This window comes from Bacillota bacterium (genome assembly GCA_040757085.1).
Taxonomy (GTDB): Bacteria; Bacillota; Sulfobacillia; order JACIYH01; family JACIYH01; genus JACIYH01.
In genome coordinates this window covers 1-57,671 of sequence record JBFLXJ010000031.1, presented here as the reverse complement: position 1 = coordinate 57,671, position 57,671 = coordinate 1, and the positions used below count along the sequence as shown (strand labels likewise).

Annotated in this window: 56 protein-coding genes (1 of these 56 running past the window's edge); 40 read left to right on the top strand and 16 right to left on the bottom strand. The window is 64.3% G+C overall.

Annotated features, from left to right (window positions below):
• Positions 1-788, top strand: partial view of a S9 family peptidase gene (locus AB1446_11995; protein ID MEW6547614.1) — the end only. It extends 1,198 nt beyond the left edge of the window; only the last 788 of its 1,986 coding nucleotides appear in the window; its start codon lies beyond the left edge, outside the window; it ends in the stop codon at positions 786-788.
• A gap of 69 nt (positions 789-857) precedes the next feature.
• Here the strand turns inward: AB1446_11995 and rlmD are convergent, their stop codons facing one another.
• From rlmD to AB1446_11965, 6 genes are all read right to left on the bottom strand, one after another.
• Positions 858-2,216: a 23S rRNA (uracil(1939)-C(5))-methyltransferase RlmD gene (gene rlmD, locus AB1446_11990; protein MEW6547613.1), complete on the bottom strand. Its 1,359-nt coding sequence runs from the start codon at positions 2,214-2,216 to the stop codon at positions 858-860.
• 213 nt (positions 2,217-2,429) lie between these two features.
• Positions 2,430-3,653 carry a dicarboxylate/amino acid:cation symporter gene (locus AB1446_11985; protein MEW6547612.1) on the bottom strand — a complete coding sequence of 408 codons (1,224 nt, stop codon included), beginning with the start codon at positions 3,651-3,653 and terminating at the stop codon, positions 2,430-2,432.
• A gap of 24 nt (positions 3,654-3,677) precedes the next feature.
• The gene (locus AB1446_11980; GenBank protein MEW6547611.1) at positions 3,678-4,409 is read right to left on the bottom strand and encodes an amino acid racemase; all 732 of its coding nucleotides are present in this window, start codon (positions 4,407-4,409) and stop codon (positions 3,678-3,680) included.
• Positions 4,406-4,810 carry a RidA family protein gene (locus AB1446_11975; protein ID MEW6547610.1) on the bottom strand — a complete coding sequence of 135 codons (405 nt, stop codon included), beginning with the start codon at positions 4,808-4,810 and terminating at the stop codon, positions 4,406-4,408. Before AB1446_11975 ends, AB1446_11980 begins: the two co-directional genes overlap by 4 nt.
• A gap of 17 nt (positions 4,811-4,827) precedes the next feature.
• Positions 4,828-6,033: a threonine synthase gene (locus tag AB1446_11970; protein ID MEW6547609.1), complete on the bottom strand. Its 1,206-nt coding sequence runs from the start codon at positions 6,031-6,033 to the stop codon at positions 4,828-4,830.
• Between the two features lie 41 nt (positions 6,034-6,074).
• The gene (locus AB1446_11965) at positions 6,075-6,767 is read right to left on the bottom strand and encodes a PAS domain-containing protein (GenBank protein ID MEW6547608.1); all 693 of its coding nucleotides are present in this window, start codon (positions 6,765-6,767) and stop codon (positions 6,075-6,077) included.
• A 148-nt stretch (positions 6,768-6,915) separates the two neighbouring features.
• Between AB1446_11965 and rbr the strand changes: the two genes are divergently transcribed.
• From rbr to AB1446_11775, 38 genes are all read left to right on the top strand, one after another.
• Positions 6,916-7,428: a rubrerythrin gene (rbr, locus tag AB1446_11960; GenBank protein ID MEW6547607.1), complete on the top strand. Its 513-nt coding sequence runs from the start codon at positions 6,916-6,918 to the stop codon at positions 7,426-7,428.
• A gap of 340 nt (positions 7,429-7,768) precedes the next feature.
• Complete coding sequence (locus AB1446_11955) at positions 7,769-9,460, top strand: stalk domain-containing protein (protein MEW6547606.1); 1,692 nt, start codon at positions 7,769-7,771, stop codon at positions 9,458-9,460.
• A 307-nt stretch (positions 9,461-9,767) separates the two neighbouring features.
• Positions 9,768-11,048 (top strand): dihydroxyacetone kinase phosphoryl donor subunit DhaM, encoded by a 1,281-nt coding sequence (gene dhaM / locus AB1446_11950; GenBank protein MEW6547605.1) that lies wholly within the window; start codon positions 9,768-9,770, stop codon positions 11,046-11,048.
• A gap of 208 nt (positions 11,049-11,256) precedes the next feature.
• Positions 11,257-11,967 carry an MIP/aquaporin family protein gene (locus tag AB1446_11945; GenBank protein MEW6547604.1) on the top strand — a complete coding sequence of 237 codons (711 nt, stop codon included), beginning with the start codon at positions 11,257-11,259 and terminating at the stop codon, positions 11,965-11,967.
• Between the two features lie 124 nt (positions 11,968-12,091).
• Positions 12,092-13,093 carry a dihydroxyacetone kinase subunit DhaK gene (dhaK, locus tag AB1446_11940; GenBank protein MEW6547603.1) on the top strand — a complete coding sequence of 334 codons (1,002 nt, stop codon included), beginning with the start codon at positions 12,092-12,094 and terminating at the stop codon, positions 13,091-13,093.
• Between the two features lie 68 nt (positions 13,094-13,161).
• The gene (dhaL, locus tag AB1446_11935; protein ID MEW6547602.1) at positions 13,162-13,794 is read left to right on the top strand and encodes a dihydroxyacetone kinase subunit DhaL; all 633 of its coding nucleotides are present in this window, start codon (positions 13,162-13,164) and stop codon (positions 13,792-13,794) included.
• A 65-nt stretch (positions 13,795-13,859) separates the two neighbouring features.
• On the top strand, positions 13,860-15,371 hold the full coding sequence (gene glpK, locus AB1446_11930; protein ID MEW6547601.1) for a glycerol kinase GlpK: 1,512 nt from the start codon (positions 13,860-13,862) through the stop codon (positions 15,369-15,371).
• A 118-nt stretch (positions 15,372-15,489) separates the two neighbouring features.
• A complete protein-coding gene (locus AB1446_11925; GenBank protein MEW6547600.1) occupies positions 15,490-16,659 on the top strand; it encodes an FAD-dependent oxidoreductase in 1,170 nt (389 codons plus the stop codon).
• A gap of 11 nt (positions 16,660-16,670) precedes the next feature.
• The gene (locus tag AB1446_11920; GenBank protein MEW6547599.1) at positions 16,671-17,393 is read left to right on the top strand and encodes a 2Fe-2S iron-sulfur cluster-binding protein; all 723 of its coding nucleotides are present in this window, start codon (positions 16,671-16,673) and stop codon (positions 17,391-17,393) included.
• Positions 17,390-17,782 (top strand): succinate dehydrogenase, cytochrome b556 subunit, encoded by a 393-nt coding sequence (sdhC, locus tag AB1446_11915; GenBank protein MEW6547598.1) that lies wholly within the window; start codon positions 17,390-17,392, stop codon positions 17,780-17,782. The genes AB1446_11920 and sdhC overlap by 4 nt, the downstream gene beginning before the upstream one ends.
• A 3-nt stretch (positions 17,783-17,785) precedes the next feature.
• A complete protein-coding gene (locus AB1446_11910; protein MEW6547597.1) occupies positions 17,786-18,145 on the top strand; it encodes a hypothetical protein in 360 nt (119 codons plus the stop codon).
• Positions 18,142-18,705 (top strand): methyltransferase domain-containing protein, encoded by a 564-nt coding sequence (locus AB1446_11905; protein MEW6547596.1) that lies wholly within the window; start codon positions 18,142-18,144, stop codon positions 18,703-18,705. Before AB1446_11910 ends, AB1446_11905 begins: the two co-directional genes overlap by 4 nt.
• A complete protein-coding gene (dhaM, locus tag AB1446_11900) occupies positions 18,689-20,266 on the top strand; it encodes a dihydroxyacetone kinase phosphoryl donor subunit DhaM (protein MEW6547595.1) in 1,578 nt (525 codons plus the stop codon). Before AB1446_11905 ends, dhaM (AB1446_11900) begins: the two co-directional genes overlap by 17 nt.
• Before the next feature lies 1 nt (position 20,267).
• Positions 20,268-21,977, top strand: a complete 1,710-nt coding sequence (ptsP, locus tag AB1446_11895; protein ID MEW6547594.1) for a phosphoenolpyruvate--protein phosphotransferase — start codon at positions 20,268-20,270, stop codon at positions 21,975-21,977.
• The gene (locus AB1446_11890; GenBank protein ID MEW6547593.1) at positions 21,974-22,291 is read left to right on the top strand and encodes an HPr family phosphocarrier protein; all 318 of its coding nucleotides are present in this window, start codon (positions 21,974-21,976) and stop codon (positions 22,289-22,291) included. Before ptsP ends, AB1446_11890 begins: the two co-directional genes overlap by 4 nt.
• Before the next feature lie 289 nt (positions 22,292-22,580).
• Positions 22,581-23,081, top strand: a complete 501-nt coding sequence (locus tag AB1446_11885; protein MEW6547592.1) for a Fur family transcriptional regulator — start codon at positions 22,581-22,583, stop codon at positions 23,079-23,081.
• On the top strand, positions 23,021-23,845 hold the full coding sequence (locus AB1446_11880) for an Mrp/NBP35 family ATP-binding protein (GenBank protein MEW6547591.1): 825 nt from the start codon (positions 23,021-23,023) through the stop codon (positions 23,843-23,845). Before AB1446_11885 ends, AB1446_11880 begins: the two co-directional genes overlap by 61 nt.
• Positions 23,846-23,850: 5 nt before the next feature.
• A complete protein-coding gene (locus AB1446_11875) occupies positions 23,851-24,318 on the top strand; it encodes a NifB/NifX family molybdenum-iron cluster-binding protein (GenBank protein MEW6547590.1) in 468 nt (155 codons plus the stop codon).
• A 33-nt stretch (positions 24,319-24,351) separates the two neighbouring features.
• A complete protein-coding gene (locus tag AB1446_11870; GenBank protein MEW6547589.1) occupies positions 24,352-24,711 on the top strand; it encodes a NifB/NifX family molybdenum-iron cluster-binding protein in 360 nt (119 codons plus the stop codon).
• Positions 24,712-24,739: 28 nt separating this feature from the next.
• Positions 24,740-25,039 (top strand): DUF5320 domain-containing protein, encoded by a 300-nt coding sequence (locus tag AB1446_11865; GenBank protein ID MEW6547588.1) that lies wholly within the window; start codon positions 24,740-24,742, stop codon positions 25,037-25,039.
• A gap of 113 nt (positions 25,040-25,152) precedes the next feature.
• Positions 25,153-25,527 carry a hypothetical protein gene (locus AB1446_11860; protein ID MEW6547587.1) on the top strand — a complete coding sequence of 125 codons (375 nt, stop codon included), beginning with the start codon at positions 25,153-25,155 and terminating at the stop codon, positions 25,525-25,527.
• A gap of 69 nt (positions 25,528-25,596) precedes the next feature.
• A complete protein-coding gene (locus AB1446_11855) occupies positions 25,597-26,472 on the top strand; it encodes an ATP-binding protein (GenBank protein ID MEW6547586.1) in 876 nt (291 codons plus the stop codon).
• Positions 26,469-27,353 carry an ATP-binding protein gene (locus tag AB1446_11850; protein ID MEW6547585.1) on the top strand — a complete coding sequence of 295 codons (885 nt, stop codon included), beginning with the start codon at positions 26,469-26,471 and terminating at the stop codon, positions 27,351-27,353. Before AB1446_11855 ends, AB1446_11850 begins: the two co-directional genes overlap by 4 nt.
• A 163-nt stretch (positions 27,354-27,516) precedes the next feature.
• Complete coding sequence (locus tag AB1446_11845; protein ID MEW6547584.1) at positions 27,517-29,274, top strand: sigma 54-interacting transcriptional regulator; 1,758 nt, start codon at positions 27,517-27,519, stop codon at positions 29,272-29,274.
• 338 nt (positions 29,275-29,612) lie between these two features.
• Positions 29,613-30,995, top strand: a complete 1,383-nt coding sequence (locus AB1446_11840) for an acyl-CoA dehydrogenase family protein (GenBank protein ID MEW6547583.1) — start codon at positions 29,613-29,615, stop codon at positions 30,993-30,995.
• An 87-nt stretch (positions 30,996-31,082) separates the two neighbouring features.
• Positions 31,083-31,814: an N-acyl homoserine lactonase family protein gene (locus AB1446_11835; GenBank protein ID MEW6547582.1), complete on the top strand. Its 732-nt coding sequence runs from the start codon at positions 31,083-31,085 to the stop codon at positions 31,812-31,814.
• 292 nt (positions 31,815-32,106) lie between these two features.
• Positions 32,107-32,778: a GntR family transcriptional regulator gene (locus AB1446_11830; GenBank protein MEW6547581.1), complete on the top strand. Its 672-nt coding sequence runs from the start codon at positions 32,107-32,109 to the stop codon at positions 32,776-32,778.
• A 40-nt stretch (positions 32,779-32,818) separates the two neighbouring features.
• A complete protein-coding gene (locus tag AB1446_11825) occupies positions 32,819-34,075 on the top strand; it encodes a 3-isopropylmalate dehydratase large subunit (protein MEW6547580.1) in 1,257 nt (418 codons plus the stop codon).
• Entirely contained in the window at positions 34,075-34,575 is a 501-nt protein-coding gene (locus AB1446_11820) for a 3-isopropylmalate dehydratase small subunit (GenBank protein ID MEW6547579.1), read from the top strand. The genes AB1446_11825 and AB1446_11820 overlap by 1 nt, the downstream gene beginning before the upstream one ends.
• Before the next feature lie 10 nt (positions 34,576-34,585).
• Positions 34,586-35,866 carry an isocitrate dehydrogenase (NADP(+)) gene (gene icd / locus AB1446_11815; GenBank protein ID MEW6547578.1) on the top strand — a complete coding sequence of 427 codons (1,281 nt, stop codon included), beginning with the start codon at positions 34,586-34,588 and terminating at the stop codon, positions 35,864-35,866.
• 165 nt (positions 35,867-36,031) lie between these two features.
• Entirely contained in the window at positions 36,032-37,321 is a 1,290-nt protein-coding gene (locus AB1446_11810; GenBank protein ID MEW6547577.1) for an NAD/NADP octopine/nopaline dehydrogenase family protein, read from the top strand.
• Entirely contained in the window at positions 37,318-41,055 is a 3,738-nt protein-coding gene (locus AB1446_11805; protein MEW6547576.1) for a glutamate mutase L, read from the top strand. Before AB1446_11810 ends, AB1446_11805 begins: the two co-directional genes overlap by 4 nt.
• Positions 41,056-41,085: 30 nt before the next feature.
• Positions 41,086-42,783 carry a D-aminoacylase gene (locus AB1446_11800; protein ID MEW6547575.1) on the top strand — a complete coding sequence of 566 codons (1,698 nt, stop codon included), beginning with the start codon at positions 41,086-41,088 and terminating at the stop codon, positions 42,781-42,783.
• A gap of 91 nt (positions 42,784-42,874) precedes the next feature.
• Positions 42,875-44,452, top strand: a complete 1,578-nt coding sequence (locus tag AB1446_11795) for an ABC transporter substrate-binding protein (GenBank protein ID MEW6547574.1) — start codon at positions 42,875-42,877, stop codon at positions 44,450-44,452.
• 35 nt (positions 44,453-44,487) lie between these two features.
• On the top strand, positions 44,488-45,408 hold the full coding sequence (locus AB1446_11790) for an ABC transporter permease (protein MEW6547573.1): 921 nt from the start codon (positions 44,488-44,490) through the stop codon (positions 45,406-45,408).
• Positions 45,409-45,422: 14 nt separating this feature from the next.
• Entirely contained in the window at positions 45,423-46,295 is an 873-nt protein-coding gene (locus tag AB1446_11785; GenBank protein MEW6547572.1) for an ABC transporter permease, read from the top strand.
• Between the two features lie 29 nt (positions 46,296-46,324).
• Positions 46,325-47,992, top strand: a complete 1,668-nt coding sequence (locus AB1446_11780; protein ID MEW6547571.1) for a D-aminoacylase — start codon at positions 46,325-46,327, stop codon at positions 47,990-47,992.
• A 74-nt stretch (positions 47,993-48,066) separates the two neighbouring features.
• A complete protein-coding gene (locus tag AB1446_11775) occupies positions 48,067-48,708 on the top strand; it encodes a PilZ domain-containing protein (GenBank protein ID MEW6547570.1) in 642 nt (213 codons plus the stop codon).
• On the opposite strand, the gene AB1446_11770 is transcribed toward AB1446_11775, so the two are convergent.
• The 10 genes from AB1446_11770 to AB1446_11725 are packed head-to-tail and all read right to left on the bottom strand — an operon-like array spanning position 48,698 to position 57,249.
• A complete protein-coding gene (locus tag AB1446_11770; GenBank protein ID MEW6547569.1) occupies positions 48,698-50,989 on the bottom strand; it encodes a PAS domain S-box protein in 2,292 nt (763 codons plus the stop codon). The genes AB1446_11775 and AB1446_11770 overlap by 11 nt on opposite strands.
• Before the next feature lie 18 nt (positions 50,990-51,007).
• Positions 51,008-52,099, bottom strand: coding sequence for an FIST C-terminal domain-containing protein (locus AB1446_11765; protein MEW6547568.1), 1,092 nt, complete (start codon positions 52,097-52,099; stop codon positions 51,008-51,010).
• Between the two features lie 28 nt (positions 52,100-52,127).
• Positions 52,128-52,613, bottom strand: a complete 486-nt coding sequence (locus AB1446_11760) for a hypothetical protein (protein MEW6547567.1) — start codon at positions 52,611-52,613, stop codon at positions 52,128-52,130.
• Positions 52,614-52,636: 23 nt separating this feature from the next.
• Complete coding sequence (locus tag AB1446_11755) at positions 52,637-53,038, bottom strand: hypothetical protein (GenBank protein ID MEW6547566.1); 402 nt, start codon at positions 53,036-53,038, stop codon at positions 52,637-52,639.
• The gene (locus AB1446_11750) at positions 53,023-54,249 is read right to left on the bottom strand and encodes a hypothetical protein (protein ID MEW6547565.1); all 1,227 of its coding nucleotides are present in this window, start codon (positions 54,247-54,249) and stop codon (positions 53,023-53,025) included. The genes AB1446_11755 and AB1446_11750 overlap by 16 nt, the downstream gene beginning before the upstream one ends.
• A gap of 32 nt (positions 54,250-54,281) precedes the next feature.
• Positions 54,282-55,088: a GGDEF domain-containing protein gene (locus AB1446_11745; protein ID MEW6547564.1), complete on the bottom strand. Its 807-nt coding sequence runs from the start codon at positions 55,086-55,088 to the stop codon at positions 54,282-54,284.
• Positions 55,089-55,095: 7 nt separating this feature from the next.
• On the bottom strand, positions 55,096-55,707 hold the full coding sequence (locus AB1446_11740; protein MEW6547563.1) for a SpoIIE family protein phosphatase: 612 nt from the start codon (positions 55,705-55,707) through the stop codon (positions 55,096-55,098).
• A gap of 4 nt (positions 55,708-55,711) precedes the next feature.
• Complete coding sequence (locus tag AB1446_11735) at positions 55,712-56,113, bottom strand: anti-sigma regulatory factor (protein ID MEW6547562.1); 402 nt, start codon at positions 56,111-56,113, stop codon at positions 55,712-55,714.
• Between the two features lie 16 nt (positions 56,114-56,129).
• Entirely contained in the window at positions 56,130-56,525 is a 396-nt protein-coding gene (locus tag AB1446_11730) for an STAS domain-containing protein (GenBank protein ID MEW6547561.1), read from the bottom strand.
• A 1-nt stretch (position 56,526) separates the two neighbouring features.
• A complete protein-coding gene (locus AB1446_11725) occupies positions 56,527-57,249 on the bottom strand; it encodes an STAS domain-containing protein (GenBank protein MEW6547560.1) in 723 nt (240 codons plus the stop codon).
• Positions 57,250-57,425: 176 nt separating this feature from the next.
• Between AB1446_11725 and AB1446_11720 the strand changes: the two genes are divergently transcribed.
• Positions 57,426-57,671, top strand: a 246-nt coding sequence (locus AB1446_11720; GenBank protein ID MEW6547559.1) for a PocR ligand-binding domain-containing protein, incomplete at its 3' end; no start/stop codon positions are given.

The window sequence follows — 57,671 nt, the reverse complement described above, 5'->3', positions numbered from 1 at the left end:
TGGGTTCGCCCGAACTGCTGTGTTTCCCGGGGGCCGATGGGCTGCCCATCGAAGGTTACCTGTTACGTCCCCTGGGCTTCGAAGCGGGTAAGAGATACCCGCTGGTGGTTTTTGTCCACGGTGGCCCCCACGGTGCATACGGCTACGGTTATTACCACCAGTTTCAGTGCCTGGCGGCGCGGGGCTACGCTGTACTTTACACCAATCCGCGGGGCAGCCAGACATACGGCACGGATTTCTCTTTGCGCTGCCAGGGTGACTGGGGCGGTAAAGACTTCGGGGACATCCTTGCCGGGGTGGACCACGTGGTGGAACTGGGCGTGGCTGATCCGGAACGTCTGGGCATAGCGGGTTACAGCTATGGCGGCTTCATGACGAACTGGGCCATCACCCGGACCGACCGGTTCCGGGCCGCAGTCAGTGGGGGCTCCGTGTGCAATCCCCTCAGCATGTACGGGTCCTCGGACATCAGCTACGTGTTCCTCCGCGAAGAGTTGGGCGGGGTTCCCTGGCGCGATCCCGAGCGGCTGTTGAGGTTCGCCGCACTGCTGCACGTGGAGCGGGTGAAAACGCCGGTGCTTTTGCTCCACGGGGAAAAGGACGAACGTTGCCCCATCGAACAGGCAGAACAGTTTTACGTTGCACTGCGTCAGCTCGGTAAGGAGGCCCAGCTGGTTCGGTACCCTGACAGCAACCATCTGTTCGTTCACCAGGGGAAGCCGAGCTACCGGGTGGACTACGTGCAGCGGGTGCTGGACTGGTTTGACCGGTGGCTGGGGAGCAGGTGAGCGCACTGCCGGAAGCCTTCCGGCACATGTCCGGCAGCAGCAGGGCGGGGTGCCCACCTGCCGCCAGGCTCAGCCCTTTTCCAGCCGTGCCACAGACTCGACGTGAGCGGTCTGGGGAAACATGTCCACGGGCTGGACCGCGAGAACGCGGTATCCGCCCTGTACCAGCACCGCCAGGTCGCGGGCCAGGGTGGCGGGCGCGCAGGACACGTATATGACGCGCGGTGGCCCCGCCTTCAGGAGCGCTTCCAGCACTGTCCTGGCCACTCCCTGTCGGGGCGGATCGAGCACCACCACCTGCGGAAGGCGCTTTTCCATGAGGCCGGGGAGCACGTCTTCGGCCTTTCCGCACACGAACTGCACGTGGTCGAGCCCGTTGGCCCGGGCGTTCTCCCGGGCATCCTGTACCGCGGCGGCCACTTCCTCGATCCCCACCACCTGCGCCCCCTGGGCGGCGAGTACCAGGGCGATGGTCCCCACGCCGCAGTAAACGTCGAGAGCCAGCTCGCTTTCTCCGAGCCCGGCCCAGTTTCGCACCAGGGTGTACATCACCTCCGCCTGGTGGGGATTTACCTGATAAAAGGAATGCGGAGAGATCCGGAAGGTAAGCCCCAGTAACCGGTCTTCGATGACGGGCTTGCCCAGCAGCAACCTGTCCTCCTCGCCCATGATCACGTTGGTCCGTCGCGGGTTCAGGTTCTGATAGACGGAAACCAGACCCGGGACGGCACCCATCCACCGCCCGGGGAAAGCACCGGGCCACACTGCCCCGCGGGGTCGCCAGTAACGGGTGACCACAACCCCCATGATTTCTTCCGTCCGGGCCCCCACCCGCGTAACCAGGTGACGGGCGAAACCGCGGTCTGCCAGCTCGTCGTAAACGGGAATGCGCAACTCTTCCAGGAGACTGCGGGCGGCCGCCAGAGCCCGGTTGTTGGCTTCATGCTGCAGAGCACACCGGTCGATTTCGACGATGTCATGTGTACCGGGCTCAAAACAACCGGCCACCAGCTTCCCGCCTCGCGTGCCGAGCGGGAACTGAGCTTTGTTGCGGTAACCCCAGGGATGGTCCATTCCGGCGGCAGGAGCCACTTCGACATCCAGACCGCCGATACGCCGCAGGACTTCCCGGACGTAACGCTGTTTCCAGGCCAGTTGCGCGGGATATGCCAGACCCTGTAGTTGACACCCGCCACAAACCCCGGCCACAGGGCAGGGGGCGGGCACCCGGTGGGGAGACGGGATGAGCACGTCCTGGAGGCGAGCACGGGCATAACTCTTCCTGGTTTCCAGCACCACAGCCCGCACCCGGTCGCCGGGGAAAGCTCCCCGCACGAATACCGTCATGCCCTGCCAGCGCCCCACACCCTCGCCCCGGTGATTCAGGTCAGTTATGTCCAGGGTCACCGGAGAATGTGCCTCGACCACGTTATGTCGGCTGGACCTCCACCTCTTGACGGCTGCCGTCCCCGCGGCCGCGGCGTGGAACCCGAAGGCCTCCGCGCAGGAGCGGCCTGAGCCCGACAGCACGAATTTACCACAAACCGCGCGGCCCGCACACGTTTCCGGTGTGCGGGCCGCGAGTTCGTGCGCTGGCCTGCTCCTGCAGGCCATGCTAGACTGGCGTAGTGCGGCGCCCGGTCATTCCGGCTGGCGGCCGTAGAACACGTCGGGGTTTACCGCCTTCTCCGTGGCAGCCACCGCCAGCGTGCAGGCCATGTCGTCGACCACGTTCAGCGTAGTCCGGAACATGTCCGCTATGCGGTCCACACCGGCCACCAGGGCAATCCCTTCCAGGGGCAGCCCGAGACCCCGCAGGACGATCATCAGGGTAACCAGACCCGCCCCGGGGACGGCAAAAGTGCCCGAAGAGGCCAGCAGGGCTAGCAGCAGGACGAAGAACTGCTGGGCGAAGGTCAGGTCGATGCCGAAGAACTGCGCTATCAGGACTGCCGCCATGGCCTGGTACAGGGCAGTGCCGTCCTGGTTCATGGCGCCCAGCGGCAGGGTGAAGTTGTAGATCTCGCGCCGTATACCCATCTTCTGCGCCGCCTGGAACTCCAGAGGCAGGGCAGCCGCCGCGCTGCATGTGCTGAAAGCCACCAGCATGTAGTTCCACGAATGACGGAAGAACTGTACCACGCTGAGCTTGGCCACAAAGCGCACGAGAAGCCCGCTCACGATGAAGATCATGAACAGGCACGCCAGGGCAATACCGAACAGGTACTTCCCCAACGGCAGGAGCACACGCAAGCCCATGGTCCCGGTGGTCCATGCCATGAGGGCGAACACCCCGAAGGGTGCCAGGCTCACCACTATCCGGACGAGGTGCAGGAACACCTCGTTCAGTTGCTCAAGGGCCCTCATCACACCCCTGGCACGCTCACCCGCCATGCCCAGCGCCACTCCAAACAGGATGGCGAACACCACCACCTGCATGGTGTCGCCCCGGGCCATGGCGTCGATGGGGTTGGAGGGAAAGATGGACATGAACAACTGGAGCCCGCCCATGGGCGTGGGCGGCTTTACCGCCCCCGGTGGGGGCTGGGGCAGGCCCTTGCCCGGTTGGATCAGGTTGGCCAGCAGGAGCCCCAGCGTGATTGCAATCAACGAGGTGAACTCGTAGATGAGGAGCACTTTGCCCCCCAGCCGCCCTATCTTGCGGGGGTCACCCAGACTGGCGGTACCTGTCGCCAGCACGAGAAAGATAAGCGGGATGACTACCACCTGCAGGAGTTTGATGAATATATCACCGATGAATTTGATCGACCCGGCAGGCGGGCCGATCACGCCGCCGACGATGATACCCAGGACCATGCCTACGAATATCTGCGCGGTCAGCGGAAACCGAACCTTGCCGTTCATCTCCCCCACGACCTCCTTTCCCCCTTACCGCTGGCATTCTTCCTTTACTGCCATGGCCTCCCGCACTATGGCGCGCGCCAGCACGTCAGTGGCATCCACCACGGGAACTCCGAGGTTTCCGACAAAGGGCAGTACGATGGGAATCTCCGTGCAACCGGCTATTACGCACTGGGCACCGCGCGTGACTACTTCGTCCGCTACAGATCGCAGCAGAGATTGCAGGCTCCCGGGATCCTCCCCTCCTTTCACGCCCCAGATCACCCTCATCACCCGCTCCTGGGCAGGGTCGCTCGGAACCACAACCTCTATGCCCGCATCCCGCAAGGCTTCCTGGTAGAGCCCCACCCTGACCACGGCGTTGCTCGCCAGTAGCCCGGCCGTGCGGGGCACGGGATCCAGCCCTTCCAGGTAGCGGACGGTTTCCCGGATCATGTGGAGGACCGGTACCCCGACGGCCTCCTGAGTGGCCTGCCACCAGTAGTGGGCAGTGTTGCAGGCAATGGCCAGCAACCCGGCCCCCATACGCTCCAGCCCCCGGGCCATCTCCACGAGCACCGGACCAGGGTCTTCTCCTCCCTCCAGGATGGCCGCAACTCGGTCCGGGACCTTGGGGTTGATGTCGACCAGGATCCGGAGGTGCTCCTGGTCTCTGGTGGCCGGTGTGTGCCGGAGCACCTTACTCAGCAGGTCCAGCGTCGCCGCCGGGCCCATGCCCCCCAGGATGCCCACCACCTTGTCTTTGGGCCGGACCGTCATGCGGACCCCTCCTGGCCATCGACCTTTACCGCAATGGCCTCGACTTCCACCAGCGCCCCCATGGGCAGCGCCGCCACCGCCACGCAGGTGCGCGCCGGGGGAGCGGCTCCGAAGAAGCGCTGGTACACCCCGTTCATGGCCCCGAACAGGCTCATATCTGCCAGGAAAACCGTCACCTTGACCACCATATCGAGGGAACTACCCGCTGCTTCCAGGATGGCCTTCAGGTTCAGCAAGGCCCTCTCCGTCTGCTCTTCCACGCCGGGGCCAACCAGCTTGCCCGTTGTGGGGTCAAGCCCCAGCTGGCCGGCCGTGCACACGAACCCCCCGCTGATCGCCGCCTGCGAGTAGGGGCCCACAGGTATCGGCGCATTCTCAGTGCAAACGAGCTCCCTTGCCACCGTAGCACCCCCCGCAGTTATTCGGGTCCGGAGTCACCGGACAGAACCGGCAGATCGGTCTCGACGAGATCGGTGTACTTCAGGCCGCTGCCGGTGTTAAACAGCACGATGCGCTCGTCCGGGTCCACCAGCCCGGCATCCCTCATGTGCACAAGACCAGCCAGCGTTGCGGCTCCCTCGGGGCATATGAAGAGTCCCTCCTCTTCAGCCAGCTCCCGCATGGCTCGCAGTAGCTCCGCATCGCTGACCGCGACGGCGGCCCCGCCCGTTTCGCGGACGGCGCGCAGGACCAGGAAGTCCCCCAGTGCCTTGGGCACCCGGATGCCCCCGGCAATGGTCTGCGCACCGGCAAAGAACTCCGACTCCGCCTTCCCCTCTTCAAACGCCTTCACGATGGGAGCGCATCCCTCGGCCTGCACCGCCACCAGGCGAGGCCGCTTTCTCCCGATCCATCCCACCTCTTCGAGCTCATCGAAGGCCTTCCACATCCCGATCAAGCCCACACCGCCGCCGCACGGGTACAGCACCACGTCGGGCAGGTTCCACCCGAACTGCTCGGCCAGCTCAAGGCCCATCGTCTTCTTGCCCTCAATGCGGTATGGCTCTTTGAGCGTGGAGGCATCGTACCACCCGTGCTTCGCTATCCCGCGGGCGATGAACTTACCCGCGTCGGAAATGAGGCCATCGATGAGGTATACCCGAGCACCTGCCATCACGCATTCTTTCACAGCGCCGACGGGAGCGTCCTTGGGCATGGCTATGTGGGCCCGCAGCCCCGCGCGGGCCGCGTACAGCGACCAGGCGCCCCCCGCATTTCCTGCGGTGGGCATGGCGATATCCCGGGCGCCGAGTTCCAGCGCCCTGGTGACCCCCACAGCGGCGCCCCGGCTCTTGAATGTCCCGGTTGGATTGCGACCCTCATCCTTGAGATACACGCGACTGAAGCCGCGCTTTGCCCCCCAGCGGCGCAGGGGCAAAAGGGGAGTCCACCCTTCTCCCATGGTCACGACCCGCGAGTCATCCTCCACGGGGAGGAATTCCCGGTACCGCCATAGGGACGCCTCCCGTCCCGCCAGGCCCTCCTTCCCGACCGCCTTCTTGATCCCCTGGAGGTCGTACCTCACCAGAAGGGGACCACCGCACGGGCAGAGATGCTGCTCGTGCGTGAGGTCGTGAACGCTACCGCAACGCGCGCATTCCAGGTGCGTGGCAAAACTGGGCATGATCGATACCCCTCCTCACCCGGCACATTTCCCCGGCATAGCTACTTGAGGAACGACTCCCCCCTGGGGACCCGGGACTCCTCCAGGTATGAATAGACGGTGTACTTCGATACCCCCAGCATGCTGGCCACATACTCCACTGCCCCCCGGATGAGGAACGCTCCCCTGCGGTCAAGCTGCTGCACCACCCGGAGCTTGTCTTCCCGATCCATCATGGGAACGGGCTTGCCCATTCTGGCCAGGGCCTGCTCCACCAGCTGGGCCAGCACTTCCTCGACGGTTCCCGCAAATGTCTCGACCTTCTCGCCCGGCTGGCCTTCCGCGAACAGCACTGCGTCGGGGCTGGAAGTGGAGGCCAGCTCCTGGAGTGTGGCAGCGGCCAGGTCGAACCTGGTGAGATCTACGTTGAGGCACAGGCAACCCACGATTTTCCCCGAGTCGGGATCACGCAGGAAAACCGTGCTTGACTTGAGGCGCCGCCCATCCCGGGTGCGCGTCTCGTAACCCACCAGGTCAGGGGCTGCATCCCCATACGTACGCAGGGCCCTGAGGACGAGGTCGGTAACGGGAGCTCCGACCGACCGTCCGGTGACGTTGCCCACGATGTACACCAGAGACCGTTCGGGATCGCTCAGATCGTGGAGTACCCCTTCGAAGCACGACCCCAGCGTCCCGTGAAGGGCCTTTAGCACAGGGACCAGGGGCGACCTCTCCGGGTCGACGAGCTGGCACACTCCCATCACCCCCGTTGCTCCGTACCAGCGGATGCCGAATCAACATATTCGCCGTTCGCCTCCAAAATTCCTTTGTCAGCACCAAAAAATATGGTGGGCATACCCGAACGCGGTCCGTGAGGCATCCGCAGCGGAATGTGCCGGCGCGGTGCTTGGCAGGAGGCGGCAATGCCTTGTCGGGGAGTCGGAGGCCCGTTCGCGCTACACGTTCTTCGCGTCGGTGGCCAGGAAGGAAGGTTTCGAACAGATTGCTGCCATTTTCTTGGAGACGGCGGAGAACGAAAAGGAACACGCCAAGCTGTGGGCGAGGGCCCTGGGCCTGATCGGCGATACTGCGGCCAACCTGGAAGCGGCGGCGCAGGGAGAAAACTACGAGTGGACCACCATGTACCGGGACTTTGCCCGGGAGGCCCGCCAGGAGGGGTTCGAGGAGATAGCCTGGTTGTTCGAAGAAGTGGCCAGGGTGGAGGAGGCTCACGAGCAGCGCTACCGCCAGCTTCTGGCCCGGGTGAAGGAGGGCACGGTATTCCGCCGTGCACAGCCCATTCGCTGGCGCTGCCGTAACTGCGGTTACGTGTTCGAGGGGACGGAAGCACCCGAGGTATGCCCGGCCTGCGCCCACCCGCGTGCCTTCTACGAGCCTGCGGCGGAGAATTACTGAGGGCGGCCGCGGGGGGATCGGCGGCTCCCTGGTGCCCCCCGGAAGAGGAAGATGTCAGGAAGGCCTATGTTGCACAGGGCGGGCGGGGTGCGGAGCGCCCCTTGCCCGCCGTGTCCACACGCCCGGTGAGCGGGGCGTGCCGGGGCCAGCAGTTCTCCGGTGCGGCCCGCTTCGCATTTTGTTGCGGCCCGGCGCCGCGGGTAGGGCCCGCGCATTGCGGACGATATAACGGACCATTATGGGTTATTGAGAAGCAAAATAGTAGCAAGGAAGGATAATCATGGTTGCCCGGTTAAATTCTTGCCAAGTGATAGCGTTCACGAAAGGAGGGGAGAGAGGAGTGAGAAGGGCCATTGCTATCCTCGCGGCGGTGCTCTTGATGACAGCTCTAGGCACCCCGGTTGTACTCGGGAAATCCGCCTACGTGGGCTCCTTCGCAGAGGCGTATCCCGGGGTGAAGGGCTCCCGTTTGGCTGCCTGTGTTACCTGCCACACACCGGATTTGAAGCTCAATGCTTACGGGAACGACCTGGCCAGGGTGGGCATGCAGTACACCAGGGTCGAGGCCAACGATTCCGATGGGGATGGATTCAGCAACCTGGTCGAGATCAAGGCGCTCACGTTCCCCGGAGATCCGACCAGCAAGCCAGCGGCCGGCAAGCCCAGCCCGGACGCGTCGCAACTGCCTGCCAAGTCAGTATCCCTGCCGGTCACTGTGTACGTCGACGGGAAGCGATTGGAACCGAGCGAGGCAGTCGTGGTGAACGGGCGGACCCTGGTGCCCCTGCGGGTTCTGTTTGAGGCCCTAGGGGCTGAAGTGCTGTGGAACCCGGACACCAGAAAGGTCAGTGTGGTGAAGGGTGAACGAAAGCTTGAACTCACCGTCGGGAAAAAGCAGGCTGTCCTCAATGGGAAAACGGTAGCCCTGGACGTGCCGGCGCAGGTCGTGGCGGGCCGGGTGCTGGTGCCGCTGCGTTTCGTCAGCGAAGGTGTGGGCGCCCAGGTCGGATGGGATGAGGCGCTGTACACGGTGCGGGTCTCCACGAGTCCCCTGGCCGATGCCCTCAAATACGCAGGCACTGAGTCATGCGTTTCGTGTCACGCCAGGGAGTACAACGATTTCAGGGTGGCCGGGCACGGGTACAAGCTCCGTCCGGCTGCAGAGGCCATGAAAGCGCAGATACCCCTCCCATCGGGCTACAGCTGGAAGGACATTTCTTACGTGGTGGGAGGCTATAAGTGGAAGGCACGCTACCTGGACAAGGACGGGTACATCATCACCGCTGCCGGAGGTCAGGCCGGCCGGAACCAGTACAACCTGATGACCGGTCGATGGTCGGACTACGAAGCCGGCACGAAGAAGGCGTACGGCTGCGGTAGCTGTCATACCACGGGCTACACCAAGGAAGGGAACCAGGATGGCCGGCCCGGGATCACTGGCAGCTGGGTTTTCCCGGGGATCCAGTGCGAGGGGTGCCACGGGCCGGCTGCTGATCACGTCATCCGGGGCGGCGATAAGTCTGCGGTTAAGGTGGACAGGTCAGCCAGCCTGTGTGGCAGGTGTCATGTCCGCGGCGACCCGGGGAAGATACCGGCCAGCAACGGGTTCATCCAGCATCACGAACAGTACAACGAACTACTGGCCAGCCCGCATGCGGGCCTCGATTGTGTCGCCTGCCACGACCCGCACAAGAAAGCGGAGTTCTCGATCCGGAAGACCTGTGTTGATTGCCACTCTGACGTAGCAACGGCCTATTCTGGTAGCGTAATGCAACGCTCGGGAGTCGAGTGTGTGGACTGCCACATGCCGTTCGCTACCAGGTCGGCGGCCGTGTTGGGCCCCAACAAGGGTGACGTACGCACCCACCTGTTCCGCATCAATACTGACCCCAGCCAGAGCATGTTTACCGAAGATGGCAAATTCGCACGGGAGTACGTAACCCTGGACTTCGCCTGCCTGCAATGCCATGCTGCCAGGGACAAGGACTGGGCAGCGAAGAACGCGCCGGAGGTGCATCCGGGAGGCAAGTAACCACATTTGCTCCGTGCGATAATTGACGCGTGCAGACCGGGGGCGCCCTTGAACAGGTGCCCCTTCTTTTCTGGCCGAGGGCGGTCTAACCGGAGCCGGCAATCACCACCACGTACAAACGGAGGAAAAGAGCCAGGCATGTGGAAATAGTTAATCAGGCGCACCTCATCGGCAGGGAAAACTGGTTCGGTTCACGGGGCAAGGTACTGCCGGGCAAGTTCGCGGAGGACGCTGTGGTCTCACGTGTTCGGGCCGCAAGGAGTCCTGCGCGATGGGCGGTTCCGGGCATGGGAGGGGGCCGCCTTGGTTGCCACTGCTGGGGGCTGTTAGCATGGTGAGCCTGGTGATCGTTTCGCATAGTGCGAAACTCGCCGAAGGGGTGCGCGAGCTGGTCGAACAGGTGACCCGGGGAAGGGTGAATGTGCTCACCGCCGGCGCTGTTGACGCGACAACCCTGGGTACTACTCCTGACTCGGTGCGCACGGCGCTGGACCGGGCCCAGGCCAGCGAGGGCACCCTGGTGCTCGTGGATTTGGGGAGTGCGATCATTACGACAGAAATGGTGCTCGAAGAACTTCCGAGCGACCGACGGGCCCGCGTATTGCTCTGCGAAGCGCCTCTGGTTGAAGGGGCCGTGGCAGCTGCTGCTCAAATTGCCGCCGGTGCTACGCTTGAGGAGGCGGCCGCCGAAGCGAGAGGGGCCTTAGCGCCCAAACTGGTTCAGCTCGGGGTGGGTGGGTGTGGGGACCCAGCTCTTACGGGCGGGGTGATCCCGGACGTTGAGACTGTGGTCACCGTGTCTCATCCCCTCGGGCTTCATGCGATGGCGGCAGCCGCTTTTGTGCGTATGGCATCGCAATTTCAGGCCACCGTGTGGGTGCGCAGTCTCACGCGTAATACGTGCACAGTGAACGCAAAGAGCCTCAATGCGTTGTCTCAGCTCGATGTGCGGAAGGGGCACGTGATTGCCATCGCGGCCAGCGGGTCTGACTCGTCGTTAGCGGTGGCGAAGCTAAAGGCCCTTGTCGAAAGCGGTTTCGCAGAAGGCGATCTGCCTGGTGGGCGGCGAGAGACACCCAGGGGGCGGGCCCGCCTGTACCCTGGGCGTAGTTCCAGGAGCATGGGGCGACCAGTTCTTGGAGATGCGCGGCTAGCGGGGCACGGTGCGGCGAGAAACCCCGTCTCTTTGAGGAAGCCCACCGGAGAGGGCCTATATCAGCGTCAACACCGGTCAATCGGTGTCACGGCAACCAGGGCTGTGCTCGACGCCATGGCCTACGTTAGGGAGCACTATGCCGACCCGATCACGACAAGAGCGATCGCGAGATCCGTGTTTCTGCAGCCGCAGTATTTCTGCAGAGTATTCAAGGCGTACACGGGAATCCCGTTTATGACCTACGTCACCAACGTACGGGTGGCGAAAGCGAAGGAGTTGCTTGCCCGCACTGGCCTCAGCATTGCTGAGGTGGCATTTGAGGTAGGTTACAGAGATCCAAACTATTTCGCGCGAGTTTTTAGGCGAGTGCAGGGGATTTCTCCCCGCGCTTACCGGCGGTTGTTCTCGGAGGGTGGCCCGGGAAGCGGTTGACGGTCTGGCGCCTCACCCTTCTCCCGGTCCGTACAGGTTAAATCTGTCCAGAAACGGGTCACACCTGTATAGAGGTGCGCGGTGCCGGAGTGCGAAGAACACACCAGCCGAGGGTGCGCCGTGGGGAAGGGGGTGAGGGGCACTCTGGCATAGGGTACTGGGCACGGTGGTGTCCTGCGGCACGTAATGGAGGGAGGGAGGGAGCAGGATGTCCACGTTCGTCGCTGAGCTCATTGGCACGATGATTCTGATAATCCTGGGTGACGGAGTTGTTGCCAATGTTCTGCTCAGCAGGTCGAAAGGCCAGAATTCGGGCTGGATCGTCATAACCACAGGGTGGGGACTTGCGGTGATGGTGGCAGTCTACGCGGTTGGGTGGATAAGCGGCGCGCACATCAACCCCGCTGTGACCATCGGGCTTGCGGCTATAGGCAAATTCCCCTGGTCCAGTGTTCCCGCGTATATCCTCGCCCAGATGCTCGGAGCGTTCCTGGGTGGTGTCATCGTTTGGCTAACTTATCTCCCCCACTGGGCCGAGACGGAAGATAAGGGATTAAAGCGTGCCGTTTTTTGCACTGCACCAGCGATTCGGAACTATCCCCTTAACTTGCTCACCGAGATAATCGGCACCTCCATGCTGGTCCTGGGCGTGCTGACGATCCTGGATACGCATAACGCTTTGACCAGCGGGCTGGGGCCGCTTCTTGTCGGCTTCCTGGTGTGGTCCATAGGCCTGTCGCTCGGTGGGCCTACGGGTTACGCAATTAACCCGGCACGCGACCTTGGGCCACGGATCGCACACGCCCTGCTTCCCATCGCCGGTAAGGGCGATTCGGATTGGGGCTATGCCTGGGTGCCGGTGGTTGGGCCGGTTATCGGGGGCATTCTGGGTGCCCTGATGTACGCTGCTCTGTGGTGACCCATCATGGGCGGGGGGCCCGGCTCCGTACGTCCTGGTTACGCGCTGCCTGAGGGTTTGGGCGGCGGTTCTTGGGGGACAGGGGTATACCCCCTGTCCCCTTGCGGAAGGGAGGGTAGCGGGCATGAAGAAGCTGATCAACAAGCCTGAGGATGTGGTTCGGGAGGAGCTTGAGGGAATGGCTCTGGCTCATCCGGACCTGGTAAAGGTGCACTTCGACCCCAATTTTGTGTACAGGGCAGACGCGCCCGTGCAGGGAAAGGTGGCCATTGTTTCGGGGGGCGGCAGCGGGCATGAGCCCATGCACGGCGGGTTCGTGGGTGTGGGCATGCTGGATGCGGCGTGCCCCGGCGCGGTGTTTACCAGTCCGACGCCTGAGCAAATGTACGAAGCAACGAAGGCGGTGCATAGTGGCGCGGGCGTCCTGTATATCGTGAAGAACTACAGCGGTGACATCATGAATTTCGATATGGCTGCGGAGCTTGCTCGGGCCGACGGGATCGATGTGGCCAGCGTCGTCATCGACGACGACGTAGCCGTCCAGGACAGCCTCTACACCCAGGGCCGCCGGGGGGTGGGCACGACCGTTCTGGCGGAAAAAATCTGTGGTGCGGCAGCGGAAAAGGGGTACGACTTGCAGCGGCTTGCCGACCTCTGCCGGAAAGTCAACGAAAACGGGCGCAGCATGGGGATGGCTCTCACGTCCTGCACGGTACCGCACGTGGGAAGGCCGACGTTTGAGTTGGGCGAGGACGAGATGGAGATTGGCATAGGGATCCACGGGGAGCCCGGACGGCATCGGATGAAGCTTCGGTCGGCCGACGAGATCGTGGAGATGTTGATGGAGCCCATCACCGCGGATCTCCCCTTCAAGGCGGGCGACAACGTGTTGCTATTCGTCAACGGGATGGGGGGTACGCCCCTGATAGAGCTGTACGTCGTTTACCGCAAGGCTCATCAGGTGTGCGAAAAGAAGGGCCTCAGAGTGGTTCGCAACCTCATCGGCTCATACATCACCTCTCTGGAGATGGCCGGCACCTCGATAACCCTTTTGCGGCTCGATGACGAACTCGTGCGGTTATGGGACGAGCCGGTGAAAACGCCGGGACTGCGCTGGGGCCTGTAGCTGGGGGTTGTTCCACCGGTTGTGCGTGCGCGCCGTTCTACCCAGTAATGGCCAGTGGAGGCAAGGAAATGAAGGTCACTCGTGATGGGATACTGAACTGGCTGAAAGCATGTGCCGAGGCATTGTCCCGGGATAGAGACTACCTGACCCAGCTGGATGCGGCGATTGGCGATGCCGACCACGGGGCAAACATGGATCGAGGGTTTCAGGCAGTTCTCTCACGGCTGCCAGGCGTGGCGGACAAGGATATCGGGACCATCCTAAAGACCGCGGGCATGGCACTTGTGTCTACTGTGGGAGGAGCTGCCGGTCCGCTCTACGGTACCTTCTTCATGCAGGCTGGTGTCAGCACGGCCGGGAAGATGGAGCTTAGCCCTGAAGAGTTGGTTGCCGCAGTGGAGGCCGGGGTCAACGGTGTGATTGCGCGCGGCAAGGCTACTCTGGGCGACAAGACGATGGTAGATGCTCTGGTTCCGGCCCTTGAAGTACTGCGTTCGGCGGTATGTGATGGGACGCCTCTGCGTGACGCCCTGCGGCAGGCAGCGGCAGCAGCGGCGAAGGGGGCTCAGGACACCATTCCCATGGTGGCGAGGAAGGGACGTGCCAGCTACCTTGGGGATCGCTCTGCCGGGCACCAGGATCCGGGGGCTACGTCATCGTCCCTGTTGCTCACGGCCGCAGCCGAGACCCTGATGGGCTGACGGCGGGCAATGTTCGGCCCGAGCCCTAGGCCCAGATCTCAAGGAAACGGAAGGGAGGAGCCTGTATGGCGAGATACGTTGCTGCGGTGGATCAGGGTACGACCAGCACGAGGTTCATGATCTTCGACCATGAGAGCCGCGTGGTTTCCATCGACCAAAAGGAGCATCAACAGATATATCCGAAGCCGGGATGGGTCGAGCACGATCCCCTGGAAATCTGGCAGCGCACCCAGGAGGTAATCAAGGGGGCGGTTGGCAAAGCGGGGATTTCTCCTCATGACATAGCAGCCATCGGCGTTACCAACCAGCGCGAGACCACCATTGTGTGGAACAGGAAAACGGGCAAGCCATATTACAATGCCATTGTGTGGCAGGACACTCGTACCGCGGGGATCTGCGAAGATCTGGCCGGGCACGGTGGGCAGGACCGCTGGCGGCCAAAAACGGGACTGCCTCTGGCGACATACTTTTCCGGGCCCAAGGTCAAGTGGATCTTGGACAACGTGCCGGGGGTTCGCGAGGATGCGGAAAAGGGCGAGGCCCTCTTCGGTAACATAGACACCTGGGTGATCTGGTGGCTGACGGGCGGGCCAGACGGGGGCGCCCACGTTACCGACGTGAGCAACGCCAGCCGGACCATGCTGATGAACCTCTCCACGCTGGACTGGGATGACGAGATCCTGGGCGTCCTGGGGATACCGCGGCAGATGCTCCCCGAGATCCGTCCCTCGTCAGATCCGGCCCTGTACGGTACCACTCCTGCGGCGGGGCCATTGGGTGCGTCTGTACCGGTGTGCGGAGACCTGGGCGACCAGCAAGCAGCATTGGTGGGCCAGACGTGCTTCAGCCCGGGTGAGGCCAAGAACACTTACGGTACAGGGTGCTTCATGCTCCTGAACACCGGTACGGAGGCGGTGCCGTCTCAGAGCGGCTTGCTGACCACGGTGGCCTACCGGATGGGGCAGGAACCTGCAGTATACGCACTGGAAGGGTCGATAGCCATTACCGGGGCTCTGGTTCAGTGGTTGCGGGACAATCTGGGCCTGATCTCCAAGTCAGCCGAAGTGGAAACCCTGGCCCGTACCGTTGAAGACGCCGGTGGCATTTACTTCGTACCTGCGTTCTCGGGGCTGTTTGCCCCTTACTGGAATCTGAAGGCGCGCGGATTGATCATCGGGCTCACGCGTTACATCAACAAGGGGCACCTGGCGCGGGCCGTGCTGGAGGCCACCGCATACCAGACCCGGGAAGTTCTGGACGCGATGAACAAAGACTCCGGGGTCCAGTTGACGGCGTTGAAGGTAGATGGAGGCATGGTGTACAACGAACTTCTCATGCAGTTCCAGGCCGACATATTGGGGGTGCCCGTGATTCGGCCCACCGTGGCCGAGACGACGTCGCTGGGAGCGGCGTACGCAGCTGGTCTGGCGGTCGGCTTCTGGGATGACCTGGAGGGTTTGCGGCAGTACTGGAAAGAGGACAAGCGGTGGCTGCCTCAGATGGACGAGGTTAAGCGCGAGCAGCTATACCGGGGATGGCTTAAGGCGGTGCAAAGGTCCATCGACTGGGTAGATTAAGACCGGCGGTCATCTTCATGGTATAGGTCGCCAGGACCGAGTAGGGTGGTGGCCCGCCTGTTCCAAGCCAGGTGATAGCGCGGGGGCAGGCGGGCCCCCGACTGAAGGAGACGGTGTCATGGTGAGAAGCGTACCCCGCGTGGTTGTGATAGGCTGTGGTTCCACCGGTTGTGCTACTGCGTACGATCTCGCCCTGCGCGGCCTCCAGGTCATCGCGGTGGACAGAGGAGAAGTGGCTTCGGGGACTACCGGGCGGAACCACTGTCTCTTGCATTCGGGCGCGCGTTACGCCGTGAAGGACCCCGAGTCGGCTGCAGAGTGCATTGGGGAAAACCTGATTCTCCGCCGGATAATGCCATGGGCCATGGAGCTGAACGGAGGCATGTTCGTAGCCTTGAACGAGAGTGACCTGGCTTACAAAGAGCAGTTCCTGGATGCATGCTCCAGGTGCGGTATCCCGGCCCAAGAAATTCCGGTGCAGCGCGCGCTACAAATCGAACCGAACTTGAACCCCAAAGCACTGGCGGCGGTCCTGGTTCCCGATGGGGTGTTCGAGCCGTATCGGCTATGCCTCAGCTTCTTGGCTGGCGCCAAGACACGCGGGGCTTCGGTGCGCCTGTTCACCGCTGTGATCGATATCACACAGTCCGGGAGGTCGGTTTCAGGCGTCCGTGTGAGGAGCATGCGGTCCGGGCAGGAGGAGGTAATCGGGGCCGATGTGGTGGTGAACGCCGCTGGGCCGTGGGCGGGAAAGGTGGCGGCTCTCGCCGGGGTGGATGTTCCCGTGGTGCCTACCGCCGGTGTTATGGTGGCAGTGCGGGAGCGCCTGAACTGTCTGGTGATCAATCGGCTGAACGAGCCCGGGGATGGTGACATCGTAGTGCCGCAGCGCCGTACGTCTATCGTGGGAACTACGTCATGGAGGGTGGAAGACCCGGACCTCATACCCATCCCCGCTGACCATGTGGACAGGATGTTGGAGTCAGGTGATAAGCTGTTGCCCGGGTTGCGCCGGATGGCAACTCGGGGCATTTTCGCAGTGGCCAGACCACTGCTGGCGCAGCGAGGGGTGGCATCTGAGGGGAGGGAACTCAGCCGGACGTTCGAGTGCTTTGACCATGCAGCTGACGGGGTTGAGGGGCTGGTGACCATCACTGGGGGGAAGACTACCACCGCTCGGGCCATGGCCGAGAAAGCCGCGGACATCGTGTGTGCTAAGCTGGGGTTGCAGGAGAAGTGTCGGACCAGCGAATTCGTGCTTCCCTACTACCGAAACTTTTACTGTTAGGGGGGATGCAGGTGCGCCGGCTGCAGCTGCGTATCTTCCGGTACAAGCCCGGGTCCGCGACCCGTTACGATACGTTTCACGTGGAGGTACCGGAATCTGCTCACCTCATCGATGCCCTGGAGAAGGTATGGGCAGAGCAGGACAACTCTCTGACTTTCCGGCACGCCTGCCACCACGCTTCGTGCGGAACGTGCGGACTGCGCGTGAATGGCGTGGAGAGACTGGCTTGCGTAACCCGCGTGTCCGACTATCCCGATGGCCAGGTCTTGACGCTGGATCCGCTCCGGAACTTTCCGGTGGTGACCGACCTGGTGGTTGACGTTGCGCCCATGTTTCGCCGTCTGCAAGAAGTGGATATGAGAGTAATTCGGGAGGCGGAACGCCAGCCCGCGATCCGTCCGGGCGACGTTGAAGTACTCACGCGCTTTGAGGATTGCATTGAGTGCGGCCTGTGCGTCTCGGCGTGTCCCGTGGCCGCCAGTGACTTGCTCTATGCGGGGCCGGCGGCTCTGGCGGCAGCGGAGCGGGTTGTCAGCGAACCCCGGGGGGCTGACCCGCATCATGCGCTGCAACTTGTCAACGGCGACCACGGCGTTTGGCGATGCCATGGCGTGCTTGAGTGTAGCGAAGTTTGCCCCTCCCAGGTGCACCCTGGCAGCGCCATCATGCGTCTTCGGCGCCGAATCCTCATCAGGCAGTTCGCACAGATGATGGGAGGGCGTGACCTGCGATGAGGGGGCAGTTCTCCATATCCCGACGAATCCTGGCCTGGGTGGACTTCCGGGGCCGGAAGCCAGGCATGGTGGCGTTCGTCATCCACCGGGTCACCGGTGTGGGGTTGCTGCTGTACCTTCTCGCCCATTTTGTGGTCCTCAGTCTGCTCGCTGCTGGACCGGAGGCGTGGGACAGGTTTGTGGCGGTCGCCAAAACCCCTCCTATGCTGGCCCTGGATGTCCTGCTGGTCGCCGCGTTGCTGGTACACGGTCTGAACGGCATCCGTCTGAGTGCTTTGGGCCTGGGGTTCGGTGCCCTCAGGTACAGGCAACTGATCTGGGTGACGTGGGTAATAAGCGCTGTGGTTACTGCAGCGGTCGGCTACGGCATATTTGCAACGGGGGGATGAGATTTGCGTTCGCGAGGCGTTCTTCGGGGCGGTACGGCTGCCTGGCTGGGCCAGGCGGTGACCGGTGTGTTGCTCGTGGTGCTGGGATCTGTCCACATGGTCGCGCAGCATTTTACCGCGCCAGGCGGTCTGCGAACCTACGACCAGGTGGTATCGTACCTGCGGCAGCCGGCGGCCTTTGTGATAGAAACAGCCTTTTTGGTTGTCGTGATCGTGCACGCGTTACTGGGCGCACGGGCGGTCGCGCTTGATTTGGGACCTGCGCGGCACTGGCAGCGCAGGCTTGACCTCGGGCTCCTCGCGCTGGGAATACTCATGACCTGTTACGGCATTGGGATTACTCTCAAGGTGGTGCTACGGTGAAGGCGCTTGACCCGTGGGAAGCACTTTGGGTTCCTTACGATGAGGAGACCTATGCTGCAGTTATCGACAGGGTTTATCGGGACGATGTGGTCCTGGACATCGGTGCCGGAGACCTGCGTTTGGCCCGCAGGCTTGCCGAGCGGTGCCGGCGGGTGTATGCTGTGGAGATGAACGCCGAGGTGCTCAGGGCAGGATTGTCTTCTTTGCCGGACAATCTGGTGCCGGTGTGCGCCGATGCCCGCACCTGGCATTTTCCAGCAGGTGTCACGGTGGCGATCCTGCTGATGCGACACTGCCGTCATTTTGGCCTGTATGTGCGCAAGCTCCAGATGGCTGGTTGTAGTCGCCTGTTGACCAACGCCCGGTGGGGTTGGGGCGTCGAAGAGATATTACTGGCGCAAGGAGCTGTTCCTTTTCGCCTGGCCTCCCCGGGTTGGTACGCTTGCAGGTGCGGGAGAGTCGGTTTTGTGGCTGCATCAGCGGAAGACGTAAGTCTAGAGAGCCTGGGGCGCGTTCAGGAGGTAATCGGTTGTCCCGATTGCGGTGAACGTGCGCGGTAAATTCTTAAGCAGGGTGAGGCCGTCAATGGTAGGTATTGTGATAGTCGCACACAGCCAAAAACTGGCCGAGGGTGTCAAGGAGCTGGCCGATCAGGTAACTCAGGGCAAGGTTTGCATTGTGGCTGCAGGAGGGCTTGATGAGAACACTCTTGGCACCAGCGCGGAGCGCATACTGGATGGGATCCGCAGGGCTTACAGCCCAGACGGAGTTGTCGTGCTGATGGATCTCGGAAGTGCTGTTCTGAGCGCGGAGATGGCGGTCGAGATGTTGTCTCCTGAAGAGCGGGAGCGCGTGTTGTTGTGCCCTGCGCCCCTGGTGGAGGGTGCTATCGCGGCGGCCGTTCAGGCGGCGCTCGGGAGCTCGCTCCACCAAATAGATACGGCAGCTCGTTCGGTTGTTACCCTGCCCAAAATACCCGATGCTGCCGGTCATTCGTCCCAGCCGGCTCCTGCTCCGCGTCCGCGCGGCGCAGAGGTGGTTGTCACTGTGTCCAACCCGCTGGGATTACACGCGCGTCCGGCGGCTCGCTTCGTCCAGGCCGCCGCCCGTTTTCGGTCGGACATAAGCGTTCGTAACCTGACCAAGAATTCGGCTGCAGTCGATGCCAAAGGCATTGTTCAGGTTTTGAGTTTGGCTGTTGAGAAGGGAGAAGAAATCGCCATATCTGCCGAGGGCCCTGACCAGGATGAGGCCTTGAGCACTTTGAAGCGTATTATAGAGTCCGGTGGGGAGTTTGAACCTCGGCACACAGGGGCAGGGACCCCCGGGTATTCTCCTCAGAGTTCTTCTCTCGGAGCCGAGGCCCCGGGTTTGGAGATCAGGGGGATCGGAGTTTCCCCTGGAATTGCCATCGGTCCTGCCTGCGTGTTGGCAGGGGCGTTGGAAGTTAAGCCCCGGCAGATCGAACCTGGAGAAGTGCCGCGGGAACAGGACCGCCTGCGTGGTGCGATCACGAGGGCGAAGGAAGAGCTTCGAGCCGTTAGGGACAGAGCTGCTAGTGAGGTCGGTCAAGAGTATGCGGCGATATTCGATGCCCACCAGTTGATTATAGAAGATCCTGATCTGGTAGGCAGGGCAACGGAACTGATACGGCAACGTCTGTGGGGAGCCGAATGGGCGGTGAGCCAGGCCTGCGAGGAGGTCTGTCGCAGGTTGGCGGCGGTTCCCGACGAGTACATCCGCGCTCGTGTGGCAGACATCCGGGACGTGACACAGTGCGTAATCTCTGCCTTGCTCGGCGAACAAAAGTCGTGCGTGCCCACTGTCATTTCGCCCGTTGTGGTAGTTGGCCACGATGTGAGGCCTTCGGATGTCGTGAGAATGGGCCGCGAGTATGTGCTGGGGTTGGTTACGGAGGTGGGCAGTCAAACCTCCCATGTGGCCATATTGGCAAGGGCGATGGAGGTTCCTGCAGTGGTCGGAGCACGGGGGATTGTCGCGCGGGTGAGGCACGGAGACACGGTTATGGTCGATGGGAGAGGTGGCACGGTCCTGGTTCGGCCGACTCCTCAGGTGCTGAGTGAGTGGGAGGCACGGCGGCTCGGCCGGGGGAGCTGTTGAAATGAAGTGCGCGAGGGAGTTCCGGGGGCAGGGCGCGTCAGCTGGCATCGCCATCGGGCCTGCCTATGTCTTCCACAGGGCCGGGCGTGTGGCGCGGCGCACCGTGCGGCCCGGCGACGTGGCGGCGGAGGTGGTGCGCCTGCGTTCTGCCCTGGAGGCGGCGCGGCGGCAGCTGGAGGCCGTGAGGGATAGGGCGTTGCGGGAAGCCGGAGCCGAGCAGGCTGCCATATTCGAAGCCCAGCTTCTCATGCTGCAGGACCCGGAGCTGGCGGGAAAGGCGGAGCAGGCGATAAGGGAAGAGGAGTGCAACGCCGAGTGGGCCTTTGAGCGGGCGGGGGAAGAGGTGGCGCGGGTGCTTTCGTCCCTGCCGGACGAGTACCTGCGGGCGCGGGCTGCCGACGTACGGGACGTGGTTTCCCGGGTGGTATCTGTTCTGGAGGGGCAGGCCGGTCATCCGCTGGCGGAGCTTCCGGGGCCGGTGGTGGTGGTGGGTGAAGAGCTCATGCCTTCCGATACGGCGCAGATGGACCGGGGCAGGGTGCTGGGTTTTGTGATGGAGCGCGGGAGTTCCACGGCGCACGCCGCCATATTGGCGCGCACGATGGGGATACCTGCGGTGGTGGGTGCGGCGGGGGTCGTGGGCGCCGTGGCCTCGGGCGACATGGTGGTTGCGGACGGGAATACCGGCGCCATCGTGGTCAACCCGGCTCCTGAGGAGCTGCGGCAGTGGGAGGCCAGGAAGCGGGCGTGGGATGATCGTAGAAAGAGGCTCGAGTCGCTGGTGGCCCTGCCTGCGGTGACGAAAGATGGTTACCGGGTGGAGCTTGCGGCAAACATCGGCTTGCCCGGCGACGTGGAGGCGGCCCTTGCCTGTGGTGCCGAGGGGGTGGGGCTTTTCCGGACTGAGTTCCTGTTCATGGACCGGGATTCGCCGCCGTCCGAGGACGAGCAGTTTGAGGTGTACCGCCAGGTGGCGCGGGCGATGGCGGGGCGCACGGTGATCATCCGGACGCTGGACGTGGGTGGGGACAAGCCCATCCCCTGGCTGGGGAAGCTGGAGGAGGCCAATCCCTTTCTAGGGCTGCGGGGCATCAGGCTGTGCCTGGAGCGGGAGGAGGTTTTCCTGGCCCAGCTCAGGGCGCTGTTGCGTGCGCGGGTGTACGGTGAGGTGTGGGTGATGTTCCCCATGGTGGCAGATCTGGGGGAGGTGCGTGCTGCCAGGCGTCTTTTGGCAAGGGCCGGGGAGGATCTGGCGGCGAGGGGGGTAGCCTACCAAGAGCTTCCTGTGGGGATCATGGTGGAGGTGCCCTCGGCGGCGCTGCTGGCTGATTTCCTGCTTGAGGAAGTGGATTTCGTCAGCATAGGGACCAATGACCTCACGCAGTATACGCTGGCCGCAGACCGGACCAACGCGAGGGTGGCGTCTCTGGCCGACGCTCTGCACCCTGCCGTCCTGCGCCTCATCGCCGGGGTGGCTGAGGCGGGAAGGCGAGCTGGAAAGTGGGTGGGGGTATGCGGTGATCTCGCCGGCGATCCCGTGGCGACGCCGGTGCTGGTGGGGCTTGGTGTGAGAGAGTTGAGCATGGCGCCGTCGCTGCTTCCTGAGGTGAAGGAGGTGGTGAGGTCGGTATCGGTGGTGGAGGCGCGGGAGCTGGCCAGGAGGGTGCTTGCCTGCCGGAGTGGTGGCGAAGTACGTGAGCTGCTCGCATGAGGGGCGGGGTGAGCGGGCAAGTATGGGGTGGGGAGGATGGCGGGTCGATGGTTGAAGCACGTGTTGTAGTTCGCACCGGGGTTGGACTGCATGCACGGCCGGCCGCGATGCTGGTTCAGGAAGCTGCCAGGCACAGTGGTTGCCAGGTGAGCATCGAGCACGGGGGCAGGAAGGCGGATGCAAAGAGCATCCTGCAGGTGCTGGGCCTGGGGGTGAGGGACGGGGAGGAAGTGACCATTCGGGTAGAAGGCGAGGCTGAAGAGGAGGTGCTGGCCGCGCTGGTTCACCTGTTCGGCGAGGGGCTTGAGCGCTGATAATTCCGGGTCAGAATCGGCTTCAGCCCGCCATAGAGCACTTCAAGCCTGCTGGCGTGCCCCTGCGGCGGCTCAAAGAGGTTGGGGATCCTTACAGTTAGGTTGCCGGCAGTGCAGTTTTGTACCGATTGTGGTGAGCTAATTGACCTGCCCGGGAGCGGGGTTCCAGGAGGACCTGGCCCTCGGGGCTGAGGTTTATTGCCTGGTTTAGTTGTTGACATACGATCACAACCCGGGTATACTAAGTATCGGGCATATGGCCAGAACGTCCCGGTATGGGGGTGGTCGGATGCCAAACAGCGTCCGTTTGCCTGCTGCCGGCAAGCTGGCTCTCGAGCGGCTGTCTCAGGCAGGGTGCCGGCCAACGCCCCAACGCCGGGCGGTGCTGGAAGCCCTGGCCGAAAGTGATCACCCCACCGCCGAGGAACTGTACCGTTCGCTCAGGAGCAAGAGGGTGGGCATGGCCACCGTGTACCGTACGCTCAGGCTGCTCGGGCACCTGGGCCTGGTGAGGCAGGTGCGCGTGAGGGATGGGCGGGTGAGGTACGAACTGGTCGGCGAGTCCCATTGCCACTTCGTGTGTCTTTCCTGCGGCCGGGTCTTCGATGCCGATTCCGGGGAGGTGGAGGCCGGCGGTTTCCGGCGCAAGGGCTTTGTGGTCGCCGACAGCGAGCTATGCCTGTTTGGGTATTGTGCCTGGTGCAGCCAGAAGGAGGGTGGAACCGGAGAATGGTCGACGGACACGAGGGCGGGGAACGGCCTGGAGGCCAGGAGAGCCGCGGTACGGTAGAAAAGCTGAAGCCGAACGAACTGAGCAGTATCGCCCACGTGGTAGCCGTGATGAGCGGTAAGGGCGGCGTGGGGAAATCCTCGGTCACGGCGCTTCTCGCCATCAGGCTATCCCGGCAGGGATTCCGGGTGGGGATCATGGACGCCGACATAACGGGGCCGAGCATTCCCAGGATGTTCGGCGTGAAGGAGCAGCCGGTTTCCCTGGGGTTCGGGATACTGCCGGTACGGAGCCAAACGGGCATCAGCATCATGTCGCTGAACCTGCTTCTGCCGCATGAGGATGACCCCGTGATCTGGAGGGGTCCCCTCATAGCGGGCGCTGTCAGGCAGTTCTGGACCGACGTGGCCTGGGGCGATCTGGACTACCTGCTGGTGGACCTCCCGCCCGGTACCGGGGACGCTCCGCTGACGGTTCTGCAGTCGCTGCCCCTGGACGGGCTGGTGATCGTGTCCTCCCCCCAGGACCTGGCGGTGATGGTGGTCAAGAAAGCCATCAAGATGGCGGGGATGCTGGGGGTCCCCATCCTGGGCCTGGTGGAGAATATGACGTGCGCCACCTGTCCCCGGTGCGGGGAGACGCTGAGGCTCTTCGGGCCGGGCCAGGGGGACCGGGTGGCGCAGGAGACGGGCGTGCCTTTCCTCGGTGAGTTGCCCCTCGATCCTCACCTCGCGGAGCTGTGCGACCGGGGTGAGGTTGAGCAGTACGAGGGTGCCGTGGTTCCCCTGCTTTCGTCCCTTCTTCCGGTAACGGGAAAGGAGTGAGGGGGATGAAGGTCGCGGTGGCGGCGCAGGGTCAGAATCTTGACTCCCCCGTTGACCTGCGTTTTGGCCGGGCCCCTTTCTTCCTGCTGGTGGATTCAGAGACCCTGGAGTGCGAGTCCATCTCGAACCCCGCGGTGAACTCTGCTGGGGGAGCCGGCATCCAGACGGCACAGCTTCTTGCGCGCAGCGGGGCGCGGGCGGTGGTGACGGGCAACGTGGGTCCCAACGCCATGAGCGCCCTGCGGGCTGCCGGCATAGAGGTGTACGCTGCCCGGGGCGGTACGGTGCGGGAGACGGTGCAGGCCTTTTTGCGCGGGGAACTGGTTCCCCTGGCCGATGCGACCGTGGCCAGCCACTTGGGTACCGGGGCCCGCTCTGCCGGACGGTGCGCGGGGTCAGCCCCCGGGGCCGGGGTGCCCGGGGGTTCCGGCATGGGTCGCGGTATGGGTCGCGGGCGCGGCGGGCGCATGTGAGATCCGGGCCCGGGCGGAGTGGAGGTGTTCTGGGTGAAAATCGCGGTGGCGTCGGAAGCTGGAGCAGTGGCTCAGCACTTCGGCCGCTGTCCGGAGTACACGATCTTTGACGTACAGGACGGCAAGGTGACAAGCAAGGTGGTGATCCCCAATCCGGGACACCAGCCCGGTTTCCTTCCCGTCTACCTGGGTGACATGGGAGTGGCCTGCATCATAGCAGGTGGCATGGGTCCCCGTGCGCAGGCCCTGTTCGAGGAGCGGGGAATCCGGGCCGTGGTTGGAGTTGAGGGATCGGTGGATTGGGCGGTGAGTGCTTTCCTCCGGGGAGAGCTTCAGCCGGGGGAGAGCTTGTGTGATCACCCTCGCGGAGGGGGAGAATGCCACCACGCGTAGTGGGAGACGGCAAAGGAGGTGATCGGGCATGCCGTGGGGCGATCGTACCGGTCCTCTCGGGCAGGGACCCATGACGGGTAGGGCTGCGGGGTTCTGCGCTGGCTTTCCCGTACCGGGTTTCCTGAACCCGGTTCCGGGACTTGGCTGGGGCCGGGGACGGGCCTGGCGCAGGTGGGCGAGGCCACGGGGGTTCTCCGTGGCGTACCCTTGGGGTTATGGTTATGGCCCTGTGTACGATGAGAAGAAGGCGCTGAAGGCCTGGAGCGGAGCGCTGCGCAGGCAACTGGAAGCGATGGAGAAGAGGCTGGCTGAACTGGAGAACAAGTAGGCGGGCACAGCCTCCCGGGGTGGGTGGCGGGGTCGCAGCCGGCTCGGGAGGTAGGCTGCCGTGGCGGTTGCGGCCCTGCCAGTAACTGAGCGACAAAGGCAGGTGAGAACGGGATGCGAGGAAGGGTCCTGTTCGGGCCTGGTTTCTGGAAGGGCGGACCCGGCCCCTGGGGTGGCTGGGGTAGGTTCGCCGGGCCGGGCCGGGGTGCCTGGGGTCCGCGCGCGTGGGGTGAGTGGTGCTGGTGGCCGGGCGTACCGGGCTGGGCAGCTCCCTGGGGCACTGGCGCACCGTGGGTAGCCCCCGGACCCTACCGGGCTGCCGCTCCTGGGGAGGAACCAGGCCGGGCAGCCCATGAAGACGATGAAGGGGGAGCGGAGGACGAGGCCCGTTTCCTGAGGGAGGAAGCGGAGGCGCTACGGGAGGAGCTGCGGGAAATCGAGGAGCGCCTGCGCGAACTGGAGAAGCGAGAACCCCGGGAGAGGGGGTAGCCAGGAGGCGGGGGCCGGACGCTCCGTCCGGCCCCCGATAGGTGCGGGTGCGACGGGAGTTGCGGGGGAGTGGTTGCCCTGAGGGATGGCATGGTCATAGCGGTGGCAAGCGGTAAGGGAGGAACGGGAAAGACCACCGTCGCGACCAACCTCGCCCTGGCCATCGGCAGGAGGTACCGGGTGCAGTTACTTGACTGTGATGTGGAAGAGCCCAATGCCCACCTGTTCCTCCAGCCATGCATCGAACGGACTGAGACCGTGGAAATACCCGTTCCCCGCGTGGACTCGGCGAAGTGTGCCTACTGCGGCCGGTGCGCTGACGTGTGCCCGCAGCACGCCATCGCTGTCGTCCCCGGGCAGGTGCTGATCTTCGCCGCACTGTGCCACGGATGCGGGGCGTGCAGCTTGCTCTGCCCCCAGCAGGCCATCACGGAAGTAGGGCGTCCCGTGGGAACGGTGGACGTGGGGAAAGCAGGGGACGTGGCGTTCGTGCAGGGGCGCCTGAACGTGGGGGAGGCGTTTGCCCCGCCGGTGGTGAGGGCGGTCAAGAAAAGGGCTGGTGGCCACCAGGTGGCGATCGTCGATGTGGCTCCCGGCACGTCCTGCCCGGTGGTCGAGGCATTGAAAGGGGTTGACTTTTGCCTCCTGGTCACGGAGCCCACGCCCTTTGGCCTGCACGACCTGAAACTCATGGTGGAGGTCCTGGAGAAGCTGGGGCTGCCCGCGGCGGTGGTGATCAACCGGGCCGACGTCGGCGACGCGGGAGTCTGGGCTTTCTGCCGCGAGCGGGCCCTGCCCGTTTTGATGGAGATCCCGCAGGACCGGCGCATAGCAGCAAGCTATGCCCGGGGAATCCCCCTGGTGCGGGCGGAACCGGAGTGGGCCGAGCGGTTCGGGGAGCTTTTTCGCCGCGTCCAGGCGCTTGTGGAGGGGGTCGGCCCGTGAAGGAGATAGCGGTGATCAGCGGCAAGGGAGGGACGGGAAAGACCAGCCTGGTGGCCTCTTTTGCTTCTCTCGCGGCCTCCGGCTGGGGGCTGGTGCTGGCCGATTGCGACGTGGACGCACCAGATCTGCACCTTCTTTTGCATCCCGAGGTCAGGGAAACGCACGATTTCCGGGCTTCCCGCAGGGCTTTCATCGACGCCGGCAAGTGCACGGGGTGCGGCCTGTGCGAGGCCCGTTGCCGTTTTGGTGCCGTCAGGGGTACGCAGATCGATCCCCTCTCCTGCGAGGGCTGTGGCGTGTGCCATTGGGTTTGTCCCGTGCAGGCTGTCACCATGCGCGAGGAACTGTCGGGGCACTGGTATGTCTCGGAGACCCGCTACGGTCCCATGGTGCATGCCCGCCTGGAGCCCGGTGAGGAAAACTCGGGCCGCCTGGTGACGGTGGTTCGCAGGCGGGCCAGGGAGTTAGCCGAAGAAAGGGACGCACGGCTTCTCATCACGGACGGCCCTCCCGGAGTCGGCTGCCCGGTGATATCCACGGTGGGCGGAGCCGGCCTGGCGGTGGTGGTTACGGAGCCCACCCTGTCGGGGATCCACGACCTGGTCAGAGTCCTTGATGTGTGCCGGCACTTCGGAGTTGCCGCCGTGGTGTGCATAAACCGCTACGACCTGCACCCGGCCGGAGCACGAGAAATAGAGCAGGAGTGCCAGGCCCGGGGAGTACCGCTGGCCGGCTGCATCCCCTATGACCCGGTCTTCACGGAGGCCATCGTCCACGGGAAGCCCCTGGTGGAGTTCGCCGACGGGCCAGTTTCGCATGCCGTCATGGAGGTATGGCGGGAGGTGACACGGTTCCTGGAATCCGGGGGGCCCAGGGGGTGAGTCCGCCAATCAGGAGCCACCGGTTTGAAGGACCAGGTAGCCCGGTGGTAGAACTCACATAGGGGTTATCAGCCTTCGCATTTGCATTGTCCGGTTTCACCAAGCTTCCCCGGCGATCCATGCCGCGTCTCTGCGTCGGCTTGTCCGGTGGGGGGTTCTGCCCATGGCCTCGAGCCCGGAGGTCAGAGAGCAAGTCCAGAGGTTGCTGGCGGCAACCGCGGCGGTTACCGGCGTCGATATCGGTGTTGCAGGGAAAGACCGGGTTGGCCTTCTGGGGACTAGCCGGTACAGGGCAAACGTGGGCACGGCGAGGCCTCACGGATCGTATTTCCATCAGACTATAGTCACCGGTCAGGAGTTTGCCATTTTTGAACCCAGGGGCCCGGGCCGGTGCCGCGATTGCGAAGCCTACCGGGTGTGTCCCTACACGCTGGTAATGTCCACCCCTGTTCGGCAGAACGGGGAGGTCGTGGGTGTCGCCGGCATCCTCGCCTACGACTTAGAATCCCGAGATCGCGTTCTTGCCCGCAGGGAGGCGTGGGCCGAATACCTGCGGGCGCTCGCGTTGTGGCTCGCCGAGGACGCCGCGGCGGGCATTCTGTTTTCCGAGGTTGCCCGGGCCGGCATGGAGGCCGACGCCATTATGGAGGCAGTCGGGGACGGCGTCATAGTCGTGGGGGAAGACGGCCTCGTGCGCAAGCTGAATACCTGTGCGGCCGAACTGGTCGGCTTGCCTGTCGATGCGGTGGGCAGGCCGGTGACCGAGATCTTGCCCGGTCTTAAGGCTGGCCGCGACGTGCCGGGGTTTAGGGAGATTTATCGGCTTGACGGGCAGCACGTTGCCCTGCCCACGGGTGTGACGGCGACCGTGCGGGTCAAGCCCGTCGGCGGTGGCGGGCGAGGGACGTGCCCGGGTGCAGTGATCGGGCTGCAGCCCGCGCGGGCCTGTTTCGCCGGGGTTAACCTGGCAGGGGGCGACGTCCTCGGCGATATCATCGGGGACAGTCGGTCGATGAGAGAGCTCAAGGCGATGATCTGCAAGATCGCGCCCACCGCGGTCACGGTGCTGGTCACAGGAGAAACCGGCACGGGGAAAGAGCTGGTGGCGCGCGCCATTCACCGTCTCAGCGGGCGGCGCAACGGGCCTTTCGTTGCGGTTAACTGTGCGGCGATACCGTCGGAGATCGCGGAAAGCGAGTTGTTTGGGTACGAAGCGGGGGCCTTCACCGGCGCGAGGAGGGACGGTAAGCCGGGATACGCGGAGCTTGCCGAAGGGGGCACCCTTTTCCTCGATGAAATCGGTGAGCTTCCACCGATGCTGCAGGCGAAGCTGCTCAGGTTTCTGGACACGGGTGAGGTTCAAAAGGTGGCCAGCGCTAAGCCCCGCAGGGTTGCCGCCCGCGTGATCGCGGCGACGAACTGCGACTTGCGAGGAAAGGTGGAAAAGGGCGAGTTCCGGGCTGACCTTTATTTCCGTCTCAGCACGCTGGAGCTGGTGTTGCCACCGCTGCGGGAGAGGCGGGAAGACATTCCGCTGCTAGTCCAGCACTTCCTGAGGGCGGCTGAGACCCGGTTGGGAAAACGTGTGGGAGGAGTCGACCTTCGGGCATACCGCATCCTGGAAAATTACTCCTGGCCGGGCAACGTGCGTGAATTGGATCACGTGATAACCCGTGCGGTTCTGGTAGCGCAGGGTTCTGTTATCACGGTGGAAGACCTTCCTAAGCACATGATTGAGTCCGCCGAGCCCCCGGTGGCAGATCGAGAATACCAGTTGCTGAGGCAGGTCCTTGCAACCTACGGAGACACCCTTCAGGGGAGGCTTTCTGCAGCGAGGGAACTGGGTATCAGCCTTTCCACTCTTTACCGGAGGATGCGCAAGTACGGCTTGGGCCCCAAGGGCAGCGGTTGTCACAGGTAAGAATTGGTTGTCGCGAAGACGTGAGAAGCTCCATGCCGGGAACACGTGGCGGCTTCCCCGTTATGCCGGTGCGGCCGCTTTCTTGCCTGTGGCCTGACCTGCGCGGGAAGCGGCATGCTTCTTGCGTCCCTGCGTGGCAGGGGTTACCGGGTTGCCCCGAGGGCGGTTCCGGTTCCGCTGAGCGCGCGCGGAAAGGGGGAATACCGATGTGGTGACGGTTGCCGCCTCTCGCTGTTTTGGGGAACGGAAGAGCTGTACATGCTCGGCGAGGGCGCGGAAGATTGGCAGGGCTGCCCGCGGGGCCCTGCTCTCGGGCTCGGTCGGGCCGAGGGATCTGCGTGAGTGAGCAGGGAGGAGGAACCAGGATGGCCGGCACCGGCTACTTGATGCTGACCACAAAGCAGAAGTACCCCCAGGCCTTCTGTACGGCTGAGGAAATCGAGGTGGCGGAAAGCATCCGGCGGTTTGTGGACAAGGAGATAATGCCCCACCGCCACGACCTCGAGGGCGGATGGCATCGGGACGAGAATCTTGCCCTGAGCACTTTGCACCGGCTGTATGCCAGGCTCGTCGATCTCGGCCTGACCAGGGCAAACCTTCCCAAGGAGTACGGTGGCTTGGGCTTGAGCCCGGTCGTTCGTCAGATGATAAACGAGGAACTTTCCCGCGCCGATATCGGCCTGGCCACGATGGTTGGCAAGATTCACTGGGTCGTCTCCTTCATGGTGGCCGCCAAGCGCGATGACCTCCTGCGCGAGTTTGCGCCGCGCATCGTGGGCGGTGAGGCGTGGACCGCGTGCGTGGCGATTACCGAGCCGGCAGGCGGCGCCAACCTGGAGGATCCTGCTCTGGAGGGCCGCACCATCCGCACCATTGCAAAGAAGGAGGGCGACTCGTACGTAATCAAAGGCCACAAGATATGGCCTGGTCCTGCCGGCCCGGCCAGGCGATTTGAGAGCGAACATCTGAAGGGACATCTTGGTTACTGGACCGTGGCCACCACGGACCCGTCCCTGGGTGAGGATGGCATCGGCATATTCTACGTGCCACCCGACGCGGAGGGCCTGAGCTTCTCGAAGCCGTACGAGAAGATGGGCTTCGTGTGGACCGACGAAAACGTGGACATCTGGTACGACAACGTGCGCATCCCCGAGCGCTACCGCATCGACACCCAGCCCGGCGAGGGCGCCAAGATCGTACGCGGCTATGTGATCGGCTTGGGCCGTCTGGCGGGGGCTGCCCGCCTCACGGGCCTCTCTCAGGCTGTCCTTGAGATCGTGCTCGACTACACAAAGGATCGCGCCATTGCCGGTGCGCCCGTACGCGAGCGCTCCCTGTTTGCTGGAATGATCGCCGAGATGTTCCGGGCTATCGAACTGTCCCGGCAGTACTACCTGTCTACCACGTGGATGGTAACCCGCCCGGAACTGTACGGTGCCCCCTGGACCCCGCAAATGGTGGCCAGGTTCTCTGCCGCGCGTTCTTTTGCGGCCGATACGGCGGAAATGGTTTGCAACCGGGCCATGGAGTTGATGGGCTCTTACGGGTACTCTTACGAATTCCACGTGGAGAAGTACGCGAGGGATTTCAAGATCGTGAAGATGTGGCTCGGAGGTGCCCAGCGTGATCGCCTCGACATCGCCCAGGGCCTTTACGGGCCGTTCAAGTGGCCGGGGATGGAAGAGTGGGCTCGCGCTCAGGGACTGTTGGGGAAAGCGTGATCCGGGCTGTGAGGGGGTGGGATCACAGGTGAGGCCAGGCGGCAGGAGCCGGGTTGGCAAGGTGCAATGAGAAAGGAGGAGCCCAGGATGCCGTATGTGATCAAGCCCATCGTGACCGGCGAGCTCAAGCTGAGCAAAGGGCTGATGACCTACTTCATGAATTACGGGGAAGAAATATTCATCCCTGTGGTGGCGTGGTATGTGCGGGCAGGGGACAAGAACGTCCTCATAGATACCGGTGCTTCGGCAGAACTTATGGCCAGGTACTGGCCGGGGGAGGTTCGCGATGTTACCTCCTTCGAGGAGGGCCTTGCCCGGCTGGGGCTGGAGCCCCAGGACATCGACGTTGTTATTCAGACCCACCTGCATTTTGACCACTGTGGAAACACGGCAAAGTGCCGGAGGGCCGATGTCTATGTGCAGAAGGAAGAACTCAAATTTGCCGAATCTGGCCACCCGTTGATGGCTGCTATTTACGACAGGGCCCTTTATGGAGGCGCCAAGATCAAGGCTGTCGATGGCGACGCGGAGATCCTTCCGGGGATAAGAGTGCATCACCTCCCCGGGCACACGCCCGGCACGCAGGCGGTGTCCGTGGAAACACCCAAGGGAACGGCGGTGATCACGGGCTTTTGCAGCACCCTCGACGTCTTCAATCCTCCCGAAGCGATCAAGGCCCATATGCCGGTCCTTACCCCTGGAATTCACACGGATGCCATCAAGGCCTACGACAATGCGGTGAAAGTGGCGCAAATGGCTGACATCCTGATCCCGCAGCACGAGCGCACCCTTGCTTATTGCACCCAGATTCCCGAGTAGGGCCCGGGTTGATTGTCCTTTTGAGGCAGGGTTCGCTGGTGGCCCGTGGCTTGCCGCTGCGGGCCACCGACTTGAGATTGCAAATCTGGCCGCGAGACGGGGTTAGAGGTGCTCTGGGCGTACGGGATGTGCTCGGTATCCTTGTATATGCCGCATCCGGCACCTGGCCGGCATGTCGTTGTGCGCTGCATGGTGGCCACGTGGTCATGAAGAGGAGTTTTGGCTGGGATGGCGAATGCTGCATGCAGCAGATCAAATGCACCGTGCAGCATCCGAGGTGGTCAGGTTGAAGGTGCCATTTCTCCCCCGGGTGGAGTTGAGTAGCCGCCGCGATGAAGCTTACCGGCTCTTGCGTCGTGCTATCGTCCGCGGCGAGATCGCGGCAGGAACCAGGTTGGTGGCCAGCCAGCTAGCGGACCAATTGGGTGTGAGCCGTACTCCCCTGCGGGAGGCTCTGCAGTTGTTGGAGCGAGAGGGATTCGTCCGGCGCCTGCCCACGGGAGTGGTCGAAGTGGTGGGGCTGAGCCAGGACGAGATAGAGGAGGTATTTGCCATCCGGGCGGCGCTTGAGGGGTTGGCGGCCAGATACGCTGCCCGGCGAGCCAGGCCGGAGGACCTCGATCGGATGGAGCAAATCCTGGCTGCTATTCGACGGTCGGTGCAGAAAGGCCGGCATGAAGAAGTGGATGTGGAGAGCCTCGAGTTCCACACTGCCATACAAAAGGCCAGCGGGCTCAAGCTTGCCGCCCAGCAGCTGGAGACCATGCGTGACCACATCAACCGTTACCGCGCCCGCACTATTTCCACTGCGGGCAGAGCCGCGGAGCTCGTGGAGGAGCACGGCGAGATTCTGAAGTGGATCCGTGCGCGGGATCCCGACCAGGCAGAAAGGGCAATGCGACAGCACATTTGGAACGCGTGGCTTGTGATGAAGGGGGCGGTGGAGAACAACCAGGAATCCTGATTGTTGGCATTCCGGCCTACTTCGGAGGAGGGTCAGGATCATGCCCCGGACGCTGGCGGAGAAGATCTTGGGAGACAGGGTGGGACGACCCGTGCGGGCAGGCGAGTTCGCGGTGGTCCCCGTGGATCTGGTGCTTATGCACGACGGCACCGGGCCCCTGGCCGTGCGGCAGTTCGAGGCTCTGGGAATGGCCGGCCTGCATCGGCCCGAGAAGACACTGGTCTTCCTGGACCACGGTCTGCCCAGCCCTCGCAAGGAGCTGTCCAACGACCACGCATTTTTGCGGCGCTTCGCCCGAAGTGCCGGGTGTCGGCTCCATGACTGCGGGTACGGGATCTGTCACCAGGTGACGGTGGAAGAATACGCGTCCCCGGGCCAGGTGGTGGTGGGGGCGGACTCCCATACCTGTACGGCCGGGGCACTGGCCGCTTTCGCCACGGGGATGGGCTCCACCGACGTGGCGGTGGCCATGGGCCTGGGCGAAACGTGGTTCCGGGTGCCCGAGAGCGTGCGGGTTGAGGCCACAGGCCGGTTTCCCGCCGGCGTCTACCCGAAGGACCTCGTGCTGTGGTTAATAGGCCACCTGGGGGCCGACGGCGCCACCTACCAGGCCCTGGAGTTCGGAGGCCCGGCCATCGAGGGGATGGATATGGCCGGACGGATGACACTCTGCAACATGGCGGTGGAAGCAGGTGCCAAGACCGGGCTGGTGGCTTCCGACGAGGTGACCTGCGCTTATCTCGCCGGCCTGGGGAGAGAACATTGCTGGCGACCGCTGGAACCGGATGCCGGCGCCGACTATGTCCGGCGAGTAGAAGTGGACGTTTCTGCGCTGGTTCCCCTGCTGGCCAAACCGCACCGGGTCGATGCGGTGATCCCGGTGGCTGACGCGGCCGGCACTCCCGTGCAGCAGGTGTTCATCGGATCGTGCACCAACGGTCGCCTCGAGGACCTGCAGGTGGCTGCTTCCATCCTCCGCGGAAGGAAGGTGGCGCCCGAGGTGCGCCTGCTGGTGATGCCCGCCTCGCGCCGGGTGTACCTCGCGGCCTTGCGGTCGGGCATCCTGGCCGACCTGGTGGAGGCCGGTGCCACCATATCTCCACCCGGTTGTGGGCCGTGTGCCGGCGTGCACCTCGGCATCCTTGGGGATGGCGAGACGTGCCTCAGCACCACCAACCGCAACTTCCGGGGCCGCATGGGTAACCCGGAAGCCCGGGTGTTCCTGGCTTCACCGGCCACTTGCGCTGCCACGGCTCTGAAAGGGGTTATCGCTGACCCGAGGGAGGTGCTGCTGTGATCCTGGAAGGTTGTGCCCACAGGTTCGGGGACGACATTTCGACGGACCACATAGCTCCTGGCAGGTACTACCACCTGCGCTCCCAGTTGCACGAGCTGTCAAGGCACGTGCTGGAGGACGCCGACCCCGGGTTCCCGGCGCGGGTCAAGCCGGGCGATTTCGTGGTGGCAGGGCGCAATTTCGGGCTAGGGTCGAGCCGTGAGCACGCCCCGACCATCATCAAGCTGGCGGGGGTAGCCGCGGTGCTGGCCCGGTCGGTGGCCCGCATTTTCTTCCGCAACGCCATCAACGTGGGGCTGCCGGTAGTGATTTGCGACACATCCCGCATCGCTGCCGGTGACCTCCTGAGGGTTGACCTCGAGCGGGGAGTGGTGGTGGACGTCACGCAGGGTTTCCAGGTGGCGGCGGCACCTCTTCCGCCGGTAATGCTGCAGATTTTGCGGGACGGCGGGTTGGTAGCTCACGTGAAGCGACACGGCCGACTTGCCGTGGAAGCGTGAGGTGAAACGGATGGGGCATCAGGATGTTTCGGGGGAGTTGTGCCGGTGGGAAGCAGGCAGGCTGGTGGTTCCCGATCGCCCCGTGGTGGGTTTCATCGCGGGGGATGGCATCGGGCCGGAGATATGGGAAGCGACCCGTCCCGTGCTTGATGCTGCCGTGGCGCGGGCTTACGGGGGGGCGAGGCGGGTGGTGTGGCGGAGCCTGGAGGCGGGTGAGTCTGCTTACCTGAAGACGGGAGAGTACCTGCCGGTGGCAACCCTGGAGGCCATCCGCCAGTGCAAGGTGGCCATTAAGGGTCCACTCACGACACCGGTGGGCAGCGGTTTTCGGAGTGTGAATGTGGCCTTGCGGCAGGCCCTGGATCTCTACGCCTGCGTTCGTCCCGTACGCTGGTTCCCGGGGTTGCCGTCGCCCCTACGGCACCCCGAGCAGGTGGATCTGGTCATATTCCGCGAGAATACCGAGGACGTCTACGCCGGGATAGAGTGGCCCAGCGGAAGTCCGGCCGCCCGACGGCTGATCGAATTCCTGGCCGATTCGCTGGGGGTAACCGTGGACCCGGATTCCGGGATCGGCGTCAAGCCCATCAGTCGCCGGGCTTCCCGTCGTCTGGTTCGCAAAGCGTTTCTGTATGCACTCGAACGGGGCCGGAAAAGCGTCACCCTGGTCCACAAGGGTAACATCATGAAGTACACGGAAGGGGCGTTCCGGCAGTGGGGGTACGAGCTCGCCGATGAGGAGTTTGGCGATCGGGTGGTGCGAGAGGATACGCTGGGCACTGGACGGGCGCCGGATGGATGCATTGTGATCAAGGATCGGATAGCCGACAACATGTTGCAGCAGCTGATCACCAGGCCTGGGGATTACGATGTGATCGCGGCCCCCAACCTGAACGGCGACTACCTGTCCGACGCAGCCGCTGCCCTGGTGGGCGGGCTGGGCGTGGCCCCGGGGGCCAATATGTCTGACGAGGTGGCTGTGTTCGAGCCGACCCACGGTTCGGTGCCCAAATATGCGGGGCAGGGCAAAGCCAATCCCACCTCGCTGATACTCTCCGGGGCCATGTTGCTGGAATACATGGGCTGGCACGAGGCTGCGCGGCTGGTTCGTGCCGCCGTGGAAGAGGTGGTCGGGGGCGGTACGGTTACTCCTGATCTGGCGCGGATGGCGGAAAACTGCCGATCGGTGAGCACCGTGGAATTCGGAAAGGCAGTGGCGGCGGTTGTGTCGACGGGTGACTGGCTCGGCCAGTCTTCCGGTGGGCATGCTGCCCACAGGCGTCGCCTATAGCATTGCTTACTTGAAAAGGGCGGTGGACTCCTCCCACATCATGGGAGGTCGCAAAAAAGAACGGGCTGGAGCAGGAATTGGCCAGTTCGTGCCGAATATGCTATACTGGTCATGACCAGTTATTACAGATGGTGACCACGTGGTCCGCAAGGGCGGCAGGGGGCAGTGGATGAGGCACAAGTCGCTGGCGGGGTAGCCGGGATCGCAGGCATGCCGCGGGTGGTGGTGGCGGGGGGCGGACACGGGGCCCATGTCCTCGTCGCGACGTTGGCCCTGCGCACGTCCCTGGAAGTGGTGTGGTACCTCCCTTACCGGGACGAAGCCGATAGGGTTATGCGGGCCATGGCCGGGTCCCCGGGCGGGCTTACCGTAGTGTCTTCGGCGGGGGAATGCATGGTAGACCGGGGCCGGGTGGTGGTGACCCGTGACCCCCGGATGGCATCCAGCGCCATGGCCGTATTGCTGGTGGCGCCTGCCTTTGCCCACGAGAGTTTGCTGGAGGGTCTTTCGCCTTGGTTGAGCCCCGGCACCATGGTGGGGGCGATTCCGGCCCGGGGCGGGTTCGAGTACCAGGTGAAGGAGCTCGCCGGCAGAGTTCCAGGGATGGTCGCCTTCGGGTTGCAGACCCTGCCCTGGGCGTGCCGGCTCGAAGTCTACGGTTGCCGGGTGAGGGTGCTGGGGGCAAAGGCGCGCGTCCTGCTTGGTAGTCGTCCGCAGGCAGCGGCTCCCCGGGTAGCCAGTATCCTCAGCGCGTGGCTGGGAGTGCCTGTCGTGGCGGGGGGAGGCCTCACCGCCATGACCCTGGCGAATACCGGGCAAATCCTGCATCCCGGGCTCATGTACGTCCACATACGGCGGCTTGGGGACCGGGCTCTGGCAGCGCAGGAGGTCCCTCTGTTTTACCAGGAGGCGGGAGAAGAAGGAGCAGCCTTGCTCGCCTCCATGAGCGCCGAGGTAATGGAGTTGCGGGACGCCCTGGCCCGTGCCTTCGGTGGCCTGCTGGACCTGGGTGGCGTGGTGGACGTTTACACCTGGTTGAAAGATGCTTACGTGGGCCAAATAGACGACCAGTCCAGCTTGCTGCAGGCCTTGGCCAGCAACCGGGCCTACCGGGGGATCCGCCTGCCGGTGGTTGAGGTGGCCGAGGGGAGGTACCGGCCGGATCTGAACTCGAGGTACCTCACGGAGGATGTGCCCTTCGGGCTGGTGGTGACCAGGGGGCTGGCGGAGTTGGCGGGGGTGGCGACCCCCGTCATCGACGGGGTGCTCACAGAAGTGGGGGCATGGATGGGCGTGGTCTGGCTGCGGGAAGGCAGGCTGTCACCCGAGGGGGTGGCCCGCAGCCGGGCTCCGCAGCGTTATGGAGTGAAAACGCTGGCTGAGGCACTGGCGGGTGAGTTTGAGCCGATCGCCGGGAAACTCGAGCCAGATGTTCGGGAGGCAGTTGGGCGATGAGCGACACTTCTGGGGTGGGCAGGAAGAGACGGGTACTGGTGGCGGCCATTGGGGACTGCGTCCATTCCCTGGGGGTGGAATCCTTCGCGGAATGGATGGAGGACCTGGGGATGGGCTACGTGGCCATCAAGCTGGGGCCGGCTGTTCCCGTGGGGGAGGTGATCAACAAGATCAGGGAGTCGCGCCCCGAGGTGGTGGGCATCTCCATTCGGCTGGGTGACCTGCACGTGGATAAGCTGGTGGGAGAGTTCGTGGAAAAGGCGTGGGAGTATGGGCTAAATCCCCAGGCCAGCGGCATCCGCTACTGCTTCGGAGGATTGCGCCCGGCGGCCAACCTGGTGCGGGCCATGACCGGGCAACCGGTGCTGGAGGACCGCTTTTCCCTGCCCGAGGACCGTCACTACGACCTGGACAAGGTGGCAGAAGAATACCGTCACAAGGAGAAGTTCCGGGACTTCTTCGCTCTGATCGTGGACGACTTCGTTACCATGGAGGAGTTGCTGGACTTCGCCCTGGGCAAGCCCCCGCGGCGGGTAGCGGAGGAACAGTGGTCGGACGAACTGCTGGAGCGCATTCGCCAGGTGCGGGACCGGGAGAACCGGCCCATCCTGCGGGCCCACATCGGTATCGCCGCCGATAGCGTGGAGCCCACCATTCGCGACGTCATGGAGGTGGCGGAGGCGGGGGCCCTGGAGATAGTGTCCCTGGGTCCTGACCAGCCCAGCCAGGCCTACCTGGCCAAGTTCATCCGGGGAGAAGAGGATCCTGCCAAATACCTCAAGGGTCAGGGTGGGGTACCCATCCGCAGCAAGGAGGACCTGGTCCGCCTTAAGGAGGCCACCCGCCGGGGCAATTTCCCCATGATCCGCATTTATTCGGGCACCGACGAGTTGCTGGAACTGGCCAAGATCTTCGAAGAGACCCTGCACATGCCCTTCCCGGCGGTGCCCATATTCTTCTACAACGAACTGGACGGCCGGGGACCCATCTCTATCCGTGATTCCTTTGATGAGCACTTCCGGGTGATGCGCTGGTGGGCTTCCCTTGACAAGCCCCTTGAGATCAACGATCCGCACCAGTGGCAGCTTCGCAACTGCTCGGACGACATGTACGTGACCGACCACGTGGTGGCGGGCGTAGTGGCCCTGAAGATGGGCATCCGCCACTACATCATGCAGCTCATGTTCGACCTTCCACCCCAGATATCGGGGCTGATGGACCTGGCCAAGATGCAGGCGGCCTACGAACTGATCGAGCCCCTTACGCGGCACTTCGACTTCCACATCATCAAGGAGACGCGGGGAGGGTTGTCCAGCTTCCCGCCCAACCTCAACATGGCCAAGGGCCACCTGGCCATCACCACCTGGTGGCAGATGTTCGTGGATCCGGACATCATCCACGTGGTGTCCTATCCGGAGGCCCACCACGAGGCCCGGGCCCGGGACATCATCGAGTCGTGCGAGATCGTCAAGCAGGTGGTGAAGGACTTTTACAAGGGCCACCGTCCTGACCCGCTTTCCGATCCCCGTCTGGTGGCCCGTAAAGAAGAGCTGAAGCGGGGGGCCATGTACAACATCCTGCACCTCGCCCTCATGGGAGGGTACGAAGGACCGGTGACGGTGCAGAACTTCCTCGATTGGGCGGTACCGCCCGAGGAGGCTGCCCGGCGCGCCGAGCCTTCCGCCCGGGAGCGCAACTACGAGACCATGCTCCTGTCGTTCGTGGACGAACGGAACTACCCGGGTGGCGAGTGTGGCATGATCAGTCCCGACACGCTGGACCTGGCGCTGCAGACGGGTTTGTTCCAGGCCCCCAAACTGACGGTGCTGGACAAGCGCTACGAGATGGTGGGTAAGTGTCGCACGAAGATGGTCGACGGCTGCTGTCGTATCGACGAGTTTGACCATCGAAAGGTCAAGGACGAGATGGAGCGGGTCGACCTCGTGCGCGCCCGTTATCCCTGGTACTTTGACAAGAGCATTTCGGTGGCGGACGAGGAGTCGTACATCACCGAGTTGCCGGAGACCATCGACGAGTCGGTGGTACGGGCGTTCCGCGACCGGGTCGGAATCCACCGTGTGGAGGGCAAGAAGGTGCTGGTGGTGGACTTCGGCAGCACCTTCACCAAGATCGGCACCTTCGATACGGACCGGGAGGAATTCCACCTTCGGTACGTGGCCACCACGCCCGAGGACTTGCGGGAAGGCCTGGCCAACGGCCTGGGGGTCTTGGAGGAGTGCCGGGAGCGGGGGGACTGGGAGCCCCTGGCCCGGGCCATGGCGGAGTACGACATCAAACTCCCCTGCTCCAGTGCCAAAGGTGGTCTCAAGGTGGTGACGGTGGGTCTGGTGCCGGAGGAGAGTGGGGAGGCTGCCGAACTGGCGGCGCTGACCGCCGGGGCCAAGCTGGTGGGGAGCTACGCCGGCCGTCTCACCGATGAAGAGGTGGAACGCATCTACCAGCACGATCGTCCGGAGATGATCCTGCTGGCCGGTGGGGTGGACTACGGCGGGGAAGCGGAGATCATCCTGCACAATGCCCGCTTGCTGGCTGAGGAAGCCCGGCGAGCCACCTACGCCCGCTACGGCATCCCGGTGATTTACGCGGGCAACCAGGACGTGGCGGCCGAGGTAGAGCGCATTTTCCGGATCAACGGTGTTGACGTGCGGGTGACGCCCAACGTGATGCCGGAGGTGAACACCTTCCGCATCGAGGCGGTGAACGAGGCCATCCGTGATCTCTTCCAAACCGTGATCATCCGGGGCAAGGGCTTCGATGTGGTGGAGGAGTACATGAGTGCGCCGTTCCTGCCCACGCCCCGGGCGGCCTTCCTGGGTATCAACCTGCTGGCGAAGGGGTACCAGGACGAGCCCGGCCTGGGCAACCTGGTGGCCCTGGATATCGGCGGTGCCACCACGGACTTCTACGCCAACGTGGCATCCAATCCGCTGTACGCCTACCCCGGCGACGATCCCCGCAAGCGGGTGAAGCGGACCATCCTCAAGACCCCCAATGCCCCCCTGGCATACCGCCGGGTGGAGGGGAAGTTCGGGCTGGCGTACGATGCCGAAAACCTGCTCGAGTTGCCCCACTTTGCGGACGGTACGGCGGCAGAGGTTCTCTCCCGCAAGTTCTGGCAGCGGTTCCCGGGTTTCCGGCCCCGGCCGCATGACTCCAAGAGGGTTCCCGGCCTGGTGGGCGAAGACGTATTTCACCAGTTCTTCAGTTCCGACCGGCCGGGGGCGCTGTTCGATGTCAATTCCTACCTCAGGTATCTTTCCGCTCACCCTCACCACCTGCCGGCGTCGGAGGAGGAGAGCTGGTTGCATTCCCACCTGGGTCGGGAGATCATGGCCATCACCACCAGGAACAACGTGGGAAGGGTGCAGGAGACGGACACTTACTTCCTGCAGTATGGGGTGAACTTCTTCAACAATCGTTGCACCACGCTACTCATCGGAGGGACCATTTACCACAAATGCCGGGACGCCGGGCCCGGGTACCTGGAGCACCTGCGCATCATCGCCTCGGGTGCCCTGTATGACCCGACTGAGGCCCATGTCCTGCGTCCCCGGGGAGAGGTGTTGCTGGATGCCTCATACATGGTCAGCATCGTGGGTGGGCTGTACGGTCGCCTGGACCCCGCCCGTGCCCTGCGCATGATGAAGCGTTGCCTGCGTCCCCTGGAGGTAGAGGTACCCGTGTCCCCGCAGGTGGAGGCTGCAGTGCGCTGACGGAGCAGCCGTCGGCAGGCGTACGTCTTCGTGGCCAGGGCAGAGGCGGTGGAAGGGAACGGCATGCCGGAGGCAGAGGGGCAACTCGACCTGGTCATCCGCGGCGGGATGCTGGTGGACGGTACCGGCAACCCCTGGGTGCGTGGTGACGTGGGCATCAGGGACGGCAAGGTGGCCCTCATCGGGCACCTGGATGAAGAATCCGCCCGCCAGGTTCTGGACGCCAGCGGGATGGTGGTGGCACCGGGATTTGTGGACATCCACTCCCATTCCGACCTGACCCTGCTGGTGGACGGGCGGGCCATGAGCAAGGTGCTGCAGGGGGTCACCACCGAGGTGGTGGGTAACTGCGGGCTTTCCGCAGCCCCCCTGCTCGATGAGGCGGTGGATTACCTCCGGGATACTGCCCGCCACCTGGCCGACTTCCTTTCCTGGAGCTGGCGCACGGTGGGTGAGTATCTGGAGGAGCTTGACCGGCGAGGGGTGGCCGTCAACGTGGCCACCCTGGTTGGTCACCGCACCCTGCGGGTGGGAGTGATGGGGCACACCCCCCGGTCGGCCTCCGAGGAAGAAGTGGCCAGGATGGCAGCTTTGTTGGCCCAGGGATTGGAGGAGGGGGCGTGGGGTTTTTCCACGGGGCTTGCTTACGCGCCCGGTTCCTGGGCCGATCAGGGGGAGCTCGTGGAATTGTGCCGCGTGGCGGCAAGGTACCGCGCCTTTTACTCGAGCCACATCCGCGACGAGGAAGGCGGTGTAGTACAGGCCGTCCGGGAAGCCCTGGAAGTCAGCCGCCTTTCCGGGGAGCCGGTTCAGATTTCTCATCATAAGGGCGTCGGTCGCCACCACCGGGGCCGGGCCGAAGACACCTTGCGCCTCATCGGACAGTACCGCTTGCGGTCGGGCGTGGACGTATCGTTCGACGTGTACCCGTACACAGCGGCCAGCACCTGGCTGAGTTCTTATCTACCGACCTGGGCCCTCGAGGGGGGCAGGCATGCTCTCCTGGAGCGCCTCGCGCAGCCCCAGGCCCGGGTGCGCATGCGGGAGGACATGCGCCGCGACCTCTTCGAAGGGAACGATCCGCCCAGCGTGTGGCGGGAGTTCCTGGTGGCACGGGTGGGCCTGGGCGGTGGGCGTCCCTGGGAGGGGAAGTCGCTGGCCGAGATAGCGGCATTGCGGGGCCAGGATCCTTACGAGGCAGCTTTCGACCTGCTGCAGGAGGGTGAGGGGCTGGTGCAGGTCATCCGCTTCGAGACGACGGAGGCCGAAATCATGACCCTCCTCCGCCACCCTCTTTCCCTGATCGGCTCGGACGGTTCCGCTCTGGCGACGGATGGTCCGCTGGCGACCGGCCATCCCCATCCGCGCAACTTCGGTACCTTCCCCCGCGTCCTTGCGCGCTACGTGCGGGAGCGGGGGGTTCTGTCGCTGGAGGAGGCCATCCGGAAAATGACCTCGGGCCCGGCCGGTAGGGTGGGCATCCGGGATCGCGGGTTGCTCCTGCCCGGTATGTGGGCGGACGTGGTGGTGTTCGACCCCAACCGCATACGGGATACTGCAACCTACCGTGACCCCAAGCGCTACCCCGAGGGTATCGCCTGGGTGCTCGTGAACGGGCAGGTGGTGGTGGAAGAGGGGCGCCATACGGGCGCCCGGCCGGGACGGGTGCTGCGACGGGCGAGGCCGTATGCGGTCGGCCGTGCCCCGTTGACGCCTCTTCCCAGGTAGCGTCCCCGGGCCCGTGCCTGATGGGAGGTGGTCGAGGCCGAGTTGCTCTGACTGTCACCGGGAGAGGCCCAATGCGAAGGAGGGAGAGGGAATGAAGAGGCAAGAACACAGGCGGTTTGTGTGGTGCATGGTAGCAGTACTGGCTGTCGTGCTGGTCCTGGGTGGGTGCACCGGAAAACAGCCGCAGTCGGAGTCAGGGAAGCCTGTCCGGGACACTATAGTTGTTGCCCTGGCCAGAGAAGGCGAAACGCTGGATCACATCAAGACCTCCTGGACAACGGACGCCCACTACACCGTCCTGGATCGCCTGGTAGAGAGGGATTTCGATCTCAAGTACGTACCGCACCTGGCGGAGAGCTGGACGTCGTCCCCTGATGGAAAGGTGTGGACCTTTAAGCTACGCAAGGGCGTGAAGTTCCACGACGGAACACCCTTCAACGCGCAGGCGGTGAAGTGGTTCATCGAAGCCATCATCGACCCTAAGAACGCTTCCCCTTCTGCTTCGGACTTCGCGTTCATCTCCCGCATCGAAACCCCGGATGAGTACACCGTGGAGTTTCACCTTAAGAACCCTTACCCCAACGTACTCTTTAAGCTGAGCACCACCTATGCCGGTATCATCAGTCCGGAAGCTTACAAGAAGTACGGGCCCGAGGGTACCAAGGAATACGGTACAAAGTACATGGTTGGGACGGGTCTGTACAAGTTTGTGGAGTGGGTGCCGGGCGATCACCTGCTGGTCACCGCCAACCCGGATTACCAGTGGGGGTCCGAGTTCGTGCAGAATAAGGGCCCAGCTTACATCAAGAACATCAACTACCGCATTATCCCCGATGCCGCTACCCGCCTGATGGAGTTCGAGGCGGGGAACGTGGATCTGCTACTTGAAGTTGCACCCCAGGACGTCGACCGTGTCAGCAAGATGGCGAATGTGCAGGTTTTCCGGAAGCCGCACTTCGGCCTGGGTTACCTGGCGTACGCCACCGACAAGAAGCCCTTTAACAACGTGAAGGTGAGGCAGGCCATCAACCTGGCCATAGACAGGGAAGCGATCGTCAAGTCGGTGTTCTTCGGGGTTGCCTCTCCTGCCTACGGCTACCTCCCGCCGCTGTTGCCCGAGTATGTGGAAGACCGGCAGGCTCACCGGTATGACCCCGAACAGGCCAAGAAGTTGCTGGCCGAAGCCGGTTATCCCAACGGATTCAAGTGCAACCTGGCCACGCTGAACAAGACCGAGCATGTCCGGGTGGCAGAAGCGGTACAGGCGCAGCTTGCCAAGATAGGCATTCAGACGGAGATCACACAATACGACAACGCCAGCTACGCCGCATTCCTCAAGGAGGGCAAGCAGGAGCTCTTTATCAGGGAGTACTCCTGGTCGAGCGCCGATATCCTGCAATGGTTCCTCTACAGCTCGCAGTTCCCCTACCCGAATCACTCGCGTTGGGTCGACAAGAAGACGGATCAGCTCATCGATGGTGCCGAGTACGCGCCCAGTATGGAGGCGAGGGCGCAGGGTTACAAGGTCCTGCAGGAGTATCTTATAAGCCAGGCCGTGTGGTGTCCCATCTGGTTCCCGGAGAAGGTCCAGGCAGTGCGCACCGACAAGGTGGATAACTTCAAGATGCACCCGCTGTACACCATATTCAACGACGTGCGGCTTAAGTAACCCGGGTTTGGAGGGACGGGGGGCCTGACACCGCCGTGTACCAGTACCTGTTGCGGCGATTGATGTTGCTGATTCCGGTCCTGGTGGGGGTAACTCTCGCGGTATTCCTGCTCATGCACCTGGCCCCGGGTGATCCCGCTTTGCTGATCGCGGGGCAGAACGCACCTCCCGAGGTGTACGAGCGGATCAGGCAGTCTCTGGGGCTCGACCGTCCCCTCTACGAGCAGTATGCAATGTTCCTCGGCCGGGTCGCCCGGGGGGACCTGGGCCGTTCCATACTGCTGCACAAGCGCGTCGCTGATCTGATCGCGGCCGCGCTGTCTGTGACCCTGGGGCTGGCCCTGGGCGGCATGGGGCTTGCATACCTGATCGGCGTGCCCGTCGGTATCGTGTCGGCGGTGAAAACCTATTCTGTTGTCGACCAGGCCAGCATGGTGGGGGCACTGATATTCGTGTCGGTGCCCCCCTTCTGGCTGGGCCTGATCCTGATGTACGTGTTCGGCCTGTGCCTGGGATGGTTTCCCATCTCCGGTCACGGTTCGCTTGCCCATGACGTGCTGCCGGCGCTCACCCTCGGACTGGGTGGGGCGGCTCTGGTGGCGCGCATGACGCGGTCGGCGATGCTGGAGGTCGTCCGGCAGGATTTCGTGCGCACCGCCCGGGCAAAGGGGTTGTCGGAACAGGTGGTGATCTACAAGCACGCCCTCCGTAACGCTGTGATACCCATCATCAGTTTGCTGGGGCTGAGGCTGGGGTGGACGGTGGGTGGTGCCGTTACCCTGGAGATGGTTTTCAGCCGCCCGGGCATGGGCAGATTGCTTGTGAATTCGATTCTGGCCAGGGATTACCCGGTTGTCCAGGGTGTGCTGCTGGTCCTCGGGCTGGCCGTGATGCTGGGCAACCTGCTGGCCGATGTATTTTACGCAGTTGCTGACCCACGCATCAAGTACCGCTAGTCTGGGGATAGCACATGGACGAGTTGCAGGAATCGAGATTATCGGCCGACGGCCAGCTCGGTCGGGTCTGGAAACAACTGTGGCGCAGGAAGGCGGCGATGGGTGGTGCCGCCCTGGTGTTCCTGCTGTTGGTGGTAGCCGCCGCCGCGCCCTGGCTGGCCCCCTTCCATTACGCCGAGCAGAATCTGGACGAGGTGCTCCTCCCACCTTCCCGAGAGCACGTGCTTGGCACGGACGACTTCGGCCGCGACGTATTGAGCCGGATCATATATGGGAGCCGGATTTCCCTATCGGTGGGTGTGGTGGCGGTGAGCATCGGGGCCGGCCTGGGCATCGTGCTGGGTGCTGCCGCCGGCTACCTGGGGGGGTGGGTTGACCACCTGGTGGTCGCCCTGATCGACATAGCGTGGTCGTTCCCCACCATCCTTTTGGCCATTGCCCTGGTGGCCGTGCTGGAACCGGGTTTGACGAGCGCCATGGTGGCGCTTGGCCTCGTCACCTGGCCGTCTTACGCCCGCGTGATGCGCGGGCAGGTGCTGAGCCTGCGGGAGAAGGAATTCGTGGAAGGGGCTCGGGCCATGGGAGCTTCTTCGTGGCGCATTGTGGCCCGGCACCTTATCCCCAACGCCATTCCGCCCATGATCGTGATGGCCACCCTGGGGATGGCCGATGCCATCATCGTGGAGTCCACCCTGAGCTACCTCAGCCTGGGTGCCCAGCCCCCCTTGCCCAGCTGGGGTTCCATGCTCAATGCAGGTCGCACGTTCATGCATCGGGCCCCCTGGCTGGCCGTCTTTCCGGGGCTGGCCATATTGTTGACCGTGTTGGGCTTCAACCTGTTTGGAGATGCTCTCCGGGATGCCCTGGATCCGCGCATGAAGCAGTAGCCCCGGGAAGCACTTCAGGAGGTTTTGCTTTGTACGACTATATCTTGCGCGATGCTACGGTGGTGGACGGCACCGGCCGCCCCGGATTCCCCGGTGACGTGGCCGTACGAGACGGCCGCGTCGTTGCCATGGGCAGGGTGGCAGGACCTGCGAGACGGGAGATACGTGTCGACGGGAGGGTTGTGTGCCCGGGCTTCATAGACATCCATTCCCATTCGGACCTTAGTCTGCCCGAATTGCCCACTGCGGACAGCAAGGTGATGCAGGGAGTCACCACGGAAGTGGTGGGGAACTGTGGTTTTACACTGGCTCCCACCCGGAAAGAGCAACTGGGTGCTCTGCGCGATTACCTCAGTAACACGGTGGCGGTGAAGGGGGGCGACCTCGATCTGGCCTGGACCACCCTGGGCCAGTTCATGGACTGGCTGCAGGCGAGGGGGATTTCCGTAAACGTGGCCACGCTGGTAGGACAGGGTACCCTGAGGGTGGCGGTGATGGGGTTTGCGGAGGGCCCCCCGGATGAAAGCCAGCTCCGCCTCATGAAGGAGATGCTCACGCGTGAGCTGGCCTGGGGCGCCTTCGGCATTTCGGCGGGACTCCCGTATATTCCCGACGCCTTCACCACGCCCGGCGAACTTGTTGAGCTGTGCCGGCTCGTGCGCCAGGCCGGTGGGATAACGAGTGTTCACCTGCGGGATGAAGGGGCTCACTGGGAGGAATCCCTGCGGGAAGTGGTGCAGGTGGTCAGGGAAACCGGGGTCTCCCTGGAGATCTCTCACCTTAAGGCGGAAGGCCGCCGCAGCTGGGGCAAAGGGGAGGAGCGCCTCAAACACCTGCGGGCGCTGCGACGCGAAGGCCTTCCCATCGACGCCGATCAGTACCCGTACACTGCCTTTGGTAGCGGTCTCCAGGATCTGGTGCCTCCCTGGGTGAGAGCCCGGGGCGTGGAAGAGATGGCAAGGCTCCTGAAGGAGCCCGCCGTGCGCGAAAGAGTGAAGGCGCAGATCTACGGCGTGCAGCCTGCGGAGCCCCGGTGGGAGCCTCCGGTTCTGGACCTGCGCTGGCGAGACGTAATCGTTTCACACGTCCGGAGTGAAAAGAATTCGGACCTGCAGGGACGGACTCTGCAGGAGATCGCCGACGCGAGGGGACAGGATCCCGCTGACGTGGTGATGGACCTGCTGGTGGAAGAACGTGCCCACGTGAAAATGGTGGTGCAGGCGATGCAGGAAGAAGACGTGCGCACCATCCTGGCAGATCCCGACATACTGGTGGCTTCCGACGGGCGGGCCACAAGCCCCCGTGGCCCGGATCCGGGCAGTCGGCCGCACCCACGATATTACGGTACTTTTCCGCGGGTGCTGGCCAGTTACGTCAGGGAGCAGGGGCTGCTTTCCATGGAAGCGGCCATACGCAAGATGACATGGCTGCCCGCCCGGAAGCTGGGCCTGCAGGACCGGGGCGTGATTGCTCCTGGCTGTGCAGCCGACCTCTGCGTGTTTGATCCCGACCGCATCCAGGACCATGCCACTTTCCAGGACCCGCACCGTTTCCCTGCTGGTATCGATTACGTGTTTGTCAACGGAGTCCCCGTGGTCGAGGAGGGAAGTCATACAGGGGCCCGCCCGGGTCGCGTGTTGCGTCGCCCGGAAGAGCGGGTGAAGACGTTGAGCTGCTGCAAAGGCCCAGCCGGCTGATCCGTGCGTCCCCGGGGTGTACTCCTGCCGGCCAGTCCCCGATACTGGTAACAGGAAGGGGCAGGTGGTGATGGGTGGACATCCAGCAGCTGTACCGGTTGCACCTGCAGGCCGGATCGGGTGCCAGGGTGGAGGTGAGCAGCCGGGGCGCGGTGTGGGAAGGAAAGTGGGTAGTTTCGGACGATGACTTCCAGGTTTCCCTGCCGGCGGAAGCTGCGGGCAGTTCCGGTGACAGCAAGCCAGCCGACCTGCTGCAGGCTGACGTCCGGGTGCACCTTGGGACAGGCATTCACGTGTTCCCAGCCCGGCTGCGGCGCGTGAGGGACGGGATGTGGAGGGTGGTCCTGGCGGGTCCGGTGAGGGTCAAGCAGAGGCGCCGGGCGGTCCGGCTGCCTGTTGACCTGGAGGTGCTGTGCCGGAGTGCCCGCGGCGAAGAGAGGCTGAGGGCGAAGGATGTAAGCCCCGGTGGGGTTCTGCTCAGCGCGGCCAGTGAACTGCCGGTGGGGGAGGGCGTGGAACTTCAGTTCACCGAGAAGCCCTGGTCTGAGGTGGGGGTGCTCAAGGGTGCAGTGGTGTGGACGTGCCGGGCCGGCGCGGGTTGGGCGTGCGGTGTCGCGTTACGCGGGCTGGACCGCCGGCAGGAGCGGCTGCTCGTGCACCTGGTAGCCCGGGGGTTGGCGAGGCAGGCGGCGGAAGCCTGTCAGGCTAAGTCGTGAGGGCGAGGAATTTCAGGACCAACTCGGGGTCGAACTGCAGGCCTGCTGAGCGGCGCAGTTCAGCCAGCGCCTCCTGGTGAGTCATGGGCACGGGGCGGTAGGGTCGGGGGTTGGTCATGGCGTCGTAGGCGTCAACGACGGCCAGTATACGGCAGGGAAGCGGTATCTCCGGGCCTTTGAGACCTGCCGGGTACCCGGTGCCGTCCCAGCGCTCGTGGTGGTGGAGTATGTACTCGGCGACGGGTGCGAGCTCCGGCGTAGCCCGGGCTATGCGGTAGCCTATGTCCACATGCTGCTGCATGAGGCTGCGTTCTTCGCTGGACAGCCGGCCCGGCTTGAGCAGCACCCTGTCCGGCACTCCTATCTTGCCTATGTCGTGGACCAGGGCGAGGGTGGCGAGGGCCGGCTTGCGGGATTCGCTGATGCCGCATGCGTCGGCCAGGCGGAGGGCCAGATCTTTGAGACGCCTCGTGTGCTCCTCGCTTTCCAGGTCGCGTTCGGCCAGGGCCGAGAGCAGCGCCCGCACGAGATGCCCCGGGGCACCCGACCCCGTGGCTGCCTTGCCGGTGTACATGGCGCGGTCCGCCGCCTTGAGGGCGTCTCCCAGGGGCTTGTCCGGCCACTCGGCCACGGCGGTGCCCACTGCCAGGGAGAGAGGCGGGTCTTCTTCCCGGATCGAGCTGTTGTATTCCCTGACGGCCTCATGGATGCGGCGGACGATCTCGTCGCCCTTGGGCTCGCACGTCCGGGGCAGGACAACGGCAAACTCGTCTCCCCCGATGCGCGCCACCAGGTCTTCTGAGCGGAAGCAGGCCCTGAGGACCCCTGCGGCTGCGCGCAGCACCTGGTCGCCCCGGTCGTGGCCCAGGTTGTCATTGATGGACTTGAGGCCGTTGACGTCAGCCAGTATGACGACCATGGGGTACTGGGAGGCGTCGTCCTTCCAGGCCTGAAGCTGCTGGTCGAAGTAGGCGCGGTTGTACAGGCCTGTCAGTGCGTCGTGCGTGCTCAGGAACTTCATCCTGGCCTCGGCCTTCTTGCGTTCGGTGACGTCCATGAGCGATCCAAGGACACAGGGCTGTCCGTTGTACTCGGCGCGGGTCCCCAGCACCTCGCAGGTGATGGTGGTGCCGTCCCTGCGCAGGCCGCGGAAGGTGTAGTGGATTGAATCGATTTCCCCTGCCAGCCTGCGCCTGATGTTTTCTGCCACCGTTTCCCGATCTTCCGGGTGGGTGAGGTCGAGCGGGCCCAGGCGATCGACGATTTCCTGCGGGTGGTAGCCGAACGTCGACGCCAGCGCGGGGTTCACATAGCGGAACAGCCCGTCCTGGACCAGGTAGACGCCGACCAGTGCGCTTTCTGCTAGCAGGCGGTAACGGCACTCCGATTCCCTGAGCTTCTGCTCGAGGGCCTTGCGTTCCGTCACGTCGATGATGACGCCCATGATGTGGGGGGTTTCGCCGTGGTCCGTGCTCAGGGTGGCGGTGACTTCACCCCAGAACGTGCGGCCGTCCCGCCTCCTGAACAGGATCTCGTGGCCCCTCACGGAGCCGCTGGCAAAGATGCGTTCGAGGAAGCACCTGCGGTCGTCGGGGTTGGCGTAAAGGTCCGGCCAGGTGACCTCTCCCAGTTCGCGGCTGCTGTCGAAGCCGAACATGGCCAAAAACGCCGGGTTGGCGTCCAGGAACTGCCCGGCGATGGTGCTCCGGTATATACCCGCGTTGATGTGGTCGACCACTTCGCGGTAACGGGCTTCTGACCGGGCTAGGGCATCCTCGGCCCGCCGCCGGCTGCTGCGTTCTTGAGCCAGGCTTTCCTCGTACGCCAGGCAGGCCAGCGCGGCGCCGTGCACCCTGGGGGCCAGCCCCTGCAGGACTCCTGTCAGGTCCGCGGAGGCCCCGGCGCGGGAGAAGACGAGCTGCAGGACCAGCAGCCTTCCTACCGGGAACAGGAGCACCTCCTTTTCCTGTCCCGTGAGGTGGCCACATGCGGCCTCGAATTCAGGGTCGTCCCTGGTCCTCACCTGGGGCTGGCCCGCACAGTTCACCTGGCGCACGGTCTGCAGTGTAAGGTCACGGCTCCGGTATTCGCCCCCGCCTGGCCCCACGCTTGCCGCGGGCCGTGGTTGCCCCCCCTGGATAAGCCAGGCTGTGCCCCGGTGGGCGCCCGATGCCCGGACCAGGGTCTTCAAGAGCTGCTCGAGCATCTGGTCGATGTCGAAACTCTGCCCGATGGAGAGGGCGATCTCGTAAGAGAGCGATAGGGCGCCAATTACCCTCACCAGGTCGGCCTCCACCCTTCATGCCACCCCCACGACCGTGGTCTTGTTGTAAAACTCCACGTAGCGGTCCCCCCGGGAGGCCACCTCTCCCAGGCTCAGGAACCCGAAGACGGGAGTGCCCGGGGGAAGGGCTTCCCTTATGGCCCGGACCTCGCGCTCCATAGCCTCTTCCAGGTACAGCACGCGCGAGATGCAGTCGATCACCAGGGCTGCCCGGGGCGGTGCGCCCGTGCGCCGGGCGTGTGCGGAAACTGCCTGCCTGGCAGCGGTTCCTGCCGCCCTGACCAGATGATCGGGATCTCCTCGCATGAGCATTAGGACTGAGTTCTGGGGGACTTCGCCGACCAGGACCAGCGAGCCGTCCGGCTCCGTCCTGATGGGGTCCCTCACCACCACGGTCCCGTCCAGCCTGGCCATCCCCAGGGGGAAGCGCTTGGCGATGTTGAAGAAGTTGCCCTCGTGGAGGGTTTCTCCCGAGTGGCGCTCGACCGCCTGCCTGTACACCTCGAAAGCGGGTCTCCAGTTGAGCTCCTTCAACCGGGTGCCATCCGCTGCGGTTGCGACGTAGGGCCCCTGGAACGCCTGCCAGCCGTGTTCCACCCCGACGGCCAGAGTCGTATCCGTGGCGGCCAGTATAGCCCCTCCGGCGAAGAAGCCGTCCCGGGTGAACAGGCACGGCTCCTGGCGCAGGGTGAGCCTGCCTGCGCCGCCTCCTATGAACGTGACCCCCGGGCTGCAGGAAGTGAAGAGGCCGTGCAGGAAGTCCGATATCCCGGCTGCCATGCCGTCGAGGAGGACGAGGAGGGTGGTGTTCTCCGCTCGCTCTAGCCGCGGTTCGGTCAGGCTGGTGAGCCGGGCGACGCGGACAGGATCCGTGAACGCGCAGGCGACCGCCCCGCTCCTGTACCAGCGGTCGCCGAAGATGACTCCCGGGAAGATGCCTCCGAACACGTCCGTATCGAGCTCCCGGAGCAGCGGCGCCACCTGCCCGAACTCGAACGCCGTCTCCTCCGCGACCATGAGCATGATGCCCCGGGCGCCATGGAATCCTGCCAGGAACTGCTCCCAGTCCACCTGGGGACCCGGGTGCATGCGGGCTTGACCGAACACGCGGTTGCCTCCTTCTCTGATTTTGGGTTTATGGCCCTCGTGGTCGGACGTTGTGCGGGAGTGCGCCCGCTGTGAGGGTGGTTCCGTCGACCGTGGTGATGCTTACGACCCAGAGGCTGCCCTCGCTGCTGGCTGAGAATGCCGACACGCCGCCTACGACCACCTGCCCGTCCGACCACTGGGGCCATCCCTGCTCCGGTTCTCTCGTCGCCCGCAGCAGGTCGGTGCCGGAGACGTAGTATTCGCGCACCCTGCTTGAGCCGTCCCGTGTCGTGACGAGGTACGCGATGCCGGTCCCTCCGGACCGGATTCGTACCTCGGCCGCTGCCCGCAGGCCGGGGACGTCGCCGGAGCCGTCGATTATTTCCCTCATCGCGGCTGCCGCGCGGCTGCTGCGATAGCTCTTCTCGATGCCGTGCTCGTAGCCCCTGTGCAGGAACACCTGGGTCTGGGCGATCGCGAACACGGCGATGCCCAGGAGGGCCGCCGCGACGATGGCCTCGACGATGGTCATGCCGGCCTCCGGGTGGCCGTACCTCATGATGCGCCCCTGTGCCACAGGAACACCGCCTCCCATACGCGCCCATCTGCCTCGGCGGCCAGGCGGACCCGCACGGCCCCCGGCCCGAGTTCCGGGACTGGCTCCAGCGTCCGGCGCACCGTGAACCTGGTCCCGCGGAACGCGGGGAACTCCTGTGTCGTGGGTGATCCGGGAAGCGGGAGGGTGCCCGACCTGAGCATGGCCTTCGTCTCCTCTGCGGCGATGGCGAGCAGCCAGGCGACCTGGGTTTTTTCGTCGCCGGCGGCGGTGCCCCTGGCAGCGGTTGCCAGGGCAGTCAGGAAAGGCAGCATGGCTATGGCCAGGAGTTCCAGGGCGATGACGAGTTCGAGCAGTGCCGCACCCTTCTGGCTCCGCAGCAGCCTCAGCGCACCTCCCATGTTCCCACCTCCGCCTCCCAGCTGCCGGCGGGTGTTTCCCAGCCGTAGGTTTGCGCGGGCTCGGTGAGCTGGCCGATCGCGTCGTTCCATGAGAGCGAGGTCTTTTTCCCCGTGTCCAGGGTAGCGCAGACCAGGGCGCCCTCTATGTCTGTCTTGGCCCCGGTGGCGCATTGCCCGGCGGGGGCCAGCACCATCGCGTACGCGGAAGCGTTGCTGTCGAACTGGGCCGATCCGACGACGGCCAGGATGTGGGGCGGGTTGCCCGGGGCGGGCGGACTGCCCAGTGTCGCATTCGCTCCCACCGAAAGGTCTCCGGTGGCGTTGAGGCTGATGGGGACCAGGGGGGGGTCCTTCCCGGGGACGGCTCCGAAGTACGCGTGGTTGTCTATGAGCACCCCACCGCTGACCGTCCACGCGCACCGGGTGGCGCAGGTCAGCTGCGAATCGTTTTCGAAGATGACCGCCCAGTCTTCGTCGGCCGGCGGGCTGCCGAGGACGTAGAAGCGGATGGGGTACTGGCCCTGGCAGGTCACGGTGCAGTGCTCGCTAACGACGACGTAGCCGGCGACGTAGATTTCCACCGGGCCTGTGTCGGCCTGCACGACCAGGCCTTCTTTGCGGCGCGTCACCTCTATCCTGTCGAAGACGTATGTGCCAGGCCCGATGCGGGTCCTGCCGTCCCAGCTTGCCGGCGGGGCCGGCAGGGTGGGCAACTGTATGGCGAGCTGGGGCGGCGAGTATCCGGCCAGGTACCGCGGGTCGTCGGGGCTGGTTGCGATGACCCCGTCCCCGAGGGGCCCCGGGAGAAACGTCTGGGCGGGGATGAGCCCCGTGCGGGCGAAGGTGGCTGAGACCGTCCGCGAGGTGCCGCCGGCCGTCCCGGTGGACTCGACCCGGAGCCTTCCTCCTGTGTTGCGGATGGTGACGCGGTACGTGCCCCCGTCCCAGCCCAGTGCCGACCCTGAGCTGAACGTGATTTCCTGCCCAGGGCCTGGCGGGTGCAGGTCTCCCGTGGCGAGCCTGGCTGAGGCCTCTGCGACCCCGGATTCTGCCAGGTAGATGGCCTGGGTACGCCGGAGGTCAATCGCGGCGGCCCTGTTCCTTGAGACGGCAAGGTCGAGGAGGGGCGAAGTCAGGATCGCGAATGCCGCGCTCACCACGATGACCAGCAGCAGGGCGGACCCGGCCTGCGAGCGAACCTGCGTCTCCATGCTTCACACCCCGCTTGTTCCGCGAGTGCGGGCTATTCGCCCGGGGTCCCGGTGTGCCATGCTATCCGGTCCTTCCCGGACCTCTTGGCCGCGTACATGGCCTGGTCGGCCAGGCGGAGGAGGGTGTTGGGGTCTGCCGGGCCGTCGCCGGGGAACTCGCAGGCTCCGATGCTCAGTGTGAGCTCCCTGCCTGTGCCCGCCGGGTACAGCGTGTGCACCGCCCCCACGATCCTGGCGAGCGGCACCTGCGCCTGGTGCTTGCCAGTTGCTGGCAGCACAATCACAAACTCCTCGCCGCCGAGCCTGCCGACGAGGTCGCAGGTCCGGACGGCCGACTGCATGGCTGCTGCGACCTCCCGGAGGACGGCGTCGCCGGTGTCGTGCCCGAAGCTGTCGTTGATGTCTTTGAAGTTATCGATGTCTGCCAGAGCAAGGACGAGTGGTATTCCTTGCTCTTCCGCCTCGCGGAGCATCGCGCGGAGCCGCCGCATGATCCCTACGCGGTTGGGGAGGCCAGTGAGGCTGTCGTGCTCGACGCTTTCCCTCAGCCTGAGGAGGAGGGCGTCGAACACGACGAGCACCTGGGCGAGGAACTCGGTGGCCCGCTGTATGTACAGCCACTGCACGGTGTCGCTTTCGCGGGATACGGAGAGTGCTGCTTTAAGGCTGGCCGTGTGGATGTCCAGGATGCTGGCCGACTGCAGCTCGTCGGGATCGATGTTGCGCAGTATGGCTTCGTATGCGGAGTGCAGGACCGACTCTCCGGCACCCGCGAACATGTAGTTCTCGAGGAAGTGGCGGTAGAGTTCTTCGAAAGCGGTCTCTTTTATCCTTTTCATCCTTGCCTCACCCCTCCGATTGCCTCCTGCTCTGCCGCGTGTTGAGCGCGACCACGCAGGTTGCGTCGTCTTCGGGGACCGACCAGCCTTCTACGATCCGCCGCGCCACCTCAAGGGGCGTGCAGCCCCGGAAAGCTGCCGTGCCCGGGCGAAACCCGCTTCGTATCCCGTCGCTGCAGGCCACAAGCCAGGTCCCTGCCGGGGTTTCTGCCCGGTGGTGCCTGGGCTGACGCCTGCCGCGTCCCACCACGCCCGGTTGTCGCGGCAGGACGGTGACCCCATGGGGGTAGATCAGCCATGCCCTCATGCTTCCCACCGATAGGGACTCGACGTAGTCTGGTTGCAGGGTGGCCAGGAACAGGGCGCATCCCCTGGTTTTCGATGCGGCCAGTTCGGCGGCCTGGTAGGCCTGCTCGAGGCTGCCCGGGGGTGCACTTGCCAGGGCGCTCTGGACGGCAAGGGCGTCTGTTGCTGCCTGCGGTCCGTGCCCGAGCACGTCTCCGAGCACCACCACCTGCAGGCCCGGTGCCTCGAGCGAGAGCCAGAAGTCCCCGCTGGCGGGCTCCCCGACCCGCGGTTTCGACCAGCCTGAGACGAGCCAGGTCATGCGTTCGTGCACCGACTCAGAAACCCCTCCTGTACTTTGCCGCCCTGACCAGGGTGCCGGCGCCGGGCTCTGACCTGATCTCGAACTCGTCCATGAGGCGTCTCACACCGGCCAGACCTATTCCCAGGCTCCGTTCGTACGTGCTGAACCCGCCTGAGAGGACGCGCGCCACGTCGGGGATGCCGGGCCCCCTGTCCACCGCTACGATCTCCAGCCCCGGGGTGCCGCGGTCCCTGGTGGTGCGGCGCAGGCAGACGGAGCCCGTGCCGGCGTAGCGGTATATGTTGCGGGCAAGCTCCGACACGGCCGTGGTGGCCTTGGTCACATCGGACAGGGAAAAACCGTTCTCCTGGGCGAAGTTCTTGACCACCTGCCGCGCCGTGGCTATGTCCTGCTCCCGGCGTATGTGGACGACGATGTCGAATGATTCCGGGTCAACTCCGAATCCTGGGTTCGGGCGGGGCAATTCCTGGGGTTCCTCCCGTCAGGCGGCCGCGGGCGAGAGTGAGAGCGTGCTCGAGGTCCCGGGCGAAGGCCACATGGCGCAGCCGGACGCCCATCTGGGCCAGGGTGAGGGCGACGTGCGGCCTGATGCCGCACAGCACCGTCCGGCAGCCCATGAGGCGCGCCATGCTGGCGGTCTCGGAGATGGTGTACGAGATGTAGCTGTCGATGACGTCGACCATGCTCACGTCGAGGATCACGGCCTGTGCCCGCTCGGCTTCTATCTCATGCAGGAGTTGCTGCTGCAGGCGTTCTACGGTGGCGTCATCGAGGTCGATCTGGATGGGCACGAGCAGGCAGCCGGCGACCCTGACCGTGGGGACCACCCTATCCTGCTGCGTCGTGGTTTCCCTCCCCGGCCGTGTTCCACGGCAACCCCGAGTGTTTCTTCTTTTGAGCCTCCTCGCCGGCCACGAGCTCCAGCGACATGCGCAGGGCGTCCTCCAAATCGCGGGCGATGCCCACCATGCGGAAGTCTATGCCGAGCTTCACCAGGGTGTGGGCGACGCTGGGGCGGATCCCGGTGAGGACGACGGAGGTGCCCAGCAGTCTCAGGGCGGCAAACATTTCGATGAGGAAGCCTCCCACTGCGGTGTCGATGGTGGGCAGGCCGGTGACGTCGACGATGACCACCTTTGCCCGGCTTGCGCTGGCTGCTTCGAGCAGCCGCTCGGCCAGGGTTTCGGCCCGCACGCTGTCCAGGGACCCGATGAGCGGTACGAGCAGGACGTCCTTCCAGATCCGCACCATGGGTGTGGCCAGGTCCCGCAGGGTGTCCCGCAGGTGGTTCGCTTCTTCCTCCAGCTCCCTGCGGATCCTGCCGCTTGCGCGCAGGGCCAGCCGGAGGAGTTCGGCCTCTGATGCTCCCGGCACGGCGTCCGCTGCCCGTTTGAGCCCCTTGCAGACCTCTTCCTCCCCGAGGCTTCTGAGCAGGGGTTCGAGGGAATCAACGCTCGGCCCGCCCGGGGTGGACAGTTGGGCCAAGAACTCCTCCCACAGGCTTTGTTTCTGCTGGGCGGCGGTCAGTGTATGAACCAGCTGGTCTTTCACATTGCCCTCCCTCCATGCAGTCTTATGGGACTGCGTTCTCGGCCACTGGTTCGACGTTCCTGCCGGCAAGTCCTCCCCCGAGCCGCGGCCGACAGCCGCGATTGCCGCAGAAATCTTGGGTGCCACAGGACCCGGTGCCATGGTAGAATCTATGGGCGGACCAGGCGTGGAAAGGGGTGGCTGAGCGCGTTAGGGGTGCCATGGTGAAGGAGAAGTCGATGTTCTATCAGGAGCTCAGACAGTTAGGTTTACAGGAGCTTCAAGAGAGCATGAGCCGGGCCCTGGGGCTGGCGGCTATGGTCGCGTACCCGGATGGGCGTGCGCTGACCGAGCCGTCCAACCTGTGTTCTTTCTGTGCCATGCTGGGCAGCAATGCGGAAGCGCGGGCCAGGTGTGTGGCTTCGCGTGAGGCCTCTGCGAGG

Coding starts and splice junctions, on each gene's coding strand:
- AB1446_11745 (MEW6547564.1), bottom strand. CDS start 55,088: ATGAAAAGGATAAAAGAGACCGCTTTCGAAGAACTCTACCGCCACTTC.
- AB1446_11750 (MEW6547565.1), bottom strand. CDS start 54,249: ATGGAGACGCAGGTTCGCTCGCAGGCCGGGTCCGCCCTGCTGCTGGTC.
- glpK (MEW6547601.1), top strand. CDS start 13,860: ATGGCGAGATACGTTGCTGCGGTGGATCAGGGTACGACCAGCACGAGG.
- AB1446_11860 (MEW6547587.1), top strand. CDS start 25,153: ATGCGAGGAAGGGTCCTGTTCGGGCCTGGTTTCTGGAAGGGCGGACCC.
- AB1446_11805 (MEW6547576.1), top strand. CDS start 37,318: ATGAGCGACACTTCTGGGGTGGGCAGGAAGAGACGGGTACTGGTGGCG.
- AB1446_11890 (MEW6547593.1), top strand. CDS start 21,974: ATGAGGGGCGGGGTGAGCGGGCAAGTATGGGGTGGGGAGGATGGCGGG.
- AB1446_11875 (MEW6547590.1), top strand. CDS start 23,851: ATGAAGGTCGCGGTGGCGGCGCAGGGTCAGAATCTTGACTCCCCCGTT.
- AB1446_11880 (MEW6547591.1), top strand. CDS start 23,021: ATGGTCGACGGACACGAGGGCGGGGAACGGCCTGGAGGCCAGGAGAGC.
- dhaL (MEW6547602.1), top strand. CDS start 13,162: ATGAAGGTCACTCGTGATGGGATACTGAACTGGCTGAAAGCATGTGCC.
- AB1446_11885 (MEW6547592.1), top strand. CDS start 22,581: ATGCCAAACAGCGTCCGTTTGCCTGCTGCCGGCAAGCTGGCTCTCGAG.
- AB1446_11985 (MEW6547612.1), bottom strand. CDS start 3,653: ATGAACGGCAAGGTTCGGTTTCCGCTGACCGCGCAGATATTCGTAGGC.
- AB1446_11970 (MEW6547609.1), bottom strand. CDS start 6,033: ATGCCCAGTTTTGCCACGCACCTGGAATGCGCGCGTTGCGGTAGCGTT.
- AB1446_11755 (MEW6547566.1), bottom strand. CDS start 53,038: ATGGGAGGTGCGCTGAGGCTGCTGCGGAGCCAGAAGGGTGCGGCACTG.
- ptsP (MEW6547594.1), top strand. CDS start 20,268: ATGAAGTGCGCGAGGGAGTTCCGGGGGCAGGGCGCGTCAGCTGGCATC.
- AB1446_11980 (MEW6547611.1), bottom strand. CDS start 4,409: ATGACGGTCCGGCCCAAAGACAAGGTGGTGGGCATCCTGGGGGGCATG.
- AB1446_11785 (MEW6547572.1), top strand. CDS start 45,423: ATGGACGAGTTGCAGGAATCGAGATTATCGGCCGACGGCCAGCTCGGT.
- sdhC (MEW6547598.1), top strand. CDS start 17,390: ATGAGGGGGCAGTTCTCCATATCCCGACGAATCCTGGCCTGGGTGGAC.
- AB1446_11925 (MEW6547600.1), top strand. CDS start 15,490: ATGGTGAGAAGCGTACCCCGCGTGGTTGTGATAGGCTGTGGTTCCACC.
- AB1446_11845 (MEW6547584.1), top strand. CDS start 27,517: ATGGCCTCGAGCCCGGAGGTCAGAGAGCAAGTCCAGAGGTTGCTGGCG.
- AB1446_11795 (MEW6547574.1), top strand. CDS start 42,875: ATGAAGAGGCAAGAACACAGGCGGTTTGTGTGGTGCATGGTAGCAGTA.
- AB1446_11835 (MEW6547582.1), top strand. CDS start 31,083: ATGCCGTATGTGATCAAGCCCATCGTGACCGGCGAGCTCAAGCTGAGC.
- AB1446_11825 (MEW6547580.1), top strand. CDS start 32,819: ATGCCCCGGACGCTGGCGGAGAAGATCTTGGGAGACAGGGTGGGACGA.
- dhaK (MEW6547603.1), top strand. CDS start 12,092: ATGAAGAAGCTGATCAACAAGCCTGAGGATGTGGTTCGGGAGGAGCTT.
- AB1446_11945 (MEW6547604.1), top strand. CDS start 11,257: ATGTCCACGTTCGTCGCTGAGCTCATTGGCACGATGATTCTGATAATC.
- AB1446_11760 (MEW6547567.1), bottom strand. CDS start 52,613: ATGACCATCGTCGAGGCCATCGTCGCGGCGGCCCTCCTGGGCATCGCC.
- icd (MEW6547578.1), top strand. CDS start 34,586: ATGGGGCATCAGGATGTTTCGGGGGAGTTGTGCCGGTGGGAAGCAGGC.
- AB1446_11865 (MEW6547588.1), top strand. CDS start 24,740: ATGCCGTGGGGCGATCGTACCGGTCCTCTCGGGCAGGGACCCATGACG.